This window comes from Lentzea sp. NPDC058450 (assembly GCF_042721395.1).
GTDB lineage: Bacteria > Actinomycetota > Actinomycetes > Mycobacteriales > Pseudonocardiaceae > Lentzea.
On the sequence record NZ_JBHXLO010000002.1, the window covers coordinates 112,230 to 169,900 of the forward strand.

Annotated in this window: 47 protein-coding genes (2 of these 47 cut by a window edge); 18 read left to right on the forward strand and 29 right to left on the reverse strand. The window is 70.0% G+C overall.

Features of this window, described 5'->3' with window-relative positions; translation table 11 throughout:
* The 9 genes in view from ACFWNN_RS04775 to ACFWNN_RS04815 are tightly spaced (at most 27 nt apart) and all read right to left on the reverse strand, a layout consistent with a single transcriptional unit that may run on beyond the window.
* A protein-coding gene (locus tag ACFWNN_RS04775; protein ID WP_382438507.1) for an FAD-binding oxidoreductase crosses the window boundary here: on the reverse strand, positions 1-96 show its 5' portion. 1,380 nt of this gene lie to the left of the window's left edge; 96 of the gene's 1,476 nt are visible here — the first part of the coding sequence; the start codon lies at positions 94-96; the stop codon falls past the left edge of the window.
* 21 nt (positions 97-117) lie between these two features.
* Positions 118-885 carry an SDR family oxidoreductase gene (locus tag ACFWNN_RS04780; protein ID WP_382438508.1) on the reverse strand — a complete coding sequence of 256 codons (768 nt, stop codon included), beginning with the start codon at positions 883-885 and terminating at the stop codon, positions 118-120.
* The gene (locus ACFWNN_RS04785) at positions 885-2,297 is read right to left on the reverse strand and encodes an NAD-dependent succinate-semialdehyde dehydrogenase (protein ID WP_382438509.1); all 1,413 of its coding nucleotides are present in this window, start codon (positions 2,295-2,297) and stop codon (positions 885-887) included. Before ACFWNN_RS04785 ends, ACFWNN_RS04780 begins: the two co-directional genes overlap by 1 nt.
* Positions 2,298-2,308: 11 nt before the next feature.
* Positions 2,309-3,199 carry an NAD(P)-dependent oxidoreductase gene (locus ACFWNN_RS04790; protein WP_382438510.1) on the reverse strand — a complete coding sequence of 297 codons (891 nt, stop codon included), beginning with the start codon at positions 3,197-3,199 and terminating at the stop codon, positions 2,309-2,311.
* Positions 3,196-3,702: a formaldehyde-activating enzyme gene (fae, locus tag ACFWNN_RS04795; RefSeq protein WP_382438511.1), complete on the reverse strand. Its 507-nt coding sequence runs from the start codon at positions 3,700-3,702 to the stop codon at positions 3,196-3,198. Before fae ends, ACFWNN_RS04790 begins: the two co-directional genes overlap by 4 nt.
* A 2-nt stretch (positions 3,703-3,704) precedes the next feature.
* Positions 3,705-4,625 carry a glycine betaine ABC transporter substrate-binding protein gene (locus ACFWNN_RS04800; RefSeq protein WP_382438512.1) on the reverse strand — a complete coding sequence of 307 codons (921 nt, stop codon included), beginning with the start codon at positions 4,623-4,625 and terminating at the stop codon, positions 3,705-3,707.
* Positions 4,626-4,652: 27 nt separating this feature from the next.
* Positions 4,653-5,399, reverse strand: coding sequence for an ABC transporter permease (locus ACFWNN_RS04805; protein WP_382438513.1), 747 nt, complete (start codon positions 5,397-5,399; stop codon positions 4,653-4,655).
* Positions 5,396-6,367 carry an ABC transporter ATP-binding protein gene (locus ACFWNN_RS04810; RefSeq protein WP_382438514.1) on the reverse strand — a complete coding sequence of 324 codons (972 nt, stop codon included), beginning with the start codon at positions 6,365-6,367 and terminating at the stop codon, positions 5,396-5,398. The genes ACFWNN_RS04805 and ACFWNN_RS04810 overlap by 4 nt, the downstream gene beginning before the upstream one ends.
* The gene (locus ACFWNN_RS04815) at positions 6,360-7,010 is read right to left on the reverse strand and encodes an ABC transporter permease (RefSeq protein WP_382438515.1); all 651 of its coding nucleotides are present in this window, start codon (positions 7,008-7,010) and stop codon (positions 6,360-6,362) included. Before ACFWNN_RS04815 ends, ACFWNN_RS04810 begins: the two co-directional genes overlap by 8 nt.
* 115 nt (positions 7,011-7,125) lie before the next feature.
* Between ACFWNN_RS04815 and ACFWNN_RS04820 the strand changes: the two genes are divergently transcribed.
* Positions 7,126-7,962: an IclR family transcriptional regulator gene (locus ACFWNN_RS04820; RefSeq protein ID WP_382438516.1), complete on the forward strand. Its 837-nt coding sequence runs from the start codon at positions 7,126-7,128 to the stop codon at positions 7,960-7,962.
* Between the two features lie 17 nt (positions 7,963-7,979).
* Here ACFWNN_RS04820 and ACFWNN_RS04825 read toward each other — a convergent pair whose 3' ends face one another.
* From ACFWNN_RS04825 to ACFWNN_RS04845, 5 genes are read right to left on the reverse strand one after another with little or no spacing between them, the layout of a single operon-like run.
* Positions 7,980-8,324: a hypothetical protein gene (locus ACFWNN_RS04825; protein ID WP_382438517.1), complete on the reverse strand. Its 345-nt coding sequence runs from the start codon at positions 8,322-8,324 to the stop codon at positions 7,980-7,982.
* A gap of 10 nt (positions 8,325-8,334) precedes the next feature.
* The gene (locus tag ACFWNN_RS04830) at positions 8,335-8,901 is read right to left on the reverse strand and encodes a hypothetical protein (protein WP_382438518.1); all 567 of its coding nucleotides are present in this window, start codon (positions 8,899-8,901) and stop codon (positions 8,335-8,337) included.
* Positions 8,888-10,486, reverse strand: coding sequence for a substrate-binding domain-containing protein (locus ACFWNN_RS04835; RefSeq protein WP_382438519.1), 1,599 nt, complete (start codon positions 10,484-10,486; stop codon positions 8,888-8,890). The genes ACFWNN_RS04830 and ACFWNN_RS04835 overlap by 14 nt, the downstream gene beginning before the upstream one ends.
* Positions 10,483-11,625, reverse strand: a complete 1,143-nt coding sequence (locus tag ACFWNN_RS04840) for a toxic anion resistance protein (RefSeq protein WP_382438520.1) — start codon at positions 11,623-11,625, stop codon at positions 10,483-10,485. The genes ACFWNN_RS04835 and ACFWNN_RS04840 overlap by 4 nt, the downstream gene beginning before the upstream one ends.
* A gap of 1 nt (position 11,626) precedes the next feature.
* Complete coding sequence (locus tag ACFWNN_RS04845; protein ID WP_382438521.1) at positions 11,627-12,700, reverse strand: hypothetical protein; 1,074 nt, start codon at positions 12,698-12,700, stop codon at positions 11,627-11,629.
* A 171-nt stretch (positions 12,701-12,871) separates the two neighbouring features.
* On the opposite strand from ACFWNN_RS04845, the gene ACFWNN_RS04850 reads away from it, so the two are divergent.
* Positions 12,872-13,195, forward strand: coding sequence for a YciI family protein (locus tag ACFWNN_RS04850; protein ID WP_382438522.1), 324 nt, complete (start codon positions 12,872-12,874; stop codon positions 13,193-13,195).
* Here ACFWNN_RS04850 and ACFWNN_RS04855 read toward each other — a convergent pair.
* Positions 13,192-14,205: an aldo/keto reductase gene (locus ACFWNN_RS04855; protein WP_382438523.1), complete on the reverse strand. Its 1,014-nt coding sequence runs from the start codon at positions 14,203-14,205 to the stop codon at positions 13,192-13,194. The genes ACFWNN_RS04850 and ACFWNN_RS04855 overlap by 4 nt on opposite strands.
* Before the next feature lie 86 nt (positions 14,206-14,291).
* Between ACFWNN_RS04855 and ACFWNN_RS04860 the strand changes: the two genes are divergently transcribed.
* Positions 14,292-15,137, forward strand: a complete 846-nt coding sequence (locus tag ACFWNN_RS04860) for a helix-turn-helix transcriptional regulator (protein ID WP_382438524.1) — start codon at positions 14,292-14,294, stop codon at positions 15,135-15,137.
* On the opposite strand, the gene ACFWNN_RS04865 is transcribed toward ACFWNN_RS04860, so the two are convergent.
* The 12 genes from ACFWNN_RS04865 to ACFWNN_RS04920 form a co-directional block, all read right to left on the reverse strand.
* Positions 15,105-16,058, reverse strand: coding sequence for an alpha/beta hydrolase-fold protein (locus ACFWNN_RS04865; protein ID WP_382438525.1), 954 nt, complete (start codon positions 16,056-16,058; stop codon positions 15,105-15,107). The two genes, ACFWNN_RS04860 and ACFWNN_RS04865, sit on opposite strands and share 33 nt — an antisense overlap.
* Positions 16,055-17,746, reverse strand: coding sequence for an ABC transporter ATP-binding protein (locus ACFWNN_RS04870; protein ID WP_382438526.1), 1,692 nt, complete (start codon positions 17,744-17,746; stop codon positions 16,055-16,057). Before ACFWNN_RS04870 ends, ACFWNN_RS04865 begins: the two co-directional genes overlap by 4 nt.
* On the reverse strand, positions 17,733-28,550 hold the full coding sequence (locus ACFWNN_RS04875; protein ID WP_382438527.1) for an amino acid adenylation domain-containing protein: 10,818 nt from the start codon (positions 28,548-28,550) through the stop codon (positions 17,733-17,735). The genes ACFWNN_RS04870 and ACFWNN_RS04875 overlap by 14 nt, the downstream gene beginning before the upstream one ends.
* A gap of 29 nt (positions 28,551-28,579) precedes the next feature.
* Positions 28,580-30,376 (reverse strand): ABC transporter ATP-binding protein, encoded by a 1,797-nt coding sequence (locus ACFWNN_RS04880; protein WP_382438528.1) that lies wholly within the window; start codon positions 30,374-30,376, stop codon positions 28,580-28,582.
* 41 nt (positions 30,377-30,417) lie between these two features.
* Positions 30,418-31,464 (reverse strand): iron-siderophore ABC transporter substrate-binding protein, encoded by a 1,047-nt coding sequence (locus ACFWNN_RS04885; RefSeq protein ID WP_382438529.1) that lies wholly within the window; start codon positions 31,462-31,464, stop codon positions 30,418-30,420.
* A gap of 79 nt (positions 31,465-31,543) precedes the next feature.
* Positions 31,544-32,377, reverse strand: coding sequence for an ABC transporter ATP-binding protein (locus ACFWNN_RS04890; protein WP_382438530.1), 834 nt, complete (start codon positions 32,375-32,377; stop codon positions 31,544-31,546).
* Between the two features lie 29 nt (positions 32,378-32,406).
* Positions 32,407-33,465, reverse strand: coding sequence for a FecCD family ABC transporter permease (locus tag ACFWNN_RS04895; RefSeq protein ID WP_382438531.1), 1,059 nt, complete (start codon positions 33,463-33,465; stop codon positions 32,407-32,409).
* The gene (locus ACFWNN_RS04900; RefSeq protein ID WP_382438792.1) at positions 33,462-34,520 is read right to left on the reverse strand and encodes a FecCD family ABC transporter permease; all 1,059 of its coding nucleotides are present in this window, start codon (positions 34,518-34,520) and stop codon (positions 33,462-33,464) included. Before ACFWNN_RS04900 ends, ACFWNN_RS04895 begins: the two co-directional genes overlap by 4 nt.
* A gap of 77 nt (positions 34,521-34,597) precedes the next feature.
* Positions 34,598-35,038, reverse strand: a complete 441-nt coding sequence (locus ACFWNN_RS04905) for an SRPBCC family protein (protein ID WP_382438532.1) — start codon at positions 35,036-35,038, stop codon at positions 34,598-34,600.
* A 69-nt stretch (positions 35,039-35,107) separates the two neighbouring features.
* Complete coding sequence (locus tag ACFWNN_RS04910; RefSeq protein ID WP_382438533.1) at positions 35,108-37,774, reverse strand: BTAD domain-containing putative transcriptional regulator; 2,667 nt, start codon at positions 37,772-37,774, stop codon at positions 35,108-35,110.
* A gap of 7 nt (positions 37,775-37,781) precedes the next feature.
* Positions 37,782-38,168 carry a hypothetical protein gene (locus tag ACFWNN_RS04915; RefSeq protein ID WP_382438534.1) on the reverse strand — a complete coding sequence of 129 codons (387 nt, stop codon included), beginning with the start codon at positions 38,166-38,168 and terminating at the stop codon, positions 37,782-37,784.
* 40 nt (positions 38,169-38,208) lie between these two features.
* Positions 38,209-39,087: an alpha/beta hydrolase fold domain-containing protein gene (locus ACFWNN_RS04920; RefSeq protein WP_382438535.1), complete on the reverse strand. Its 879-nt coding sequence runs from the start codon at positions 39,085-39,087 to the stop codon at positions 38,209-38,211.
* Positions 39,088-39,109: 22 nt separating this feature from the next.
* Here ACFWNN_RS04920 and ACFWNN_RS04925 point away from each other — a divergent pair, with 22 nt between their 5' ends.
* The 11 genes from ACFWNN_RS04925 (at position 39,110) to ACFWNN_RS04975 (ending at position 49,284) form a co-directional block, all read left to right on the forward strand.
* Positions 39,110-39,655 carry a PH domain-containing protein gene (locus tag ACFWNN_RS04925; protein WP_382438536.1) on the forward strand — a complete coding sequence of 182 codons (546 nt, stop codon included), beginning with the start codon at positions 39,110-39,112 and terminating at the stop codon, positions 39,653-39,655.
* Positions 39,656-39,697: 42 nt separating this feature from the next.
* Entirely contained in the window at positions 39,698-40,282 is a 585-nt protein-coding gene (locus ACFWNN_RS04930) for an NPCBM/NEW2 domain-containing protein (protein ID WP_382438537.1), read from the forward strand.
* Between the two features lie 72 nt (positions 40,283-40,354).
* The gene (locus ACFWNN_RS04935; RefSeq protein ID WP_382438538.1) at positions 40,355-41,311 is read left to right on the forward strand and encodes a cellulose binding domain-containing protein; all 957 of its coding nucleotides are present in this window, start codon (positions 40,355-40,357) and stop codon (positions 41,309-41,311) included.
* Positions 41,312-41,389: 78 nt separating this feature from the next.
* Entirely contained in the window at positions 41,390-41,635 is a 246-nt protein-coding gene (locus ACFWNN_RS04940; protein WP_382438539.1) for a PLD nuclease N-terminal domain-containing protein, read from the forward strand.
* A 149-nt stretch (positions 41,636-41,784) separates the two neighbouring features.
* On the forward strand, positions 41,785-42,708 hold the full coding sequence (locus ACFWNN_RS04945; protein ID WP_382438540.1) for a carbohydrate ABC transporter permease: 924 nt from the start codon (positions 41,785-41,787) through the stop codon (positions 42,706-42,708).
* On the forward strand, positions 42,698-43,522 hold the full coding sequence (locus ACFWNN_RS04950; RefSeq protein ID WP_382438541.1) for a carbohydrate ABC transporter permease: 825 nt from the start codon (positions 42,698-42,700) through the stop codon (positions 43,520-43,522). Before ACFWNN_RS04945 ends, ACFWNN_RS04950 begins: the two co-directional genes overlap by 11 nt.
* 15 nt (positions 43,523-43,537) lie before the next feature.
* Positions 43,538-44,845 carry an ABC transporter substrate-binding protein gene (locus tag ACFWNN_RS04955; protein ID WP_382438542.1) on the forward strand — a complete coding sequence of 436 codons (1,308 nt, stop codon included), beginning with the start codon at positions 43,538-43,540 and terminating at the stop codon, positions 44,843-44,845.
* Positions 44,842-45,918 carry a Gfo/Idh/MocA family protein gene (locus ACFWNN_RS04960; protein WP_382438543.1) on the forward strand — a complete coding sequence of 359 codons (1,077 nt, stop codon included), beginning with the start codon at positions 44,842-44,844 and terminating at the stop codon, positions 45,916-45,918. Before ACFWNN_RS04955 ends, ACFWNN_RS04960 begins: the two co-directional genes overlap by 4 nt.
* Positions 45,906-46,778, forward strand: a complete 873-nt coding sequence (locus ACFWNN_RS04965) for a PmoA family protein (RefSeq protein WP_382438544.1) — start codon at positions 45,906-45,908, stop codon at positions 46,776-46,778. The genes ACFWNN_RS04960 and ACFWNN_RS04965 overlap by 13 nt, the downstream gene beginning before the upstream one ends.
* A complete protein-coding gene (locus ACFWNN_RS04970) occupies positions 46,772-47,440 on the forward strand; it encodes a cupin domain-containing protein (protein WP_382438545.1) in 669 nt (222 codons plus the stop codon). Before ACFWNN_RS04965 ends, ACFWNN_RS04970 begins: the two co-directional genes overlap by 7 nt.
* Positions 47,441-47,505: 65 nt before the next feature.
* Positions 47,506-49,284, forward strand: a complete 1,779-nt coding sequence (locus tag ACFWNN_RS04975) for a rhamnogalacturonan lyase (RefSeq protein ID WP_382438546.1) — start codon at positions 47,506-47,508, stop codon at positions 49,282-49,284.
* Between the two features lie 41 nt (positions 49,285-49,325).
* Here the strand turns inward: ACFWNN_RS04975 and ACFWNN_RS04980 are convergent, their stop codons facing one another.
* Entirely contained in the window at positions 49,326-50,627 is a 1,302-nt protein-coding gene (locus tag ACFWNN_RS04980) for a jacalin-like lectin (protein ID WP_382438547.1), read from the reverse strand.
* A 308-nt stretch (positions 50,628-50,935) separates the two neighbouring features.
* On the opposite strand from ACFWNN_RS04980, the gene ACFWNN_RS04985 reads away from it, so the two are divergent.
* Positions 50,936-53,188, forward strand: a complete 2,253-nt coding sequence (locus ACFWNN_RS04985; protein WP_382438548.1) for a cellulase family glycosylhydrolase — start codon at positions 50,936-50,938, stop codon at positions 53,186-53,188.
* A 139-nt stretch (positions 53,189-53,327) separates the two neighbouring features.
* Positions 53,328-56,426, forward strand: coding sequence for a family 78 glycoside hydrolase catalytic domain (locus tag ACFWNN_RS04990; protein ID WP_382438549.1), 3,099 nt, complete (start codon positions 53,328-53,330; stop codon positions 56,424-56,426).
* Here the strand turns inward: ACFWNN_RS04990 and ACFWNN_RS04995 are convergent.
* Entirely contained in the window at positions 56,386-56,535 is a 150-nt protein-coding gene (locus ACFWNN_RS04995) for a hypothetical protein (protein ID WP_382438550.1), read from the reverse strand. The genes ACFWNN_RS04990 and ACFWNN_RS04995 overlap by 41 nt on opposite strands.
* Before the next feature lie 181 nt (positions 56,536-56,716).
* Here ACFWNN_RS04995 and ACFWNN_RS05000 point away from each other — a divergent pair, with 181 nt between their 5' ends.
* Both ACFWNN_RS05000 and ACFWNN_RS05005 read left to right on the forward strand, forming a co-directional pair.
* On the forward strand, positions 56,717-57,556 hold the full coding sequence (locus ACFWNN_RS05000) for a CPBP family intramembrane glutamic endopeptidase (RefSeq protein ID WP_382438551.1): 840 nt from the start codon (positions 56,717-56,719) through the stop codon (positions 57,554-57,556).
* A gap of 30 nt (positions 57,557-57,586) precedes the next feature.
* Positions 57,587-57,671, forward strand: the 5' end (the start) of a protein-coding gene (locus ACFWNN_RS05005) for a hypothetical protein (RefSeq protein ID WP_382438552.1). The gene runs 371 nt beyond the window's last position; 85 of the gene's 456 nt are visible here — the first part of the coding sequence; the start codon lies at positions 57,587-57,589; the stop codon falls past the right edge of the window.

Sequence of the window (57,671 nt, forward strand, 5' to 3'; positions counted from 1 at the left end):
CTTCGCGGTGCCGAGCAGGTCGATGAGTCCCGCGACGATCTGCTCACGGCTCAGGTCGGAGGCGGAGGGAACGGAGGGCGGCGGTGCAGGAAACATGGCTCTGCCTTCGAAAGGGAGTCAGCGAACGAGGTATCCGCCGTCGACCACGAGCGTGTGGCCGTTGACGTAGTCGGAGGCGCGGCAGGCGAGGAACACCAGCGCGCCCATCAGGTCGCTCGGGTCGCCCCAGCGACCGGCCGGGATGTGGTCGATCACGCGCTGGTTGGTCTCCGGGTCCGACCGGGTGGCCTCGGTGATCTTCGTGGCGAAGTAGCCCGGCGCCAGCGCGTTGACCTGGATGTTGTGCTGCGCCAGCTCGTCGCAGTACGCCTTGGTGAACCCGGCGATGCCGTGCTTGGTCGCGGCGTAGGCGGGGGACTGCTGACCGCCGAGGAACGTGAACAGCGACGCGATGTTGATGATCTTGCCGGACCGCTGCGGGATCATGTACCTGGTCGCCTCGTGGGACAGCTCGAACGCCGCCGTGAGGTTCACCGCGACCATCGCGTCCCACTTGTCGCGGCCGAAGTCCTCGACGTCGTCGAGCAGGCTGATGCCGGCCGAGTTGACCACGATGTCAACGGATCCGAACTGCCCGAAGCAAGCGTCCACAACGGACGCGCACGCGCCGGGTTTCGTGATGTCGGCGGTCATCGACGCGAACCGCTGGCCCTGTGCCTCGACGAGCTTCTGCGTCTCGCCGTCGTCGTCCACGAGGCTCGGCACGAACACGTCGGCCCCGGCGGCGGCCAGGCCGAGCGCGAACGCCTGGCCCAGCCCCGTGTTGCCGCCGGTGACGATCGCGTTCTTCCCCTTCAGGGAGAACAGGTCCAACCCGAAATCCATCACGCGCTCCCGAACGGGTCAGATACGGCCACATACGTGGTTTCGAGGTACTCCTCGATGCCCTCGGCGCCGCCTTCACGGCCGATGCCCGAGTGCTTCACGCCGCCGAACGGCGCGGCGGGGTTCGACACGATGCCGGTGTTGAGGCCGAGCATCCCGGTCTCCAGCGACTCCGCGAGCCGCAGACCCCGGTTGAGGTCACGGGTGTAGGCGAAGCACACGAGGCCGTACTCGGTGGAGTTCGCGATCCGGACCGCCTCTTCCTCGGTCTCGAACGTGACGACCGGCGCGACCGGGCCGAAGATCTCCTCCCGCAGCATCCGCGCGTCGGCCGGAACACCCGACAGCACGGTCGCCTCGAAGAAGAAACCCTTGCCCTCCAACGCCGCGCCGCCCAACGCCAGTTCGGCGCCGCGGTCCAGCGCGTCCTCGACCAGACCGGTGACCTTGGCCCGCGTCTTCGCGTCGATCAACGGTCCGAGCGGGTACTCCTTCATGCGGGCGGCCAGCTTCGCGGTGAACTCCGCCGCGACCGACGAGTGCACCAGGAACCGGTTGGCCGCCACGCACGCCTCGCCGCCGTTGCGCAGCTTGGCGAGCACCGCGCCGTCGGCCGCCGCGTCGACGTCGGCGTCCTCGAAGACCAGGAACGGCGCGTTGCCGCCCAGTTCCATGGACACCCGCAGCACCTGGTCGGCGGACTGCTCGATCAGCTTCCTGCCCACCGCGGTCGAGCCGGTGAAGGAGAGCTTGCGCAGCCGGGGGTCCCGCAGCAGCGGCCCGGTGACGGCGCCCGGATCGGTCGTCGTGATCACGTTCAGCACGCCCGCCGGCAGTCCGGCCTCGGCCAGCACGTCGGCGAACCGCAACGCGGTCAACGGGGTGAGCTCGGCGGGCTTGAGCACCATCGTGCAGCCCGCCGCGATCGCCGGGGCGATCTTGCGGGTGGCCATCGCCAGCGGGAAGTTCCACGGCGTCACGAACAGACACGGCCCGACCGGCCGCTTCACCGTCACCAGGCGGTTCTTCCCGTCCGGCGCGGTGGTGAACCGGCCGGAGATCCGCGGCGCCTCCTCGGAGAACCACCGCAGGAACTCGGCCCCGTAGGCGACCTCGGCCCGGGACTCGGCGAGCGGCTTGCCCATCTCGCTCGTGATCAGCCGCGCGAACTCCTCGGTCCGCGCGGTGACCAGCTCGAACGCCTTGCGCAGGATCTCGGCCCTCACCCGCGGAGCGGTCCTGCCCCACGCGGCCTGGGCGGCGACGGCGGCGTCCAGGGCCTTCGCGCCGTCCTGAGGCGTGGCTTCGGCGACCTGCGCCAGAACCTCCTCTGTGGACGGATCGAGCACCTCGAACGTGCGGCCGTCACTCGAGTCGAGCCACTTGCCGTCGATGTACAACTTGGTGAACATGGCGTGTCCCCTCACAGCCTCAGGTCGACCCCGATGAGGTCCTCGTAGAGCTTCACCGGGGTCATCTCGCCGGCCTGGTCGCCGTAGCTGGCACGGGCGCGGCGGAAGATCTGCTCGACCAGCGCGGACAGCTCGGCCGGTACGCCGACGGACGCGGCGAGGTCGGTCGACAGGCCGAGGTCCTTGCAGGCCAGGGCGATCGCGAAACCCTCGTCGTAGTCGCCGTGGTCCAAGACGGACAGCACGTCGTTCTCGACGAAGTTGCTGCGGGCGGGGCTGTTGACGAGCGCGTTGCGCAGCACACCCAGCTCGACTCCCGCCTTCACGCCGATGGCCAGCACCTCGGCCGTGGCGACCAGGTGCGAGAACCACAGTTGGTTCAGCATCAGCTTCACGGTGTAGCCCGCACCGTGCCCGCCGACGTGCAGGATGCGTTCCCGGTCGCCCATGGCCTCAAACACCGGACGCAGGCGGTTCACGTCATCGTGGTCACCGCCGACGAAGATCTGCAAAGTGCCGTTCGCGGCGCCGACGGACATGCCGCTCACCGGCGCGTCCAGCACGTGCAGGCCGGGGTTGCGCTTGCGGACCTCGTCGGCCACCTCGGGCACGGATGTGGACATGTCGATCCACGTGCCGCTCGGGACGATGCCGGCGAGCACACCGGCCTGGCCGTTCAGCACCTCGTGCACGTGCTTGGGCGTGGGCAGCATGGTGATCACGAGGTCGCTGTCGGCGGCGACCTCGGCGGGCGTGTCGGCCCAGCGGGCGCCGCCGTCGATCAGCTCGTCGGCCGACTCGCGGCGGATGTCGTTGACCACCAGGGAGAAGCCGGCCTTCTGGAGGTTCCGGGTCATGCCGGAACCCATGCTGCCGAGGCCGATGAAACCGACGGTCGTCACGCTCTCTCCTCAGATGGCGTGTAGAAGGGGTTGCTGGGGGTGTTCTTCGCCGCCAGCACGTCCGTAATGGACGGCAGGTCCTTGGCGCCGTTGGCCAGCGCGGTCCGCGTGGCCTCGCGGTTGTTGCGGTACACGGTGTCCGCGTTGTCGGCGCCGGGGTTGACCCAGACCGCCGCGATCAGCACGTGCGTCGAGGTGTCCGGCTCGGGGATGCTGCCGTCGGCCACCGCGTCGGCGACCCCGGCGGCCACCCCGGCCTGGGCGGGACCCCAGATCAGCAGGCCGTGGTCGTCGCTCGCCGGTGCGGCCTTGGTGACGAACAACGTCATCGGCTTGACCGGCAGCGACGGCCGCAGCACCGCGACGAACGGGACGTGACCGGCGGACGGGGTGGCGAGGGCGGTGGCCCACGCCGTGCCGGCCGGGCCGTCGCGGTGGCCGAGCACGGTGTTGATGTGGGCGGCGTTGACGCCGTCGCCGACGAAGCTCTCTCCGATCTGCATGATCAGATCAGCCCCTGCGCGGTCAGCCACTCCTGGGCGACCTCGTCCGGCTCGTCGCCGTCGACGTCGACCTTGGCGTTGAGCTTCTGCATCTCCTCGGTGGTCAGCTTGTCCGCCATCGGCTTGAGCACGTCCGCGATCTTCGGGTGGCTCTTCAGCACGTCGGCCTGCAGCGTGAACCCGCCCTGGTAGATCGGGAAGAACGCCTTGTCGTCCTGCAGCACGGTCAGCCCGAGCGCGGCGATGCGGCCGTCGGTCGCGAACACCTCGCCGAAGTTGCAGTCCTTGCCGTCCTTGGTGGCGGTGTAGATGACACCGGTGTCGAGCAGCTTCACGTTGTCCTTGGCCGCGTCGAACGCGTACTCCTTCGAGACGCCGGGCCAGCCGTCGTCCCTGGTGGAGAACTCGCTCTCGATGCAGAACGTCCGCTCGTTCGCGGGCAGCTTGGCGATGTCGCTCATCTTGGAGACGTTGAGCTCCTTCGCCTTCTCGTTGCGGATCGCGAAGGTGTAGGTGTTGTTGAACGGCGCGGGCGCGACCCACGCGATGTTCTTGGCCTCGTCGGCCTTCTTCACCGCGTCGAACTGCTCGCTCTCGGTCTTGATCGGCTGTGTCTGCTTGTTGTAGGTGATCCAGGACGTGCCGGTGTACTCCCAGTAGCCCACGAACTGCTTGTTCTCCAACGCCTGCCGCACGTTCGCCGAGCCGACCAGCTTGGTGTTGGCCTCCAGCGTCGCACCGTGGGCGTTGAGCAGCTTGGTGGTCAGGTGCGCGAGGATGTACTGCTCGGCGAAGTCCTTGGACCCGATCTGACCGGACAGCCCGGCGAGATCACTGGTCTTCGCGGCGGTGTCGGCGGACGGGGAGCTCGAACAGGCGGCCAGCCCGAGGGCCAGCACGCCGATGAGGGCGCGCTTGTACATGAGAGGTTCCTTTGTGGCGGAAGGGACTTACAGACCGCGGGGGCGGACGAGGTCCTCGACGAGGCCGGCGGCCCAGTCGATGAGGACGGCGATCGCGGCGACGAGCACGGCGCCGACGACGATCACGGGGTAGCGCTGGAGCTTCAGGCCGTTGACGATCATGTCGCCGAGGCCGCCTGCGTTGATGAACGTCGCGATGGTCGCGACACCGACGGAGAACACGAGAGCGGTCCGCAGCCCGGCCAGGATCACCGGAGAGGCCAGCGGGAGCTCGATGCGCCACAGCACCTGGCGCGGTGTCATGCCCATGCCCCTGGCCGCCTCGCGGGTGGCGTGGTCGACCTGTTCGAGGCCGGTCAAGGTGTTGCGCAGCACGGGCAGGAAGCAGTAGGCGACCAGCGAGATCAGGGCGGTGTAGAAGCCCGTCTGCCACACGATCGCCAGCAGGATCACCACACCGACCGCGGGTGTCGCCTGGCCGATGTTGCCGAGGCCGATGACGAACGCGCGCACGGCCCTGGACTTCACCCGGTAGGCGGCGATGCCCGCCGGGATGGCCAGCAGGGCGACCAGGGCGGAGCTGACCACGGTGAGGACGAGGTGTTCCCACGTGCGGTCGATGAGGTAGCCGGAGTTGAGGGTGCGCTGCTCGATGGAGTCGAGGGTGAGAGTGCTGAGCCAGAGGAACAGCACCGCCAGCACGACCACAACGGCGAAGGGGGTGCCGAAGCGCTTGAGCGACAGACGCGGGCTTTGCACGGCTGCGGCGGTCATGACGCCTCCACCGGTTGCCGGGCCTTGTTCAGCGCGGCCGAGATCCTGGCGTGCGTCAACGACCCGCCGCCCCCGGACACGTTCACCCGGTCCGCCCCCGTGACCATCAGCAGGTCCAGGGCGTCCCGCAACGACGCGTCCGCGTCCACCGCCGGCGCACTGCTGTCCGGTGCGTCCAGGTCCACGTCACTGATCGGGATCAACGCCAGCCGCATCAAGCCGGCGCCGTGCCCGATGAAGCTCGACACGTAGTCGTTCGCGGGGTTGGCGAGGATGTTCGCGGGCGTGTCGAACTGCTCGATCTGGCTGCGTTCGCTCAGCACCGCGATCCGGTCGCCGAGCCGGATGGCCTCGTCGAAGTCGTGCGTGACGAAGATGATCGTCTTGCCGATGTCGGCCTGCAGCTTGAGGAACTCGGCCTGGAGCTTCTGCCGGGTGATCGGGTCGGTGGCGCCGAACGGTTCGTCCATCAGCATCACCGGCGGGTCGGCGGCCAACGCCCGTGCGACGCCGACGCGTTGCTGCTGGCCGCCGGAGAGCTGCTTGGGGTAGCGGTGGGCGAACACCGCCGGGTCGAGCTGGACGGTGCGCAGCAGCTCGTCGACGCGCTCGCTCGTCCTGTCCTTCGACCAGCCCAGCAGCTTCGGGACCGTGGCGATGTTCTCCGCGATCGTCATGTGCGGGAACAGGCCGATCTGCTGGATGACGTAGCCGATGTGGCGGCGCAGTTCGTTGGGGTCCAGCGAGAGCACGTCCTGGCCGTCGATCGTGATGGACCCGCTGGACGGCTCGATGATGCGGTTGATCATCTTCATCGTCGTGGTCTTGCCGCAGCCGGACGGGCCGACGAACATGACGAGCTCGCCGGGGTGGACGCTCAGCGAGAAGTCCTCGACCGCTGCTTGCTGCTGGCCCGCGTACCGCTTGGTGACGTGGCTCAGCTCGATGCCGACTCCAGGCTCAGACACGGAGACCCCTCGAGGTGCTGTAGCGGGCGATGAGGACGAAGGCGCCGTCGATCAGCAGGGCCAGCAGCACGACGCAGATCGTGCCGGTGAGCGCGAAGTTGAGCGCGTTGACCGAACCGAGCGAGGACAGGCCCTTGAAGATGTAGAAGCCGAGACCGGGACCCGCGACGTACGCCGCGATCGCCGCGATGCCGACGGTGAGCTGCGCCGCGACCCGGATGCCGGTCACGATGACCGGCCACGCGAGCGGCAGCTGGATGCTCAGCAGGGTCTTCACCGGCGTCATGCCCATGCCGCGCGCCGACTCCACCAGGTGGGCGGGCACCTCCCGCAGGCCGACCACGGTGTTCCGCACGATCGGCAGCAGCGAGTAGAAGACCAGCGACACCACCGTCGGCGCCCACCCGAGCCCGAGCACGGGGCTCAGCAGCGCGAGCAGCGCCAGTGACGGAATGGTGATCGCGATGCCGGCGGCGGTGAGCGCCACCGAGCGCGGAACGCTCTTGTCCCACACCAGCAAACCGATCAGAACGCCGAGCACGGTGGCGATGGCGAGGCTCAGGGCCACCACGGCGAGGTGTTGCAGCGTCAGCGTCACGAGATCTTCCCAGCGGCGGGCCAGGAAGTCGTCGAGCGAACCCATCTCAGCGGGCCTCCTTTCGGCGTCGGTGCCGATGGCCGGGAACGGTAGATTTGGCGTGGTCTTATGCACAACAGGTGTTGGCAATATGGCAACGCCCCTCGTAAAGTGCCCCGCCATGCAGGGATCACGACGCAACTCGGCAGGCCTGGCACGCGACATCGAGGTGCTGGAGGTGCTCGGCCGGCCTGAAGCGGTCCAGTCCGGCGGCCTCGGCGTCGTCCGCATCGCGGCCCTCGTCGGCCGTGACAAAACGGTGGTGTCGCGGACGCTCGCGACCCTCGCCGAGAGCGGCCTGGTGGACCGGGACCCGGACTCGCAGGCGTACCGGCTGGGGTCGCGGCTCTTCGCGCTGGCCGCCCGCACGGCCGAGGGCGCGCTGGCGTGGAACGCGCGGGGCCACCTCAAGCACCTGGCCCACGTGACCCGCGAGACCGCGCACCTCTGCGTGCTGCGCGGCGGCAACGTGCTGACGTTGCTGAGCGAACTGAGCCCGAACCGCTTCCACACCACCGGCTGGGAGGGCGTGACCACGGCAGCGTGGCGCACCCCGTCCGGCCGCGCGCTGCTGAGCGACTGGGACGCGGGCTCGCTGGAGGTCTGGTATGCCGAGCACGGCCACGACGAGGGCGTGCTGGAGGCGGGGGAGCGCGCCGACTCGACGTTCGCCGTCCTCGCCCAGCCCTCCCCGCGACCGAACTCGATCACCGACCTGGACTCGCTGGTCAGCGAGCTGCGGCGGGTGCGTGAACGCGGCTACGCCACGTCGGACGAGGAGCTGGAGCGGGGCGTGGTCGCGGCGTCGGCGCCGGTGTACGACTTCACGTCACGGGTGGTGGCGGCGCTGAACGTGTCGGCACCGAAGGAGCGGATCGGGGCGCAGCTCGACAAGCTGGGGCGGATCGTCGCGGGGGCGGCACGCGATCTGTCGGCCGCGCTGGGACATCAGGCCTGACGCGGGAACATCGCGTACTACAGGTCGTCGGTGAGCGGCGTGGAGAGGTGGCCCGCGCCGGTCGTGTCCTCAAAGGACAGCAGTGCGCCCGGCCCGAACTCGCGCCGTTCACCGCTGGAGACGGTGACCACGGCCCGGCCGGTCAGCACGATCAGCCACTGTTCCCTTGGCGCCACGTGCAGTTCCCAGTCGGGCGTGCCGCCGTCGGGCTGCTCGACGACCAGCATGCGGGACGCCTCGAACGGACCGGAGACCAGCAGGGGTGGCACACCTTCGACCGTGACCGCCGGCGTGCCCCGCACCTCGACGTCCTCGAAGGCCGAATCGCCGTTCTCGTCCGCGAAGATCCGCACGTACCTCATGATCGCGAGGCTACTCGCGGTCCTCCAGGTAGCGCCCGTGGTCGGCCTGCCGTTGCGCGTCGGCCGCGTGGAACCGTTCCGCGGTCCGGACGGCGTCCGCGTGCAGCAGGTCCAGCTGCCGCACCAGTTCCGCACCCGATCCCTTCGCCGCCGCGTACCACCACGGCAGGTTGAGGTAGCTCTGCACGGACAACGGCAGGTCGGTGCCGACGAGCCGGGTCACGGCGTGCAGCGCGTCCGGGTCGGCCCGCAGTTCGCGCGGCCGGTCCAGCATGCCGCGCAGCACCTCGGCGATCTCGCCGATCCTCGGCTTCGCCTCGTCCGGCACGCGCAGGCCGTGCACGCGCAGGACCAGCGCGTCCAGTTCCGACCGCAGCGCCCCTGCCTCCTCGACCGGGTCGGTCACCAGCGTGACGCGCTCGGGCGGGGCGACGAGCGCGCCGACGAGGTAGAGGCCGATCACGACGACGACCCAGTAGGAGCCCGCCAAGCCGGCGAAGTGCAGGAGCAGGCCGGCCAGGCCGAGCACGCAGCCGGCCAGGTTCTTCCAGGAGGCCAGATATCTACTGATAGCCACGGATCTCCTTGAAGGCCGAGGAGAGCGAGCGGCTGCGGGCGTCGAAGACCTTGCCGCCGCTGATCTTCGCCACCTGGTCCATCTCCGTCGTGGCGCTCTCGCCGAACAGCACCGGGAAGATCGGGATGCCCTTGAGGTTCTGCGGCAGGCCGTCGTGGAACCGGCTGAACTCGTTCACGTCCTCGCTGCCGGTGTTCTCGCCGTCGGTCATCAGCACGATCGACGTGAAGCGGTCGGGATCGGCGTCGATCTGCTGCCGCAGCACGTCGTAGCCGCCGCGCAGGCTGCTGTAGATCGCCGTGCCACCCGCGGCTTCGAGCGAAGTGGCGGTGGTGCGGATCTGGTCGAGGACCTGCTGGGGGTTGTCCTGCGGCACCTCGTACCGCAACGCAGGCTTGGCACTGCTGCTGAACGGCAGCAGCGTCACCTGCTCGCGGCCGTGGAACCGGCTGAACTTGCCCGCCAGCGACGCGTCGGCGCCGGTGAGGCCGACGAGGGCCTGGCGCAGGCCGTCGATGCGGTCGCCCTGCATGGAGCCGGACGTGTCGAGCACGTAGAGCGTGCGGGACGGGCGGCGCAGCTGGTCGAAGTACGTGGTGATCAGACCGTCCACAGCGGACTGACTGCCCGGGAACGGGAGTTCCACCAGGTCCTTGACCGTGAACTTGCCGTCCAGCGGCACCTGCGGCACACCAGGGCGGCGGTGCGTGGTCTCCATGATCTTGCGCTGAACGTCGGGGCTCTTCAGGTGGTCGGAGAGCCTCTGGTGCGCCTCACGGGCCTCCGACGACGCCGACGTCAGCAGCGTCAGCGGGTAGTCGGCGGTCACCACGCCGTCGTTCGGGTAGATCAACGTCAACGGCTGCGGCATCGACAGCAGCACCGACTCGTAGTTGATCAGACCGTCCACTTTGGTCCCGGGGTCCTGGCCGGCGGCGCGCCGGACGTAGGCCTCGGAGAGCCACCCGGACGACCCGGCCGACAGCGTCTGGGCCGAGAAGAACTGCTTGAGCTGCGGCGCGACCGCGGCGATCTTGGCCGCGTCCAGCGCCGACCCCGATCCGGACAACGCGGCCGCCACGCCCACCAGCGCGGAGAAGCCGGAGTTGGACGCGGACGGGTCCGTCATGCCGTAGGTGAACTTCTGCGCCCCGGCGGCGGCCGCGATGTCGGCCCAGCCGACCCGCTTGCCGTCCCAGCCGAGTTCGGTGACCTTCGCGGCCGGCAGACCGAGCACGACGGGGGAGGACATCACCTTGGTCGGCGTGCCGAGGCGCTTCTGGGCGTCCGGCACGAGCTCGAGGTAGCGGTTGGAGGAGAACCAGACGGCGTCGAAGCCCTTCTCGGCCTCCCCGCTCGCGACCTTCTCGGCACCCTCGATGGTGCCGCTGAAGCTGAACTTCACGCTGATGCCGGTCGCCTTGGCCGCCTCTTCGAGGATCGGCTGGAGGTCGGCCAGCTCACTGCCGGCGAGCACGCGCAGGGTGCCGGGAGTGGCCTCGCCGACGGGCTGGGCCGGGTCGGCCTCGGAACACCCCGCCAGCAGTGCCACCACGGCCACGGCGGGGAGGAAGCGGCGGATCATGCTGACTCCTCAGCGCCGCGCACGCGGCTCAGGTGGTCGTGGGCGCGGCGGATCTCGGCGTCCAGGGTGGACACCGTCGTGGACATCGAGTCGGCCGCGCGGGCCTTGAACGTGTCGATCGCGTCGATCGCCGCGTAGATCTGGTCGAACGACGTCCGCACGGCCTCGATGCCGACGGCCGGAGTGGCGGCGATGCGCTGGATGTCCTGTCCCTGCAACGACATCAATGCCGCGTTCGACTGCAGCAGTGAGTCGGTGAGCCCGCGCACGGCGTCCACCTGGTCGATCACCTCGCGCTGCCCGGCCAGCGCCGCCGCGACCGCGACCCCGATCCGCAACGCCGTGACGGTCGTGCTGACCGCCCGTTCGATGCCCTTGATCAGCTCGTCGTTGTTGCGGCGCACCACGTCCAGCGCCAGGTACCCCTGCGCGCACACGGCGAGCTGGGTGAGCAGGTCCTGGTGCCGTTGCCGCAGTCCGAAGAGGACGTCCGCGCGCAACGCCTGAGCCCGTGCCGGTTCGGCCAGGTCGAGGATCGCGACCTGCCGTTCGACGGCCTCGTCCATCTCGGCGGCCAGCGCGGCGTCCGCGGACAGCTTGGTCATCAGGTCCCACAACCGCTGCCGCTCGCCCTTGATGGCCGCGTTGTCCCGCTTCAGGGCGTCCTGACCGGACCGCAGCTTCAGCACGATCCGGTTGATCGGCTCGTCGGCGGCCCGCAACCGAGCCAGCAGGCCCCGCGCTGAGTTGCCGCCGGGAATGAACCCGAGGATCTTGCGGCCGGTCAGCCTGGTGAGGTCCTGCGGGTCGAGCTCCCGCACCGACCGGCGCAGGTCGGTGAGGCTGGTCGACACCTGCGCGCCGTGCGGGGACGACACGGAGGCGAGCGTGCGGTCGAGCATCCGGCCCGCGATCTGGGCCGCCAGTCGCATCTCGGCCTCGCCGAGCACCAGCGCCTCGTCCACGATCCGGCTGAAGTCGGGCGACTGCGGATCGACGGCCCCCAGCGCCGCGATGAACGCCTCGGCCTGCGACGACAGCTCGACGCGGGCCTCGTCGGCGACGGGGATGAGGCCCGCAGCGGCCGACGCCGGCACGGGCTCGACGGGATCGGGCGGGGTGAGCACGAAGTCCGTCATGTCAGTACTGCTTCGCGATCGCTTCGAGCATCCGCTCCAGCGTCTCGTGCGCGGGCGGCTCGACCACGTCCACGATGGTCTGCGGCACGGTCAGGTTCTTCTCCTTGACGACGTCGTTGAAGTACTGGGGATCCGCGGTCCGGAAGCCGAACGTCGCGGCGAGCTTCCCGAGCTCGGGATCGGTCTGGAGCAACTGCCCGACGCGGTCACCGGCCTCGCGCAACGGCACCAGCGTGTGCTTCGAGAGCACCGTCGGCGCCGGGTAGAGCAGCTTCATGTCCGGCCGCACGGAGGAGTCGCCGCGCACCACCCGGTCCACGAACTGCGCCTCGTACGCGAGCACCAGCGGTGTCTTGCCCATCCCCGCGGACAGGTAGTCCTCGAACGGGCCCTCGGTGCTGCTCTGCGTGTACCCCTGCTCCAGGAACAGCTTCGTCACCGCCGGCAGCACGCGCGCCTCGGCGTCGGGCGAGCTGACCACCCCGCCGTTCGCGACGAACGACGTGATCGCGAGGTACATCGCGGCCGAGTTCGAGTCACGCGGGTCGGTCGTCGTGACGAGCAGGTTCTTGCGCGCCGGGTAGGAGGTGTTGCCCGGCAACTGGTCCCAGCGCGTGCCCTTCGCCGCGAGGTCCAGGTAGGCCTGCACGTCGAACGTCGGGTAGCCCGGCCCGGACTTCACCACGCCCGCCTGCGTCAGCAGGTCGATGATCGGGTCGAACGAGGCGATGACCATCGGCGACGAGAACGGCGCGTAGGTCCGCGCCGCCTTGCGGTCGCGCTGGATCTTCTCGGCCGCGGGCGCGCTGGACGGGAACGCGAAGTCGTACGCGTCCAGGTCGGTGACCGTCGCGATCTGCCGCGACCCGGCCGGGTCCACCTCGACCTTGAGACCGTTGCGCGCGAACTCGTCCTTGACCCGCTGGTCGGCGAAGAAGGCGAGCTTCTCCGACCCGATCACCCCGCGCACGGTCTGGAGCGCGACCGCGTCGCCGCCGCCCTGGCCGAGCACGATGGCCGTGATGACCCCAGCGAGCAGCACTACCGCAAGACCGATGCCGAGCGTTCTCTTCACTGTCCACCTCTGCGAAAAAGCCCTGTCAGGGAACAGATCTTTCGTCACTTCGACGCCGTAGCAGGGGGCGTGGTCGCAAGCGTGAGGTGAACAGTCGATGAACGGGCCGATGAGTTTCGGGTACCCGCGAAGTCGGTAGTGCTGAAGAGTCCGGAATGAGGAGGTTCAGCGATGAGGTTCGTGACGATCGGCTACGGAGAGCGTTCGGGCTATGACAGGACGGATCCGGTCGTCCGCGACGAGGCGCACGCCCACGACGAACGACTGCGGGCCGCAGGAGCGGAGATGGGCATCGCCGGCGCGCCCGTGCAGGTGCGCAACCCCGGTGCCACCGGGACGACGGTCGACAAGGGCGCGTTCATGACGTCGGCGCTGCCGATCGCCGGGTTCGCGCTCATCGAGGCGGACTCGCTGGAGGAGGCCGTGGACATGGTCGCCAAAACGCCGTGCGCGGTCGCGCACGGCGTTGTAGAGGTGTGGCCCTTGCAGGACTAACGGCGGCGCAGCGTCTTGTCCTGGATGACCGGCGTCAGGATGAACGCGTCGACCTGCCGCACGTTGGTGCCGGCCGGCACGATCTCGTCGATCCGGTCCAGCATCTCGCCGGTCAGCCGGAAGTCGGCGTGGTCGAGCAGGCTGGTCAGGTGCTGCGGCTTGCTCGCGCCGATGATCACCGACGTCACCGCCGGGTGGTTGCGCACGAACGCCGTGGCGAGCACCGGCAGCGGCACGCCCGCCTCGGCGGCGAGCTTCGAGAACTGCTCGACGGCGGCGAGCTTGGCCTGGTTGCCGGGGTCGTCCCGGTCGAACATGCCGCCCCACTGAGCACGGGTGGCGCTGCCCGCGGCCGGGTCGGCGCGGCCGGAGAGCCAGCCACCCGCGAGCGGGCTCCACGTCAGCACGCCCATGCCGTGCCGCTGCACGGCCGGCAGCACGTCGGCCTCGATCGCGCGGTCCAGCAGCGAGTACTGCGGCTGCTCGGTGCGGAAGCGGTGGTGACCGTTCTTCTCGGCGACCCACTGCGCCTCGACGATCTCGCTGGCGGGGAACGCCGACGAGCCGATGGTGCGGACCTTGCCGGCCCGGATCAGGTCGGAGAGCGCTCCCAGGGTGTCGTCGACGTCGGTGTGCCGGTCGGGGCGGTGCATCTGGTAGAGGTCGATGTGGTCGACGTCGAGGCGGCGCAGGCTGTCCTCGACCGCCCGCTTGACCCAGCGGGCCGAGCCGCCCCGCGTGTTCGGGTCGTCGCCGAAGGGGAGGCCGAACTTGGTCGCGAGGACGACGTCGTCGCGCCGTCCCTTGATCGCCTTGCCGACGATCACCTCGGACTCGCCCTGCGAGTAGATGTCCGCCGTGTCGATGAAGTTGATGCCCGCGTCGAGCGCGGTGTGGATCATGCGAATCGACTCGTCGTGGTCGGCGATGGCGAAGCTGCCGAACGTCATCGCGCCGAGCGCGAACTCGCTGACCGTGATGCCCGTGGTGCCGAGAACCCTCTGTTCCATGCCTTCGACGAAACTCCGGTTCGGCGGCGTGTGACAGGGCCTGCCAGTACCCCGCACGGCCGGGCGAACCGTCCTACGCTGGAGAGGTGAACACCGAACTCCGCGAGTTCCTCCGCTCCCGCCGGGCCAGGGTCACGCCCGAGGAGGCGGGGCTGCCCGCGTTGCCGGGCACGCGCCGGGTTCCCGGTCTGCGCAGGGAAGAGGTCGCGCAGCTCGCGGGCGTGAGCGTGGACTACTACGTGCGGCTGGAGCGCGGCCGGGATGTGAACGTCTCCGAGTCCGTTTTGGACGCGTTGGCACGGGCGTTGCGGTTGAACGAGGTTGAGCGCGCTCATCTGTACACAGTGGCCAAACCGACCCGCAAGGCCCGTGCACTGCCACCGCAACGGGTCCGGTCCGGCCTGATCAGGGCGTTGGACTCGATGGCCGACATCCCCGCCATGCTGCTCGGCCGCCGTTCGGACGTGCTCGCGACCAACGCCCTGGCGAAGGCGCTGTACCTGGACTTCGGGGGCGAGCCGAACGACCGCAACGCGGTCCGGTTCATGTTCCTGAACCCGGCGGCCCGCGACCTCTACGCCGACTGGGAGGCCAACGCCCGGCTCGCCGTCGCGCACCTGCACATGTACGCGGGACGCCACCCGCACGACCCGAAGCTGGCCACGCTTGTCGGCGAGCTGTCGGTGCGGGACCAGGACTTCCGCCGCTGGTGGGCCGACAACGACGTGCACCTGCACGCGCACGGCACGAAGACCCTGCACCACCCGGTGGTCGGCGAGATCACCGTCGCCTACGAGTCGCTGACGGTGGACGGCGACCCGGAGATGTCCATCGCGCTGCACACGGTGGAGCCGGGATCGCCGTCCGAGCAGAACCTGCGCCTGCTGGCCAGCTGGAACCTAACCGAGCAGCGCAGCGACGTCGCGCACTAGCGCGTGCCGCCAGCCCACCCGGTCGTGTCCGGCGGGGGAGCGGTGCGCGCTCACGGCCGCACCCGCCCGTACGGCCAGCTCTTCGACGGCCTCGCAGTGCCGGTGCATCCGCGGCTCGTGCTCGCCGACGTCGAACGCGACCCTCAGCCCGGACAGGTCCGGCAGGGTGCTGAGCCGCTGGGCGATGTCCCCGCCGGCCGGTCCGTCCAGCGACAGGCCGTGCTGGGGCAGGTTCCGCGCCCACCAGAACGACCCCGACTGGCACGCCACCCTCGTGACGAGGTCGGGGAAGTCCAGGGCGGCCCGGAACGCGCTGAGCCCGCCCAGGCTCTGTCCCGCGACCACGAACTTCTCCAGGTCGACGGTCACGCCGTTCTCCGCGAGCAACGGCAGCAGCTCGTCGCGGATCGCCTGCCACAACTCGGGGGAGTTGTACTCGGCGTCGCGATCCCGGGGCGTGGGCAGGAAGACGAGCGTCGCGGCGGGCATCTCGCCGTTCTTCACGGCCGACTCGAACGCGGCGACGGCCGGGTGCACGTACATCCAGTCGTCGCCGTCGAGCAGCAGCACGACCGGCTCACCGCCCTGGTGCACGCGCACCGTCTTGCGCCCCAACGAGCCGTTCCACCGGATGCGCAGCGACGGCACGTCCAGCACCTCGTCCGGCCCGACGATCGGCCAGTGCGGCTGCGGTGCCAGGTCCGGGGTCGTGAAGATCGACCGGTTGGGCCCGGCGGCCTCGGGGTTGCCCGGGTCGGCGTGCTCCTCGCCGTCGGCGTCCACGAAGTAGTAGGTGACGCGCAGCCGTTCGGGCAGCTCGACCTCGGCCGCCCAGACGTCCCCTGAACGCGTCAGCTCGACCGGCTCCAGCACGTCCTCGAAGCGGAGCGTGGCCGGCGCGTGCCACTCGAACCGGGTCATCGGGCCACCGCCAGCTGGTAGGAGGAGTCGCGGCCGAGCAGTTCGCGGTGCGTGCCGACGGACGTCACCGCGCCGTCGTCCAGCACGATCACCCGGTCGGCCACGTCGAGCAGCGCCGGGCTGCTGGTGATCACGATCGTCGTCCGGCCGTTCCGCAGCTCGACGAGGTTGCGGGCGATGAGCTGCTCGGTCACCGCGTCCACGGCCGTAGTCGGGTCGTGCAGCACCAGGATCTCGGGGTTCGCCGCCAGCGCGCGGGCGAGCGAGAGCCGTTGCCGTTGCCCGCCGGACAGGTTCGCGCCCCGGTCGCGCACGGCGTAGTCGAGGCCGTCGGAGTGCAGGGCCACCACGTCGGTCAGCATCGCGGCGGCCACGGCCTCCTCGACCAACGTGCTGGTGCCGGACGGATCGACGTTCTGCCGCAACGTGCCCGCGAACACCTCGTGGTGCGACGGGTTGACCAGCAGGTGGGTGCGCACGCCCTCGATGCTCAGCGCCGCGACCTCCTGCTTGCCCACCCGCACCACGCCGTCGTACGAGGCCGGTGGCACGTCGACGGACAACACCGACGCCAGCTCGGCGGCGGCCTGCGGCTGGTAGGCGGCGATCGCCACGAACTCACCCGGCCGCACCGCGAAAGTCAGGTCCCGCAACGTTCCGTGCGTGACGCCGTCGACCTCGAGGCCGCTGTCCGGGGCGGGTTCCTCCGTGCCGGGCGTCATCCGCGGGGGTGCGGCGAGGATCAACGCCATCCGGTCGGCCGACGCCCGCGCGATCATCACGTACTTGGGCATCTCGGAGAACAGCTTCAGCGGTTCGATCAGGAACTGCGCCAGGCCGACGACCATGACGAGCTGGCCGATGGTGATCTCGCCCTGGAACGTCAGCACGCCCGCCCAGAGCGTGACCGCGGCCGCCAGCAACGAGTTGAGCGCCAGCCCGAGGCCCGCGTAGACGCCGTTGACCCGCGCCACCACGATCGACTGCTTCTTCGCCTCGGTGCTCACCCGCCGGTACGCCTGGAACGCCGCGTAGCTGCCGCCGAACCCGTGCAGCGGCCGCAGCCCAGCGATCAGGTCGGACACCTTCGCGCCGGCGCGGGCGACCTTCGCCTGCTGCACCTGGGTGCTCGCGCCGATCCGCCGGGACATCACGCTCAGCACGGTGAGGATCGCGGCCGTGCCGGCGAACACCAGCACGCCCAGCGGCACGCTGATCACCGCGAGCACCACACCGGTGATCACCACCGACACCAGCGAGCTGACCAGCAGCGGCACCACCTCGATGATGTCCGCGGTCTGGTCGGCGTCCTCGGTGGCGATGGTGAGGACCTCGCCGGACTTGAGGTCGACCTCACGCGCCACCGGCTGCAGGCCGCGGTCCGCGACGGCGACGCGCCACCGGTGCGCCTCGGTCGTGTTCGCCTTCTGCAGGATGCGCATGCCGAACCGCCACGAGTACGACACCGTCGCCATGACGAGCCCGAGCGCGAGCAGCGCCAGCCCGAGCGAGCTGAGCTGCCCGCCGCGCAGCGCGTACTCGACGATCACGCCGAGCAGGATCGGGACGGCGGTCTCGGCGGCCTGGTAGGACCCCATCAGCAGGGTCCCGCCGGCCATGGCCGCGCGGTTGCGGCGCAGGGCGATCCTGAGGATCTCCTTGCCGGTGCGGACTTCAGTGTTCGTCAACGTGGCGCGCAATCGCTTCGGGGGTGGAGAGGGACATCAGGTCGCGGATCGAGACGACCGGGCCGTACTCGCGGCGGAGCAGTCCGATGAGCCGCACCGCGAGCATCGAGTGCCCGCCCAGTTCGGTGAAGCCGCTCGTCATGCCCACCTCGTCGTCGTCGAGATCGAGCGCCTCCGCGAACAGTTCGCGGACGACGGTCTCGGTCTCGGTCAGCTCGCGGTCCTCGACCTTGGTCATCAGCGTGCCGAGCGGACGCGCCTCGGGCAAGGCCGAGGTGTCCGCCTTGCCGTTGACCGTGAGCGGGATCGCGTCGACTGCCGCGTAGTGCGTGGGGCGCAGGTAGTCCGGCATGCCGGCGCCGACCTCGGCCGCGATCGCCGGGATGTCGGCCTCGGGTTCGAGCACCAGGTACGCGGCGAGCCGGTACGCGCCGTCGACCTGCGGGTCCGGCTGGGCGACGGCGGCGACGAACCTGACCTGGTCGTGGGCGGCGAACCGCGCCTCGACCTCGCCGAGCTCGACGCGGTGGCCGCGGATCTTGACCTGCTTGTCGGTGCGGCCGAGGTAGAGCAGGTTGCCGTCTTCCCGTCGGATGACCAGGTCACCCGTGCGGTACATCCGTTCGCCCGCGACCCACGGACAGGCGACGAACCGTTCCGCGGACTGCCCGGGCTGCCCGAGGTAGCCGCGCGCGATGCCGACCCCCGACACGTACAGCTCGCCGGGGACGCCGTCCGGCACGTGCCGCAGCCACGCGTCGAGCACGTAGACGTCGGTGTTGTCGATCGCGACGCCGACCACCGGGTCGACGCAGTCGAACGTGCCGACGCCCAGCGTGTTGATCGTGTACTCGGTCGGGCCGTAGAGGTTGTACCCGATCGTGCCGGGGGTGTCGGCGAGCTGCTGCCACAGCGTCGGCGTGACCGCCTCACCGCCGAGCAGCACCAGCGCGGGCCTGTGGTGCTCGGCTCCGAGCAGGCCCTCCGCGACGAGCTGCTGCGCGTAGGTCGGCGTCACGTTGATGACGTCGATCTCGTGTTCGAGGCAGTACCCGACGAGGCCGGTCGCGTCCCGGCGGAGTTCCTCGTCGCAGATGTGCACCTCGTGGCCGTCGGCGAGCCAGAGCAGCTCCTCCCACGACATGTCGAAGGCGAACGACACGGTGTGCGCGATGCGGAACGTCCGGTGCCCGTGCTCGGCCAGCACCGGCTCGAAGATCCGCCGCTGGTGGTTGACGAGCATGTTGGTCAGGCCGGCGTACTCGGTGACGACGCCCTTGGGCTTGCCGGTGCTGCCGGAGGTGTAGATCGTGTAGGCGGCGTGCTTGAGCCTGTCGGGGTTGTTGGCTTCGAAGGTGATGTGTGGTTCGGCGTCGGGCCACGGCTCGTCGAGCTTGAGCGTGTCGCCGCTGATGCGCCCGGCGACGGCGGTGGTCGTGATGATCAGCTTCGGTTGCGCGTCGTCGATGATCGCGGCGATGCGCTCGTCCGGGTGGTCCAGCTCCAGCGGCACGTAGGCGGCGCCGCAGCGCAGGATGCCGAACAGCGCCACGACCCAGTCCAGCGACCTCGGCACCGCGATGGCGACCGAGGTCTCCGTGCCGATGCCGTTGTTCTTGAGGACTCCGGCGAGGTGACGGCTGCGGTCCCTCAGTTCCGCGAACGTCATCGTCTTGCCGTGGGCGACGAGCGCGGTCCTGTCGGGGCTGCGGTCCGCCGCCTGGTCGAACAGGTCGACGACGGTGAGGTTGCCGAAGTCGTTGGCGGGGTTGAGCTCCGGCTCCGGCCCGGTGCCCTTGATCGCGCCGAGTTCGTCGTTCCCGGTGAGGTCGTTGAGGATCCGGACGTACTCGTCGAACAGTTTCTGCGCGCGTGCGGGTGCGGTGACCTCAGGCCGGTACTCGAGCTTGACCGTGAGCTGCCTGCCCGGCGTGACGACCCAGGTGAACGGGTAGTGCGTCGAGTCCTCCGACTCGTGCTCGACGATGCCGTTCCTGGCGTTCAGCTCGTCGAACGTGCTGTCGTCCAGGAAGTTCTGCAGCACGAACAGGTTGTCGAACAGTTGGTCGTGCCCGCTGGCCCGCTGGATCTCGCCGAGCCCGACGTGCTCGTGCTCCATGGCGTCGACGCGCGCCTTCTGCACGGTGTTCAGGAACGTGCCGGTGTCGTCCTGCGGCCTGGCCGAGATCCGCATCGGCACGGTGTTGAGCAGCACGCCGACGATGCCCTCGGTGCCTTCTTCCTCCCTGCCGGAGACGGTGACGCCGAAGACCGCGTCCCCGCGTCCCGTCTCGCTGCCGAGCACCAGCCCGAGCGCGCCGGTGACCACGGAGTTGAGCGTGACCCCGTGCTCGCCGGCCGTCTTGCGGATATGGTTCGAGTCCTCCTCGGACAGCGTGTGGACGATCTTCGTCGGCAACGTGTCCGAAGTGGACCCGTCGCTCAGCAGCGTCGGCCCCGGCAGATCGCTGAGGTACCCGGCCCAGAACTGTTCCGCGGCCTGCTGGTCCTTGCCCGCCAGCTGCCGGCAGTAGTTCTCGAAGCTCGGTGCGGTGGTGTTCGTGATGGGCTCGCCGTTGAGGAGCGCCTGGTAGGCCTCGAACAGGTCGCGCAGCACGATCTCGCGCGACCAGCCGTCCCACAGCAGCAGGTGGTAGCTGAACAGCAGCGCGTCCTTGCCGTCCGGGAGTTTGAGGACGGTGAGGCGGACGAGCGGTGGCCGTTCGAGGTCGAAGCCCGTCGCGCGGTCCTCGGTCCGGAGGGCGTCGACGGCGTCCTGGTTGAGCACGTCGACCGTGCGCACCACTACCTCGCCGCGCTGGTTCAGGACCTGGACCGGCGTGCCGTCCTCGTCCGCGAAGCCCGCCCCGACCACCGGATGCCGGGCGATGACGTGCTCCATCGCCTTGCCGAGCTTCTCCGCGTCCAGCCTGCGGTCGAACGCGAAGTAGCTCTGCGCCACGTAATGCCCGGCGGCACTGAGCGCCTGGAAGTACAGCCCGCGCTGCAACGGCGACAACGGCGCCGTCCTGATCGCCGTCGTCGAGGCGTCCGCGATGCGTTCGAGGGCCAGCAACCACCGCGCCGCCACCTCGTCCGACACGTCCTCGCTGAGCGCGAACGTGGCCTTGAGACCGGTGGTGTCGACCCAGCAGTTGACCTCGACCGCGTACGGACTCGGCTGCGCCCCCATGTCGAGGTGCACCGCCTTCGTCTCCGTGCCGCGCCCGAGGTAGTTGAACAACACCTGCGGCCGCGGCAGCGCGGCGAGGACGGGCGCCGTCTGCGGGTTGAGGTACCGGAGCTGCCCGTACTGCACGTGACGTTCTTCGTCCGGCTGGTTGTTGGTGAGCTCGCGCGCGGCTGCGATGGGGTCCGTGTGCGGGGCGAGCTTCACCGGCGCGATGGACGTGAACCAACCAACGGTGCGCGTGTAGTCGTGGCGGTTGTGGACCGGCACACGGCCGTGGCGCTCCATCTCGATCACCAAGTCCGTAGGCGCCGCCTGGATCTCGGTGAGGGCGGTGCGGAGCGCGCCCGCCAGCAGCTCGGTGAGGCCGAGGTTGAGCGCCTGGGGCGCGGCGTGCACGACCCGGTCGGTGATCTCGGCCGACAGCGTGACGGTGACCTCGCGCTGGTCGCCGACCTGCGGGGTGAGCGACGGGGTGTCGAGCACCTCGATCCAGTCGCGCAGGCCGGTGGTGGTCTGGGCCTGGAGGGTGAGGGCGCTGGTGTAGGTGCCGAACGAGGTGGTGGCCGGGGCGAGGTCTTCGCTTCGGAGGGCGGCTTCGACGTCGTCGAGGAGGATCAGCCAGGAGACGGCGTCGACGGCCAGGTGGTGGACGACGATGACCAGGGTCTGGGTGGGTTCGACCCAGGTGAAGGCGGCCATGACGCCGGCCTCGGGGTCGAGACGGCGAACGGCCTCGTCGGCGACCGCCTCAAGATCGTCAGAACTGTCAGACCTGCTTGAGACGATTGGAGTGGGGACCCGATCCCCCCAGGGGGCCTGCGAGTCCGTATCGATTCCGAAGGACCACACCCCGTCTGTGACGGTGAGCCGCATGCGGAGGGCCGCGTGCGCCTTCACCACGGCCGAAGCTGCCCGCTGGGCATCCGCCAAGCTGGCGCAAGCCACCTGCCGGGCCTGCGCGAACAGCCGCAGTTCCCCACCCAGCTCCCGCTGCCGCAGCACGATCGGCGTCGGCACCACCGGCAGATCGGCAACGTCCGCGACCACCGGCGCGACAGGCGAAGCGACCGCGAACTGGGCGGCCAGCGCCCGAGGTGTCTTGTGCAGGAACAGGTCGCGCGGCGCGATCCGCACCCCGGCCGCACGGGCCCGGTTCACCACGCCGATCGCGATGATGCTGTCGCCACCGGCGACGAAGAAGTCCGTGTCGGCGTCCACGGAGACACCCGGCAGCACGTCGGCGAAGATCGCGACCAGTGAGGAGACCGCGGAAGCGTCCGCGACGGCCGGCGCCTCGTCGGCGACGAGGGCCTGCTCTTCCAGAGCGCGACGGTCCAGCTTGCCGTTGACCGTCAGAGGCAACGAGGCCAGCGAAAGCACGCGGGCCGGCACCATGTGCGCGGGCAGCGAAACCCCCAGCGCCGCGGCCAGGTCGACCGACGGTGTGCCGACGACGTGTGCCACCAGGTGGTCCGACGTCGAGGCGACCGTCACGGCCACGTCCACGACGCCGGGGAGCGCGCGGACCGCCGACTCCACCTCGCCCAGCTCGATCCGGAACCCCTTGAGCTGCACCTGGTCGTCGGCGCGCCCCACGAACTCCAGCGAGCCGTCCAAAGTGCGCCGTGCCAGGTCGCCCGAGTTGTACATCAGCGAGCCATCAGCGGCGAAAGGGTCCGCCACGAAGCGTGACGCCGTCAGACCCGGCCGGTTGTGGTAGCCGAGGGAGAGTTGAGCGCCGGCGACGTAGATGGCGCCCACCTGGCCGGGAGCGACCGGCTTCAACCCGGAGTCCAGCAGGTACGTGCGCAGGCCCGGGATCGGGCCGCCGATCGGGGAGACGTCGCGGCCCGACGCGAAGTCCGCGTCGTCGAGCACGCGGTGCGTCACATGGACCGTGGTCTCGGTGATGCCGTACATGTTCACGAGCTCGGGCCGCGCAGCCCCGTACCGTGAGACCCACGACTGCATGCGCGAGAGTTCCAGGGCCTCGCCGCCGAAGATCACGCGGCGCAGCGCGGGCAACGGCTCACCCACACGATCTGCCTCGATGAACTGGTAGAAGGCAGAAGGAGTCTGGTTCAGCACGGTGACGCCGCGCGAGCGCACCAGGGCGTGGAAGTCGACCGGTGACCGGGTCAGGCCGTGGTCAGGAACCAGCAGCTCGCCGCCGAAGACGAGCGCTCCCCACAGCTCCCAGACGGCGAAGTCGAACGAGTAGGAGTGGAACTGCGTCCACACGTCGGACGGGCCGAAGTCCATGTCCGGCTGGGTGTTCGCCAACAGGGACACGACGCTGGAGTGCGGGACGACGACGCCCTTGGGCTTGCCGGTGGAGCCGGACGTGTAGATCACGTACGCCGGGTTGCGCCAGTCGAAGGAAGGCAGCCGGGCCTCGCCGGACACCTCCTCGCCGTACACGAGAACCCGCGCGGAGACACCCGCGTCCTCCAGCAGACGTTCGAACCGGGTCCGGTGTTCGCGTTCGACGAGGACGACCTGCGGTGCGGAGTCGGCGAGCACGTACCGCAGGCGCTCGTCCGGGTACGCGAGGTCCAGCGGCACGTAGGCCGCACCGGCCGACACGGCGCCGACCAAGGCGACGACCTGCTGAAGGGAACGGCCGATCGCGACCGCCACCCGGTCACGAGGCGAGACACCGGCGTTGACGAGGGTGCGGGCCAGGCGGTTCTTGGCGTCGGCCAGCATGCCGTAGGACAGGCCCTCGGCGCTGCCGTCGAGGTGGCACATCGTCACGGCGCGGGCGGACGGGTCGCGCGACGCGGCGGCGTCGAACAGCTCCGCCAAGGTCTGCGGCGCGACCTCGACGGCAGGACGCGAGACATCCAGCGACACCGCCGGAACGTTCTCCAGGCGCAGCAACGAGTTCAGCGTGTCGGAGAACGCGCCGACGATCGCCCGGGCGACCTCGGACCGCACCACGGTCGTGTCGTGGATCAGGTTGAAGCGCAACGCGCCGTCCAGCGCGCGCTCGACCACCAGCGTCAACGGGTAGTGCGACGCGCCCTCGTTCACCACGGAGGTGATCTGGAACGGGCCCTCCAGCGCCGTCAGATCGGTGGCCACGTCGAACACCACCAGAGTGTCGAACGCCGCCCCGTGCTGGGCCTGGCGCCCGATGCGGGTCAGCGACACGTGCTGGTGCGGCAGCACCGCGGTCTGATGTGAACGCACCGCATCGAGCAACGACCGCGCGGAGGACTCAGCGGACCAGCCCACCCGCACCGGGATCGTGTTGATGAACAGGCCGACCATCTCGTCGATGCCCGGCACGTCCGCATCACGGCCGGAGACGGTCGAGCCGAACACCACGTCCTGGCTGCCCAGCAACGACCCCAGCGTCACGCCCCACGCGCTGTGCACGGCCACGCTCAACGACACCCTGGCCGACCGCAGGGCCGCGTCCAGGTCCGGAGACGCGTCGATGATCATGTCCGCGAACAGCTCGGACGGCTCGTGCCCCTCCGCCACGAACGACGGACCGGGCAGTCCGGCCAGCTCAGCCGCCCACACGCGGTCGCTCTCCGCCGCGTTAGCGTTAACAAGCCAGCGGACGTACGAGGAGTAGCTCCCGCGCGGGTGCACGGAGCCGGGCGTGGCGTACTCGGCCATCAACGCGCGCAGCATCGGCGGCACCGACCAGCCGTCCGCGATGATGTGGTGCACGGTCTGCACCAGAACGAACCGCTGCGGTGCGACGCGGATCAGCGTGTAGCGCATCAGCGGGCCGCGAGCGAGGTCGAACCCGGCGACGCGGTCGCGCTCGGCGTACTCCTGGATCTCCTCGTCGGTCATGCCCTGACCGTCCACAGTGGAGAACGCGGGGCGCACCCCGGACTCCAGCACCGAGACGACCCGGCCGTCGTCCAGCCCGACGAACCGGGCCGCGAGGTTCGGGAACAGCTCAAGCACCCGTGTGGCGGCCGCCTCCAACGCCCGCGCGTCCACCGGCCCGGTCAGCGTCAGCAGCTGCTGCTCGACGTACCGGTGCGCCGACGAGTCGTCGAACACCGAGTGGAAGTACAGCCCCTCCTGCAACGGCGTCAGCGGCAGGATCTCCCGCAACGCCAACGAATCCAGCGAGTCCACATCGGACTGTGAAAGCGGCACGAGGTCGAAGTCGCTGGGGGAGTGGCCGCCGGACGTCAGCGCGGCCAGCCCTTCCAACGCCTCCACGAAGTACGACCCGACAACGGACACATCGGCGTCGGAGAACACCCCGGACGGCCACGAGATCACCGTGACCAGCTCGACCCCGCCGTCGGCACCGGGCTCGGCCGAGGCGTTGAACTCCAGCGCCCGGGGCAGCCGCATCGCCGGGTCGCGCTTCTCGCCGAGCTGACCGGCGTTCTCCGCGAGCTGCCAGTCGCCGGAGGCGCCGCCGGCGAACCGCCCGAGGTAGTTGAACAGCACCTGCGGCCGCGACGCGTCGAACCGCGCGTCCCCCAGGTACCTCAACGCGCCGTACGACACACCGTTGCTGGGCACCTGGGCGAGGTCTTCCTTCACCCGCTTCAGCGCGGAGCTGAGATCGTCCGGAGAACCGGGATCGACCACCACCGGGAACAACGTCGTGAACCAGCCGACCGTGCGCGACAGGTCGGGGTCGAGCGGCACGAACCGGCCCTCCCGGCCGTGTCCCTCCAGCTCGATGTGCGCGAACGTCTGGTCCTGGCCGAGGTCGCGCCGCCACCGGGCCAGCGCGACCGCGAGCCCGGTCAGCAGCACGTCGTTGACCTTCGCGTGGAACAACGCGGGCACGTCGCCCAGCAACGCGGCGGTGGCCGCCGACCCCACTGTGAACGTGCGCATCTGTTCGCCCGCAACGACATCGGCATCAGAGAGCGCACGACGACCCAGCGGCTGATCGACCCCGGGCAGGGCACGCGAGTAGTAGTCCCGGTCGCCGGAGAAGGAGGCCTGCTCCAGCAGCTGGGTCCACCGCCGGAACGACGTGCCCACGGGACGCAGCTCCACGGCGGCACCGGACGACACCTGTTGCCAGGCCAGCGCCAGGTCGTCGAACAGGATGCGCCACGACACGCCGTCGATCACCACGTGGTGGATCACGAGCACCAGCTGCCGGGCGGCCGGGCGCCACACCGCGCGCAGCATGATCCCGGCGTCCGGGTTCAGCCCCTCGGTCGCGGCGGCGACGCACGACTCCAGGTCGGCGTCGCTCTCCTCCCACAACGCGGGCCCGTCCACCGGGATGTCGAACGACCAGGCCGAACCCCGCACGAGCCGCGCGCGCAACATGTCGTGCCGCGCGACGACCGCGTCCAGGATCTGCGACAGAGCATCAGCGGTAAGGGAAGCAGGCGTGTTGAGCACCACCGACTGCACGAACCCGTCCACGGCGTCCGTGGTCTCCCCGAGCCACTGCACGATCGGCAGCCCGGCCACCGGCCCGGTCGGCACGTCGTCGTGGTCGACCGCGGCACCCTCACGGGAAGCGACCGCGGCCAGCGCCCGCGGGGTGCGGTTCACGAAGATCTGGGTGGCGGTGACGAACACGCCCTCCGCCCGCAACGCCGACAGCAGCGAGATCGCCAGGATGCTGTCGCCGCCGAGCTCGAAGAAGTCCTGGTCCGCGCCGACCTGCTCGACCCGCAGCACCGACGCCACGGCCGCGCAGATCACCGCCTCGTCGTCGGTCTCCGCCGCCGTCACCGGCCCGGTCTCCACGACGGGCTCCGGCAGCGCGCGCCGGTCGAGCTTTCCGTTGGCGGTCAACGGGAACTCGCTCATCACGACGATGTGCGCGGGAACCATGTACTCGACGAGGTTCGCGACAGCCCACTGCTTCACGAGATCCGACGTCAGCGACGCGTCCGACGGGACCACGTACCCGACGAGGTAGTTGCCGCCCGCCGAGTTCTTCCGCACCACGACACAGGTGTGCCGCACCTGCGGGTGCTCGGCGAGCGCGACCTCGACGTCCTCCAGTTCGAGGCGCATGCCGCGGATCTTGACCTGGTTGTCGACCCGGCCGAGGAAGTCGAGGGAGCCGTCCGGCGCGAACCGCGCCAGGTCACCGGTCCGGTACAGGCGTGAGCCGTCAGCGGCGAACGGGTTCGCGACGAACCGCGACGCCGTCAGCCCGGGAGCGTTCACATAGCCGCGCCCCAGCAGGAACCCGCCGATGTACAGCTCACCGCCGACCCCGACCGGGCACGGTCGCAGCTCGTCGTCCAGCACGTACAGGTCGGTGTTCGGGTTGGCCTTGCCGATCGACGTCGACAGCCGCTCCGCCTCACCGCGGTAGATCACGTGCGAGACGCCGATCGTGGCCTCGGCCGGCCCGTACCCGTGGTACATCGGGATGTCGAGCTGCGTGCGGAACCGCTCGTACAGCTCGGGGGTGAGCACCTCGCCGCCGCACCACACGTGCCGCAGGCTCGCCAGCTCGCCGTCGCCCGCGATGTTCAGCAGGACGTCCAGCATCGACGACACCAGGTACACGAACGTCACGCGGTGCCGGGCGATCGTCTGCAGAAGGTGGTGCGGGTCGCGCTCGCCACCGGACCGCACGACGACGGTCCGCCCGCCGCACACCAGCGGCAGGAAGATCTCGTTGATCGAGATGTCGAACGACAGCGGCGCCTTGAACAGCGACGCGTCGGAGTGTCCGAAGTGGAGGATCTGGTGCACCTGCCACAGCAGGCGCTCGCTGATCGCCTCGTGCCGGATCATCGCGCCCTTGGGGCGGCCGGTCGAACCGGACGTGAACATCACGTACGCGAGCTGCGCGCCCTGCACCGCGACATCAGTGGGCTCGCCCGAGTACGACGAGAAACCCCAGTCTCCCAAATCGACCGCGACGGCCGTGGGCTCATCGGCCGCACCCGCGCCGAGAAGTAAGACGACCTGCGCGTCGGTGATCACCGACTCACGACGGGAAGCCGGCCACTGCGGGTCCAGCGGCACGAACGCGCCACCGGCCTGCAACACGGCCAGCAGACCGACCACCATCTCGGCGGACCGGTCCAGGGAGATGCCGACGACCTGCTCGGTCTCGAGCCCCAGCGACAGCAGGTGCCGCGCGAGCTGGTTGGAGCGGGCCAGCACCTCGCCGTAGGTGAACGCGCGGTCCCCGTCGTTGATCGCGACGGCGTCCGGGCGTTCGAAGGCCTGGGTGCGGAACAGGGAGACGATGCTCGGCCGTTCGCGCGGGAACTCGTTGTCGTTCCAGCGCACGAGATCCGCGAGCCGTTCGTCCAGCGTCTGAGACGTCAACGAACCGAGCGCGCGGTTCGGGAACTCGGCGAGGTCGTCCAGCACCCGCTGGGCCTCGGCCAGGTCGACCCCGTTCGGCACGGGCACGGCCCAGCCGCCGGGACGTTCGAGCACGTCCCACGCCTGACCCTTGTCGGCCCACACGAGCAGGTCGCTGAACAACGACGCGGGCGTGAGTTCGAAGCCTTCGACCACCAGTCCGGGGTTCGCCCAGAACGACAGCGCTACGCCACTCGCCACGGCGATGGTCCGCTGCGGGTACTCACCGGCACGGCGCCGGATGGAGGCGATCCGGGCGGTCGAAAGAAGTACGTCACGGTCGGCCATCTGTTCCATCGACGACTCAGCCATCCCTTCACGATCGGTGAAGGTAGCCTAACCTAAGTATTTGCGGTTCCGAATCGCCAAGCGGCCCAAAGTGCCGCGTAACGCCCGTCACGCGCCACAAGTTCTTCGTGAGTTCCCTGTTCCAGCACACGACCTGCGTCGAGAACGGCGATCCGGTCGGCGGCGATCGCCTGGGTCAACCGGTGCGCGACCAGGAGTGTGGTGCGGCCCCGGCAGGCCGCGAGCGCGGCTCGTTCCAGCGCCGCCGCACCCTGGCTGCCCGCCTCCGCCGTCGACTCGTCCAGCACGACGACGGGGGAGCGGCCGAGCACCAGGCGTGCCAACGCGATCTGCGCGATCTTGGTCACGTCGAGGCGTTCGCCACCCTCGCCGACGTCGGTCTGCAACCCGGACGGCAACGCGGAGACCCACGAGTCCGCGCCCACGGTCCGCAACGCGTCCATCAGCTCGTCGTCGGTCGCGTCCGGGGCCGCCAGCCGCAGGTCCTCGGCCAGCGGACCGGCGAAGACGTGCGCCTCCTGCGTCAGGATGCTCACCAGCGCGCGGGCGCCCGCCTCGTCCAAAGAAGAAAGATCAGACGGCCCGATGTGCACGGATCCGGTCAGCGGAGTGCCCGTCCCGGCGACGAGAGCGGCCAGCGTCGTCTTGCCCGCACCGGTCGCGCCGACCAGCGCGAGCGACGTCCCGGCGGGGATCTCCAGGTCGATGTCCCGCAGCACGTCGTGCTCGGAATCGGGGTAGCGGAAGGAAAGCCCGCGCACCGACACCGGCAACGGCTGGGCGTCCGCGTCGACCGCCACCGCGCTGCGCACGAGGTCGTCGCCGTCGGACTCGGTGAGCACGCCGACCAACCGCGTCAGGCCCGCACCGGACTTCTGCGCCTCGTCGAAGAACGCCATGATCAGGCCGAGCGGCACGAACAGCTTGTGGAACAGCAACGCGGCCACGGAGACCTGACCCAGCGACGACTGCCCGTTCGTCACCAGGAAGTAGCCGACCACGATGATCAGGCCGAGCCCGATGAACTCGGCGCGGTTCTCCCGCCCGATGAACCGGCCGAAGAACCGGAACACCTCGATGCCGATGTTGCGCACCCGCCACGACTCCGCCGTCACCTGGTCGCGGAAGGCGTTCTCCAGGCGGTACGCGCGGACGGTGTCGATGCCGTCGAGGCCGCTGATCAACGCCTGCGCGCGGTCGGCCTGCGCTTCGGAGCGGGCGCGGTAGAGCGGTTGCGAGCGCGGCAAGTACCAGCGCAACGCCAGCCAGTACGCGGGCAGCGCGCACGCGCCGGCGAGGCCGAGCCGCCAGTCGAGGCCGAACATGCCGGCGGTCGCGATCACGACCAGCACGACCGCCGAGAAGATCGTCGGGATGGCCGTGCGGAAACCCTTGGAGATGACGGCGACGTCGTCACCGACGCGCGAGAGCACGTCACCGCGGCCGACCTCCTCGATGCGCGCGCTCGGCATCCCGAGCACCGCGCGGACCGCGCCTTCCCGCAGGCGCGCCAGCATCTCCGCGCCCACTCGGCCGACGAGGTAGGTCGACACGGCGGTCATCGCCGCGCCCGCGAGGGCCGAGACGACGGTCGCGATGCCGATGGTCCAGAGGATCGAGACGTCGCGGCCCTGCTGGATCCCGTCCACGACGGTGCCCAGCAGGAACACCGGGACGATCTGCAGCACCGCCCCCACCACCGTCGCCAGCACGGTGGCGATCGGCAGGGCGGGGGCGGTGCGGCAGTGGTCGTACACCCAGCGGGAGGCCTCCCGCCCGGACGCCGTGCGCAGGATCTTCGCCGGGGCGCCGGACAGACTCGTGGTCACGAGGGGAGGCCTCTCACTGGAACTGTTGTGTCAGAACGAAATCAGCCGACAGACTTGGCGGCCTTGACGAGCTCGTCCACCGCGTACGGCATGGACGCGAGGGTCGCCTGCGAGATCGCGGCACCGACGGCCGCGCCCTCGCTGTCGAGGATGTAGTGGACCTTGCCGGCCTTCACCGCGGGCAGGTTGTTGAAGAGCTCGAAGTTCTTGAGCGCCTTCGTGTCCGCCTCGTCGTTGATGATGAAGATGCGGTCCACGTTCATCACGTCGACGCGCTCGGGGGACAGCGCCACGGAGAACTTGCCCGCCGCGAGCTCGTCGACCTTGGTGTTGCCCTTGAAACCGATGCCCGAGAGGACCTGGCCGCGCACGTCGGTCGTGGCGAACGGGTTGATGGCGTCCTTGTACCAGGACGCGACGACCGCGGTCTCGTTCGCCCAGGCCGGGTTGGCCTTCTTGGCCTCGGCGAGCTTGTCGTCGATCGCCTTGATCGCCTTGGCGCCCTCGTCACCCTTGCCGATCGCCTTCGCGACCTGCAGCGCGTTGTCCTGCCACTTGGCGGAGAAGGGCTCCGTCTCCGCCTTGGTGCGGCCGACCGTCGGGGCGATCTTGGAGAGCTTGTCGTACCACTCCTGGGTCGCCTCGGAGTACACGGCGACGATCAGGTCGGGACGCAGCTGCGCGATCTTCTCGAAGTTCGGCTCGGTGTCGCCGTTCTTCATGACGACCTCGGGCTTGGCCGAGCCCCACTTGTCCTTCACGTACGGCCACTGCGTGTTGATGTCGGGCGAGGTGCCCTCGGGGTTCGGGTACTGGTCGACCATGCCGACCGGGACGACGCCCAGTGCCAGCATCGTCTGCTCGTCGGTGTAACCGAGGGAGACGACGCGCTTGGGCGCTTCCTTGATCTCCGTCGTGCCGAAGAAGTGCTCGACCTTGGTCGGGAACGTGCCACCGGCGGCGTTGTTCGCCTCGGGAGTCGTCGCAGGCGTGGAAGAACCGCACCCGGCGAGGAGGCTGGCACCGACCACCGCGGCTGCCGCCACGGAAGTCAGTCGCTTCCAGGTCATGGTCGTTCTCTGGCCCATTTTCGGCACCTCGTTCTTCGCTGCCCACGCGGCGGGGGAAATTTAGGACAGCCGAACCTTATCACCCAGTTAGGGCAGGCTAACCAACGTCTTGGTCACTCTTCGATACCACGTGGGTCCGGCCGATAGGGACGATCAATGGCCGTTCGCTGACGGGATCGTCGATGACCTTCGCCTGCAGACCGAACGTGTCCAGCAACAACTCGCTCGTGATCACTTCGCTCGGATGTCCTTGCGCGACAATCGATCCCGACTTCATCACGATCAGGTTGTCGCTGTAACGCACCGCGAGGTTCAGGTCGTGCAACACCATCACGATCGTGCAGCCGCCCTCGTGCAGGTCGTCGACGAGGTCGATCACGTCGATCGCGTGCGCGAGATCCAGATAGGTCGTGGGCTCGTCCAGCAACAAAAGATCAGTGCCCTGGGCGAGCGTCATGGAAATCCACACGCGCTGCCGTTGTCCGCCGGACAGGGAATCGACCGGGCGATGTGCGAGATCCGCCACACCGGTCATCTCCAACGCCTTCGCGACGACCGCCGCGTCGTCGCTCGACCACTGGCGCACCCAGCTCTGGTGCGGGTGCCGGCCGCGCGCCACGAGGTCGGCGACGGTCAGGCCCTCCGGCGCGATCGGCGTCTGCGGCAGCAGGCCCATCCGCTTCGCGACGTCCTTGGTCTTCAGCCGCGCGATGTCGTGCCCGTCGAGCAGCACCGTTCCCTGGCGCGGTTTGAGCAACCTCGACAGCGTCCGCAGCAGCGTCGACTTGCCGCAGCCGTTCGGGCCGATCACCGTGGTGATCACCCCGGTCGGGATCGCGACGTCCAGGTTGTCGAGCACGACCCGGTCGGCGTACCCGACCGTGACGCCCTCGGCGCCCAGGCGGGCGGCATCGTTGCGCAACGCGGTCATAGGGCAACCTTACTTTGTGCAGCCTTGCCTCAGGCAGCGCGCTTCGTGTTCGCACGCACGAGGAGGTAGACGAGGAACGGGCCACCGATGATCGCCGTGACGATGCCGACCGGCAGGTCGTAGGGCAGCACGACCCGGGCGATCAGATCCGAGCCGAGCAGCAGCAACGCGCCGAACAGCCCGGACGCGATCAACGGCGGCACGGGCGTGCGCAGCAACCGCATGGTGATCTGCGGCGCGACCAGCGCCACGAACGGCACCGGGCCCGCCGCGCTCACCGCGACACCGGCCAGCAGCACCGCGCACAGCAGCAAAATCGCCCGCACGGCCGAGTACCGGACACCGAGCCCGGCCGCGACGTCGTCTCCGAAGTGCATGGGCCGCATCTGGAACGACGTGACGAGGACCACGGCGACCAGTGCCAGCGTGATCCACAGCGAGCTCCACACCTGGGGCCAGGTCCGCGAGTCGAGCGACCCGACCAGCCACACCTGGGCACGCGCGACGTCGCGGATGTCCGCCAGCACCAGCAGCCACGTCGTCAGCGCCTGCATGACCGCGTTGACGGAGACGCCGATGAGGATCAGCCGGAACCCGTCGATGCCCTTCTTCCACGCCAGGAAGTAGACGAGGAACCCGGTCAGCAGACCGCCCGTGAGCGCCGCCGCCGGCAGCCCGATCGCGCCGCCCACCGCCGCGCCGCCGCCGGCCGTCACGACGAACACCGCCGTCGCGCTCGCGCCGCCGGTGATGCCGAGGACGTCCGGGCTGGCCAGCGCGTTGCGGGCGATCGACTGCGTGAGCGCGCCGGAGATGCCGAGCGCCGCGCCGACGATCAGGCCGATCAACGACCTCGGCAGCCGCAGGTCCATGATCACGAACTCGTCGACCCGCTCGCCCTGCCCGATCAGCGTCCGGAACACCGCGGGCAGTTCGATCGTGAAGTCGCCGACCGCGATCGACACGCAGAAGATCAGGAACGTGAGCGCGGCCAGCACGATCGTGACCAGCACGATCCACGGCCGCCAGACCCAGGACCAGCCGCCGACGCGGACGCCGCGGTGCAGGGCGGGAGTTTCGGTGATCATGCCTGCCTGAACTTCCCGAGCCAGACCAGCACCGCGAAGAACGGGGCGCCGATGAGGGCGATGACGATGCCTGCCTGGAGCTCGCCCGGTCGCACGACCAGCCGTCCCGCGATGTCGCCGAGCAGCAGCAGGGCCGCGCCGAGCAACCCCGCGTACGGGACGAGCCAGCGGTAGTCGGGGCCGGTGAACCATCTCGCGAGGTGCGCGACCATCAGCCCGAGGAACGCGATCGGGCCGCACGCCGCCGTGGCCGCACCCGCGAGCAACGTGACGGCGACGACGCCGACGGTCCGTCCGGCCACGATGTTCACGCCGAGGCCGCGCGCGACGTCGTCACCGAGGTTGAGCAGGTTGATCACGGGCAGGTTCACCATCGCCAGCACCAGGCCGACGCCGATGAACGCCGCCGCGACCCAGATGACGTCGAACCCGACGCCCTGCACCGATCCGGCGTTCCAGAACCGCAGCACGAACAGCGCCTGCGTGTCGGCCAGCGCGACCGCCGTCGTCATGGCCGCGAGGAAGATCGTGACGCCCTGGCCCGCGAGCGCGAGGGTCAGCGGGTTGCCGGCGCCGCGGCCGAGGCTCGCGAGGCCGAACACCAGCACACCCGCGACGGCGGCGCCGATGATCGCGAACCACAGGTACTGCAACGGGTTCTGCAGTCCGAACAGGTAGATCGCGAACACCACGGCGAACGACGCCCCGCTGTTGACGCCGAGCAGGCCGGTGTCGGCGATGGGGTTGCGGGTGTGGCCCTGGATCAACGCGCCCGCGACGCCGAGCGCGAGGCCCGCGAGGATCGCCAGCACCGTCCGGGGCACCCGCAACGTGTGCACGATCAACGTGATCTCGGTGAGCTGCTGGTCGCCGCCGGGGTCGCCGAACAGGCCCTGCCACACCTCGGCCGGGGTGAGCGACCGCGTGCCGACCACCAGGGACAGCACCGCCGCCACGGCCAGCAGGACCAGCAGCCCCACCAGTCCGAGACGGCGGCGCCGGTGCGGGTTCTCCGGCGCCGGTGCGGGGTCGAGCCCGCGTTGTTCCACGACCATGCTCACGACGGGCTACGTTAGCTCCCGCCCCACGTCTGGACCTAGGGCACCCTTACCTAAGTGCTGGGTCCGCGGCGCTAGGCCCGTGCCTCGACGGCCCGCACGGTCTTCTCCAGCGCGCCGCCCAGCACCTTCCGGCCGAGCAGGCCCAGCGAGAGGCCGAGCAGCTTTCCCTTGAGGTTCTTGCCTTCCCGGACGACCTCGGCGTGCACGACCGTCGTCCCGTCGGCGTTCTTCGTGAACGTGTAGGTGTGGCCCGACCGTCCGCCCCAGACGTTGGAGTCGACGGTGGTGAGCACGATCCTGGCCGGATCGGACCAGTCGTAGCGCAGGCGTTCCCAGATGCCGCCGGACCCCTCGGTGACGTCGGCGAACGTGTCGCCGCGGTCGTGCACCCGCAGGTCGGCGTCGGCGCTGTTGGGGAAGAGGTCCGCACGGCCGGGGCCGAAGTCGGTGAGCGCGGCGACGAACTGCTCCGGCGTCGCGGTGGTCTGCTGGGTCAGGGTGATGCTCGGCATGTCCGCTCCTCGTGATGCTGTGTGCAGGAGTCAGACTTCCGTCGCCAGGGGGTCGTTCGCGCCCGTGAGTCACCCTGGTCCGGCGGACCCCAGTCGATCACGCACGCGGGCGGCCTCGTCCTCACGGCCTTGGCGTTCCAGCATCGCCAGCGCCCGGCGCCACACGTCCGCGGCCTGGTCGCGGTGGCCGAGCGCGAGGTGCGGCTCACCGAGGTTGATCAGCGTGTTCGCGGTGCTGTAGTCGTCGCCCTCTTCTTGGAACAGCTCCAAGGCGTGTTCGTAGTGGGCGATCGCCGTCTCGTGGTCGCCGCACTGGTGCTCGATGCGGGCCAGGGTGTCGACGGCGGTCGCCTCGCCGTGGCGGTCCTTGAGGTCACGGAGCAGGTCGAGCGCTTTGGTCGACGAGAGCCTGCCCTGCTCGGTGTCGCCGACCTCCGCCGCGCAGTGCGCGATGTTGTTGTGCGCCATGGCGATCAGCATCTGGTTGCCGGACTTCTCGTAGTGCGGCAGCGCGGCCTTGGCGTGCTCGAACGCCCGTGCGTGCTCGTCCCGGCTCGCCCAGAGCCACGCGAGCGTGCCGTGCGCGTCGGCGATCGGCAGCGCCTCGCCGACCCGCTCGGCGACCGCGGCCGACTCGCTCAGGTGGTGCAGTGCCTCGTCGAATCGGCCCACCTGGCCGAGGGTGCTGCCCACGATCCGGTGCGCGATGATCAGGTCGGCGGGGTCGCGGGCCGCTTCGAGGGCGGCCTGCCACATCACGAGTTCATCGTCGAGGTGGCCGCGCAGTTGGTGGTAGGCGTGCGAGACCCGCGCGAGCAGGATGACCTCGTCGTTCCAGCCGTGCAGGGCCGCGGCGCGTTGCACGGCACGGCGGGTGTCGCGTTCGGCGTCGAACCACGCCAGCGCGCCGGCCTTGTCCACGGCGGTGACGACCTCCGCGGCCGGCGTGCTCAGCGCGATCATCGGGCGGTACGGGTCGATCAGGCGGTCGTGCGCGTGGGCGGTGCGCACGTGGTGGTCCACCAGGCGCCGCAACGCTTCCTCGCGACCGTCGACCGCCTGTTCCGCGGCGTAGGTGCGGACGAGGTCGTGCATGCGGACGCGGAACCCGCCGCCGATCGACACCAGGGACGCCTGTGCCAGCGACGTCAGCGCCTCCTGGGCGTCCGCTGTGGACAGACCGGTGAGGCCGGCGGCCGCGTGCAGGTCGACGTCCTCGCCCGGCGCGCTGCCGAGCAGGGCGAACACGGCCTTCTGCCGCTCCGGCAACGCCCGGTAGGACCCGGAGAGCACGACCGGCACGCTCACCCGCGGGTCGGCGTCGAGCGCGGCCAGCCTGAGCTCGTCGAGCTGGCGGGCGAGGTCGGCGAGCGCGAGTCCCGGCTCGGTCAGCACGCGGGCGCCCGCGATGCTGAGCGCCAGCGGCAACCCGCCGCACAGGTCGATCAGCCTGGTCGCGGCCAGGGGTTCGGCGCTCAGCCTCGTCGTGCCGATCAGCCCGGCCAGCAGCGCGCCCGCCTCGTGGTCCGTGAGCACGTCGAGGCCGATGGCCGACGGCGACGGCAGCCGGTGGCGGCTCGTCACGAGGACCCGGCAGGTCGTGCCGCCGGGGAGCAGCGGCGCGACCTGGGCGGCGTCGGCGGCGTTGTCGATCACGAGCAGCATCCGTCGTCGTGTTGCGACGTCGCGGAACAGCGCCGCCCTCGCGTCCCTTCCTGACGGGACGCGGTTCGCGTCGACGCCGAGCGCGGGCAGGAAGCCGCGGATGGCGACGTCCGGGTCCATCGGCGTCTCGTCGGGGCTGAAGCCGCGCAGGTCCACGAACAGCTGGCCGTCGGGGAAGCGGTGCAGGTTGCGGTGCGCCCAGTGCAGGGCGAGCCACGTCTTGCCCATGCCGCCGGCGCCCGCGATCGTCGCCACGGCCGTGTCCCGCAGCGCGTCGTCGAGCTCGGTGAGGTCGTGGTCGCGGCCGACGAACTTCGCCGGCGCCGACGGGAGCTGGCGCGGGACGGCCTGGAGAGGTTCGCCGATCAGCAGTTTCTCGTGCTGGTCGCGGAGAAGCGCGCCGGGCTCGGTGCCCAGTTCGGCCTTGAGCCGGGCGCGGACGGCGCGGAACTCCTCCAGCGCCTCGGGGACCCGTCCGGCCTGGGCGAGGGCGCGGAGGTGCTGGGCGGCGACCCGTTCGTCCAGCGGGAACCGGGCGGCGCGGGCAGCGATCGCCGCGAGCAGCTCGGGGCCCCGGCCGAGACCGAGCCGGGCGTCGACCAGGGCCAGCTCGGCCTCGGTGCGTTCGCGGACGAGCAGGTCGCGGGTGAGGTCGGCCCAGTCGCCCGCGACGCCGGTGAGCGGTTCGCCGTGCCACAGGCCGAGCGCCTCGGTGAGGACGCGGGCCTTGGCGTCGTCGTCGAGCGCTTCGGCCTCCCCGCGGAGCTTCCGGAACCTCATCAGGTCCACAGAGGACTCCTCGGCCTCCAGCGCGTACCCGGCCGGGGTGGCCGTGAGCGTGACGCCCAGGGCGTGCCGGAGCCGGGACAGGTAGCTGTGCAACGTGGCCCGTGACCGCGCGGGCGGGTCGGCGCCCCAGACCCGTTCGGTGAGCCGGTCGACCGCGACGACCCGGCCGACGTCGATCGCGAGCGCCGCGAGGACGGTGCGCTGCCGGGCGGGCCCCAGGTCGGCGGGCCGCCCGCCGACCCGCGCGCCCACCTCGCCGAGCAGGGCGATCTCGAGGGTCACGGTCCGATCAGCTGTCCTTCTTCGCCGTGAGCAGCGAGACGACGGCCAGTCCCGTGTTGACGGCGGAGATGATCGTGGTCAGCTTCGCCGCCTTGGCCGGCAGCTCACCGCGCCTGCCGGCGTAGACGGCGGCGGCGGTGTCCGTGGCGTGGATCAGCACGGCCTGCTGGAGCACGCGACGGGCGTTCGCGTCGGAGCTCTTCAGGGTCAGCAGGTCGACGCCGAGCACGAGCGTGCGGATGCCGAACATGCGTGCGGGGTAGACGAACCGCCTGTCGTCACCCAGTTCGTCGCCGAGGCTCTTCGCCATGCGGTCGGCGGCGAACAGCCCCAGCGCGCCGTTGAAGATCCGGACGCAGGCCAGTGTGGTCCGCGTGACATCGCCCAGCTTCATCTTCCGCCACCTCGTTGTTGATCTCCGGTCCTCGGGGAGTCTAGGAGAGCCGGTCGGCGAGCCACCGCTCCACGTCTTGTCGCGCGGCCCGCGCCATGGCCGTGTCGCGGCGGGTGAAGCCGTGCCGGGACTCCGGGTAGACCTTGAGGTCGACCTGCCCGCCCGCGGCGATCGCGCGGGCGGCCAGCGCGAGGTTGTCGTCGAGCAGCACGTCCTGGTCACCGACGACGATCAGCAGCGGAGGCAGGCCCCGCAGGTCGGCGTAGACGGGGGAGAGGTCGGGATGGGTGCGGTCGGGCGCGCTGCCCGCGTAGGCCTCGATGAAGTACTCGTCGGCGATCTTGCGCCCGGCCGGGGTCTGGCCGCTCAGGTCGTAGGTGCCGAACTGCAGGGCCGCCCCGGCGAACGCCGCTCCGCTGCCCTTGTCGCGCAGCCGCAGCAACGTCGTGACGGCGAGGGTCGCTCCGGCCGAGAAGCCGCCGATCACCAGCAGGTCGGTGCCGAACTCCCGCCCTGCGTCGGCGATGAGCCAGTCCGCCGCGGTCTCGGCGTCGTCGGGTGCGGCGGGCCACGGGTGCTCGGGCGCCAGGCGGTAGTGAACGCTCACAACCACCGCTTGGAGAGCCGTGGCGAGCTGCTGGTTGCGGGCGTCGTCGTCCGCCGCGGAGCCCAGGTAGAAGCCGCCGCCGTGGAAGTCGAGGTAGACGCCTCGTGCGTGACCTTCGGGCCGGTGAACGCGCACAGGAACCTGCCTGCCCCCGGCCTCGACGACGATGTTGTCGTCCGGTTCCGGGGTCCTGAGCTCCCGCACCTCGGCCAGGCTGCTCGGCCCTCTGCGCACGCCGCGGTCGGCGTTCGACCTGCGCGCCTCCTCGACGTGCGCGGCGAGCCGGGGGTCGGCGAAGGTCTGGAGGTCCATGCGCAAGTCTTATCGTGTGGGCATGAGCCGGGGCAGGGCGGCTGCGGTGCTGCGCAGGAAGTTCGACAGCGCGTTCGGCTGGACGGTGTCGCTCGCGGCGCTGGTCACGTCCGCGTACGTGCTGCTCAACCCGTTCCCGGGCAACGGCTTCGGCCAGCAGTTGGAGTTCGTGGCGATCATGGCGCCGCTGACCTGGTTCATGTGGATGGTCGGCGCGCACGCGGTCGTCGAGGTCCACGACTCCGGCGTGCTGGTGGTGAACTGGTTCCGCCGCTACTGGGTGCCGTGGGCCTCGCTCGCGTCGGTCGAGGCGACCCGCGAGGTCACGCTCGTGACCACCTCCGGCGAGCGGATCAACGTCACCGTGGGCGCGTTCTCGGCCGCGAGCACCCTGCGGGGCAACCGGATCCAGGCGGAGATCCGCGAGACGATCGAACGACACCGCCCCAGCCCGCCACCAGAGGACTCCTCCGGGGTGCGCAAACAGATCGACCTGGCGCCGTGGCACTTCGCCGGCGTGGTGGCCGTCCTGGTCGTTAGTGCCCAATTGGGACTGTGGATCGCGTGATTCCTTGTAACGAAGTGGCTCCTGTCCGAGACAATGCCGGGCATGACGACTGGCGGTAGTGGTCACTGGAAGTGGATCTCCGCGGCACTCGGGGTCGCCTTGGCGGGCGGCACGGCCGTACTCCTCAGCGAACTGAGGGACCCCGGCGAACCGACAGCGGGCGACGCCCCACCCGCCACCTTTCCCACCAGCACCACGCCCGCCGAGGAGTGGTACGACCTCACCGCGCACGAGCCGGTCGAGTCCGGCACGGGCCAGGAGGTCGTCGGGTCGATCGTCATCGGCAAGGAGACCTACCCGCGCGGCCTGCGCGGCGCCGGCGTCGCCCCGGCCAACTACCGGAGCTGGCTCATCAAGAACAGGTGCTCGCGCCTGTCCGTGTGGGTCGGCAAGGACGGAGCCTCGGCCGGCGAGGGCTCCGGCCAGTTCGTGATCAAGACCGACGGCGTCGAGATCGCCACCCGGCAGGCCGGCGCCGGAGACGCCCCGCAGCACGTCGAGATCGCCCTCGCGGACGTCGACCTGCTGACGTTGCAGGACGTGCGCGCCGCCAGGGACGCCGACAACGCGTGGGGCACCCCGAGGGTGTACTGCGCCGCGGCCCCCGGTACTCCCGTAACGCGCTGATCACTTTCGCCGACAGACGGAACAGCGGTCCTCCGCCGTCGTCCACACCGGACGACGGCGGGAAGTCGTTTCGTGCCAAGCAACTGCAGAGCGCGGCGGGCCGCGGGACGTGTCGGGTGGACGGTCGGGGGCGGAATAGTGGCGCGCGGGCACCTGCTGGCGATGTTGTTGCTGCTCACGGCGTGCACCGCCGAACCGGCCGCGGAGGAGCCCGCACCGGCGGCGCCGACGCCGACGTTCACCGCTCCGACGCTGGTCGGCAAGGTCGTGCCGCCGCAGGACGTGCTCACCGTGGTCCGCGACGTGATCGACGGCCGCACCGTCGAGTTCGTCGACGGCACGCGGGTGCGCATCGCCCTGCTGGCCGAGCCCAAGGAGTGCTTCGCGAAGAGCGCGCTCGACTTCGCCAAGTCGACGCTGCTGGCGACCTCCGTCCGGTACACCGTGCTGACGCTCGGCGAGGTGAACCTCGAACTGGAGGACGGCACCGACTACGCGGTGCTCGCGGTGCAGCGGGGCGCCCTGCGGCCGGAAGGGGTGGACGGCGGGCCGCTGATCGCCGCGCAGGAGGAGGCGAAGGTCGGCAAGCGAGGGCTGTGGGGGCCGCCGTGCGAGGGGTCGGACACGCCCAAACCGACCACGACAACAACGACTCCGCCACCACCGCCGCCGACCACCACGACCCCGCCGCCGCCACCTCGACCAGCGAAGGCGTGCTCCGTCTCGTACCGGATCACCGGGCAGTGGCAGGGCGGGTTCCAGGCCAGTGTGATCGTGCGCAACACCGGTACCGAGAAGGTCACCAACTGGTCGCTGCTGTGGTCGTTCTCGAACGGGGAGAGCGTCCAGAGCGCGTGGGACGCCTCCGTGCGCCAGTACAGCTCGCTGGTCAGCGCGACGAACACGAGCTACAACCAGCAGATCGCGTCCGGCGGATCGGTCCAGTTCGGGTTCAACGGCAACGCCCGCAGCGGTGCGCGGCCGCCGACGGCGTTCGTGCTCAACAACGTGAAGTGCGCGATCGAGTAGAGATCAGCTCACGGTCGTACGTCGTGATCGTCCTTCAGGACGACTCGCGATGACTCCGAACGGCCGTAGGTTCGGCGCATGCTCACTTCGCTCGCCCTGTCCGACCAGAACGCGGGATGGCTCGAGGGAGGCCTCCTCGTCCTCGTGGCGCTGGGCGCCGTGGCCCTCCTGGTGTTCTGGATCGCCGCGTTGTTCAGCGTGCTGGGCGCGCCGATCGGCTGCGGCGCGAAGATCCTCTGGCTGCTCGTCGTGTTCGCGCTGCCGTTCCTCGGCAGCCTGCTGTGGTTCGTCGTCGGGCGCCGGATGACGCCGGTCAACTACTAGTCCACAAAGGACCAACTGTCGAACGTCACAAGGGCGTTCGACAGTTCTGTTCGACGGCATTCGACTGCGTTCGACGGTCGTGCTTGACGCTCGTGGTGCACCGATGCAGACTCCGGAAAGCGTTTTCCAGACGACGGGGTCAGGAGCACATGAGCGCTCTCGACGAACTGCGGCACCTCCGCCGTGACGGCGTTCAGGTGCGCAAACGCGACAACAAGGCGGCGTTCTGGTTCCTGGCGCCGTGGTTCGCCGGGCTGCTGTTCATCACGATCGGGCCGGTGCTCGCGTCGTTCGGGCTGGGCTTCACGCGCTACAACCTGATCCAGCCGCCGAGGTTCATCGGGTTCGACAACTTCGCCCGCGTCCTCACCGATCCGCGCCTGCACAACGCGTTGCGGGTCACGTTCACCTACGTGCTCGTGTCGGTGCCGCTGCAACTGGCGTGCGCGCTCGGGGTCGCGTTGCTGCTCAACCGCGGGCTGCGCGGGCTCGCGTTCTACCGCTCGGCGTTCTACCTGCCGTCCCTGCTCGGGTCGAGCGTGGCGATCGCGGTGCTGTGGACCCAGGTCTTCGGCACGGACGGGCTGGTCAACCGCGTGCTGGGGTTCTTCGGCGTGCAGGGCAAGGGGTGGATCTCCGACCCGGACACGGCGTTGTCGACGCTGATCGTGCTGAACGTGTGGACGTTCGGCTCGCCGATGATCATCTTCCTGGCCGGGCTGCGGCAGATCCCGCAGGTCTACCACGAGGCCGCCGCGATCGACGGCGCCGGCCGGTGGCAGCGGTTCTGGCGGATCACCCTGCCGCTGCTGTCGCCGATCCTGTTCTTCAACCTGGTGCTGCAGATCATCCACGCGTTCCAGTCGTTCACGCAGGCGTTCGTCGTCTCCGGCGGCACCGGCGGGCCGTCCGACTCGACCATGTTCTACACGCTCTACCTGTACCAGCAGGGTTTCAGCCGGTTCGACATGGGTTACGCGTCGGCGCTGGCCTGGTTCCTGCTGCTGATCATCGCGGCGTTCACGGCGATCAACTTCTGGGCGGCGAAGTACTGGGTCTTCTATGACGACTAGGACGCTGTTCAAGCACGCGGGCCTGGTCGTGATCGGGTTCGTGATGCTCTACCCGGTGCTGTGGATGGTCGCGAGCTCGCTGCGACCCGACGACGAGATCTTCCGCAGCCCCGGCCTGGTCCTGGACGGCCTGCGGACCGAGAACTACACCGAGGGCTGGAACGCGCTCACGCCGTCGTTCGGCACCTACCTGGTCAACTCGAGCGTGCTGGTGCTGGGCTGCATCGCCGGCAACCTCGTGTCGTGCTCGATGGCGGCGTACGCGTTCGCGCGCCTGGACTTCCGCGGCAAGCGGTGGTGGTTCGGGATCATGCTCGGCACGATCATGCTGCCGATCCACGTGATCATCGTGCCGCAGTACGTGCTGTTCTCGAACATCGGCTGGGTCAACACGTTCCTGCCGATCATCGTGCCGAAGATCCTCGCCACCGACGCGTTCTTCGTGTTCCTGATGGTGCAGTTCATCCGCGGGCTGCCGCGCGAGCTCGACGAGGCCGCCCGCATCGACGGCTGCGGGCACCCGCGGATCTTCCTGCGGATCGTGCTGCCGCTGATGAAGCCCGCGCTCGCGACCACGACGATCTTCACGTTCATCTGGACCTGGAACGACTTCTTCAGCCAGTTGATCTACCTGACGGACCCGGACCTCTACACGGTGCCCGTCGCCCTGCGCTCGTTCGTCGACTCGACGGTCGCCACGTCGTGGGGCTCGCAGTTCGCGATGAGCGTGGTCTCGCTCCTCCCGATCTTCCTCGCCTTCCTCGTCGGCCAGCGGTACCTCGTGCAGGGCATCGCGACCACCGGGGGCAAGTAGCCGAAAGGACAGCTCATGTTCAGAGGTGTTCGCCGCGGTGTCACGTGGGCGGTGCTGCTGTCGCTGACCGCGTCCCTGGCGGCGTGCGGGTCCGGTTCCGGCGCGGGCGGTGACCTGACCACGGAGAAGGTCACGCTGCGCTTCACCTGGTGGGGCGCGGACGACCGGCACAAGCGGACGCAGCAGGTCATCGAGATGTTCCAGCGCAAGCACCCGAACATCACCGTCAAGGGCGAGTTCAAGGAGTGGAACGGCTACTGGGACAGCCTCGCCACGACCATGGCGGCCAACGACGCGCCGGACGTCATGCAGATGGACGAGCTGTACATCGCCTCCTACGCCGAGCGCGGCGCGTTGCTGGACCTGAAGGAGGCGGGCAAACACCTCGACACCGCGAACTTCGACCAGAAGGCGCTCGCCACCGGGGCGATCGGGGGCAGGCAGTACGGGCTGCCGGTCGGGCTCGGCATGTACTCGATCATGGCGAACCTCGACCTGCTGGCGAAGTACCAGATTCCGGTGCCGGACGACACCAAGTGGTCGTGGGACGACCTGAAGCGGATCGGCGACCAGGTGTCCAAAGCGGCCGGCGGGGCGGCGTTCGGCGTGCAGTCGCCGGGCATCAACGACGCGGCCGGGCTGAGCATCCGGGCACGTCAGCAGGGCAAGGCGATGTTCGACGCGGACGCCAAGGTCGTGCTGCCCAAGGAGATCGCCCGCGACTACTGGCAGTACATCCTCGACCTGTCCAAGACCGGCGTGGCGGCGCCGCCGTCGGTGACGATCGAGAAGGCCTCGGCCGGGCTCAACCAGTCGGCCACGGCGACCGGCACCGCCGCGTTCGGCCTGTGGTGGAACACGCAGCTCACGGCGTTGACGGCGGCCAGCGGTGCCAAGCTGAAGCTGATGCGGCTGCCCGGCGAGACGCAGGGGACGGCTCCAGGCGCGTACTACAAGCCGTCGATGTTCTGGTCGGTGTCGGCGCGGTCGGAGCACCCGGCCGAGGCGGCGGCGTTCGTGAGCTTCCTCGCCAACGACGAGGAGGCCGCGAAGATCCTGCTGACCGAACGCGGGGTGCCCGCCAACCAGAAGATCCGCGAGGCGATCGCCGGTCAGCTCAAGGACACCGACAAGGCGGCCAAGGAGTACCTCGACACCGTGCCGGTGAGCGACCCGCCCAGGATCACCCCGAACGGGGCCAGCACCCTCGACACGATCCTCAAGCGGCACACCGAGGACGTGCTGTTCGGCCGGACCACACCGGACGCGGCCGCCGAGTCGTTCGTGCGGGAAGTCCAGTCCGAAGTGGACGCCGCCAGGTGAGGCGCGCGGCCGTCGTCGGCACGGGCGGGATCGCGGCGGCGCACGCCGAGGCGTTGCGGGAGATGGGAGACCGGATCGAGCTGGTGGCCGTCGCGGACGTGGACGAGGCCCGTGTGGGGGCGTTCGCGCGGGAGTGGGACGTGCCCCGGACGTATCCCGGTCTCGCGGAGATGCTCGACGCGGAGACCCTGGACCTGGTGCACGTGTGCACACCACCGCGTGATCACGTGCCGCTCGCGCTGGACTGCCTCGCGGCGGACGTGGACGTGCTGGTGGAGAAGCCGCCCGCGATGTCGCTCGGCGAGCTCGACACGTTGATCGCGGCCGAACGCGCGTCGGCGGGCCACGTGGCGACGGTGTTCCAGCACCGCTTCGGCCCGGCCGCGTTGCGGTTGCGGCGGCTGATGGCGGAGGGGGTGTTCGGACGGTCGCTCGTGGCTCGGTGCGACACCCTCTGGTACCGCGGTGACGCCTACTTCGAGGTGCCGTGGCGAGGCACGTGGGCGAGTGAAGGTGGCGGGCCGACGATGGGGCACGGCATCCACCAGTTCGACCTGCTGCTGTCGATTCTCGGGCCGTGGCGGGAGATCCGGGCGGTCGCGGCGCGGCAGGCCCGGGCGGTGCAGACCGAGGACGTCTCGATGGCGCTGGTGACGTTCGCCGACGGCACCCTCGCGTCGGTGGTGAACTCGCTGCTCTCGCCGCGCGAGACCTCGCACCTGCGGCTCGACTTCGACCGCGCGACGGTCGAGGTCGAGCACCTGTACGGCTACACCGATGCGCACTGGACGGTCACGCCGGCGCCGGGCCATGAGGACGTCGCGCTGCGGTGGCAGGAAGGGCGTTCGGCCGTCGTGAGCGGGCATCGGTGCCAGTTGGAGGCGTTCCTCGACGCGGTGGAGCGGGGTGCGCCGCCGCCGGTGACCCTGGCCGAGACCCGCCGCACCATGGAGTTCGTGGCCGCGCTGTACGCGTCCGCGTTCACCGGGAACGTCGTGAAGGCGGGGGAGATCGGCGCGGACAGCCCGTTCTACGCGACGATGGAAGGCAACGGTGCCCCGTGGAGCCGGTGATCGAGTACGACGACGAGGTGTTGACCGCTTGTGCGGGTGGTGTCGAACTCTTCCGGTACGTGCACCGCCCGTCGACGCCGGCCTTCGAGGGCCCGAAGCCGTACCTGCACCCGGTGCGCACGCTCGCCGGTGACGTGGTGACGGCGTTCCGGCCGCACGACCACCGCTGGCACAAGGGCGTGCAGATGACCGCGACCGACGTGTCCGGCGAGAACTTCTGGGGCGGCGTGACGTACGTGCGCGACCAGGGGTACGTGGCGCTGCCGAACGTCGGGACCATGCGGCACGAGGAGTTCGCGGTCGACGGGGCCAGGGTCGGCGAGGTGCTGTCGTGGTTCACCGAGGCGGGCGAGCGGTGGATCACCGAACGGCGTGCCTTCGCCGTGCGGGACGTCCGCGCCGATTCGTGGACGCTGGAGTTCGCGACCTCCCTGACGAACCTGCGCGCGGAGCCGTTGGTGTTCGGCAGCCCGACGACGAACGGGCGTGAGCTCGCCGGCTACACCGGGTTCTTCTGGCGCGGGCCCCGGTCGTTCACCGGGGGCGAGGTGCTCGCGGCCGGCGGGGGAGCGGGGCAGGAGCTGATGGGCTCCTGTGCCGCCTGGCTCGCGTTCGTCGGTCAGCACGACGAGGTGGATCGTTCGTCGACGTTGGTGTTCCTGGACCATCCGGAGAACCCCGGCACGCACTGGTTCGTGCGCAGCACGCCGTTCGCGGCGGTCAACCCGTCGTTCGCGTTCCACGACACCGTCGGGCTGGAGCCGGGCGGGACGCTGAACCTGCGTTACCGGCTCGTGGTCGGCGACGGCGCGTGGTCGCGGGAGCAGATCGAGTCCTGTGTGGAGGAACATCCGTGGTGACGCCGTTTCCCGGCGGGGTCGGGATCTCCGGCCTGCGTGTGTACGACTGGCCCGCGGTGGACGGGGTGTGCGGCGGGTCACCGCACGTCCACCTCGCCTGTTCGGAGGCCTACTACGTGATCGCGGGCACCGGCAGCGTGCAGACGCTGACCCGGTCGGCGTTCGTCGAGACGCCGTTGAGCGAAGGAGTCGTCGCCTGGTTCACGCCCGGCACGATCCACCGGCTGGTGAACGACGGCGACCTGCGGATCATCGTGATCATGCAGAACAGCGGCCTGCCGGAGGCGGGTGACGCGGTGTTCACGTTTCCGTCCGAGGTGCTGGCGGATTCCGTGCGCTATGCGGAATGCGCGCGGGCCGATGACGAGGAGTCGGCGCGGAAACGCCGGGATCTCGCCCTCGAAGGGTTTCTGGAGTTGCGGCGGGGGAAGCCAGCGGCGCTGGAGTCGTTCTACCGGGCCGCCGTGCGGCTGAAGCAGGACGGCTTGGACGCGTGGGAGAAGCGCTGGCGGGAGGGTGCGCTGGCGTCGGCCGAACGCACCGGTGAGCACCTGGAGCGGTTGCGCGACGGGGACATCGGACATCTGGTGGAGGCGGACGTCCAGGTGACGCACGGGAAGGGGCCGCGGCTCGGCATGTGCGGGCGGCTCGACGTCTTCTGATCGAATTCGAGTCGAACTCCTCCGCGGCCGGTGCGTTCGATTCGTTCGACGCTAGCGTCTGATGCATGAAACGTTTCAATTCTCTAGTGCTGGCAACGGTTCTGGCACTGGGTGGCGTTCCGGCGGTCGCGGACGAGCCACCCGAACGCGGGCTCATCAGCATCAGGTCCGTGCACGGCAACGGGAACTTCGTGTCGTGGCGGCTGCTCGGGTCGGACGCGGCCGACGTGGCGTTCCACGTCTACCGCGACGGCGTGCGGGTCAACCCGGCGCCGATCACGACCGCGACGAGCTTCCTCGACGAGGGTGCTCCCGCGACCGCGTCCTACTCGGTGCGAGCGGTGGGCGGAGGCGTGGAACCGGCGGCGGCCACGCGGTCCGTCGGCACCCTCGCGACGAGCAGGGACGTTCCACTGCAGATCCCGGCCGGCGGGACGACGCCGTCGGGCGAGTCCTACACCTACGTGGCCAACGACGTGTCGGTCGGCGACCTGGACGGTGACGGCGAGCAGGACCTGGTGCTGAAGTGGGATCCCACCAACGCCAAGGACAACTCGCAGTCCGGCTACACCGGCAACGTCTACCTGGACGCGTACCGGTTGAACGGCACCAGGTTGTGGCGGATCGACCTCGGCCGCAACATCCGGGCGGGCGCGCACTACACGCAGTTCCAGGTGTTCGACTACGACGGGGACGGCCGGGCCGAGGTGGCGGTGAAGACCGCGGACGGCACCCGGTCGGGCACCGGTCAGGTGATCGGCAACTCCGGCGCCGACCACCGCAACAGCAGCGGGTACGTGCTGGCCGGGCCCGAGTACCTGTCGGTGTTCCGCGGTACGGACGGCGCGGTGCTCGACACCGAGAACTACGTGCCGCCGCGCGGGACCGTGTCGTCGTGGGGTGACAACTACGGCAACCGGGTGGACCGCTTCCTCGCCGGAACGGCCTATGTGGACGGTTCGCGGCCGAGCATCGTCATGGCCCGCGGCTACTACACCCGCAGTGTGATCTCGGTGTGGGACTTCCGGAACGGCCAGCTGACGCAGCGGTGGACGTTCGACTCCGCCACCCAGTCGAACCGCTCGGCCTGGGAGGGCAAGGGCAACCACCAGCTGTCGGTGGCCGATGTGGACGGTGACGGCCGCGACGAGATCGTCTACGGCTCGATGGCGATCGACGACAACGGCCGCGGCCTCTGGCAGAACGGCACCCGGCACGGCGACGCGCTGCACGTCGGCGACTTCATCCCGTCCCGGCCCGGCCTGGAGGTCTTCAAGCCGTCCGAGTCCACGACGGACCTCGCCCACTGGATGGGCGACGCGCGCACCGGTCAGGTCATCTGGAGCGCGCCGTCGTGCGGGTGCGACAACGGTAGGGGAGTGGCGGCCGACATCTGGGCGGGCAACGCCGGTGCCGAGGCGTGGTCGGCCTCGGTCGGCGGGCTGCGCAGCGCCACCACGGGCGCCCAGGTCGCGGCCCGCAAGCCGGGGTCGATCAACTTCGTCATCTGGTGGGACGGCGACGCGCAGCGCGAGCTGCTGAACGGCACCACGATCGACAAGTACGGCCCCGACGGGGACACGAGGCTGCTCACGGGCTCCGGCGTGGCCTCCAACAACGGGACCAAGTCCACGCCCGCGCTATCCGCCGACATCCTCGGCGACTGGCGCGAGGAGGTCGTCTGGCGGACGAGCGACAACCGGGCGTTGCGCATCTACTCGACCACCGAGCCGACCTCGATCCGGCGTGTGTCGCTGTTGCAGGACCGGCAGTACCGGCTGGCCGTGGCGTTCCAGAACACCGCCTACAACCAGCCACCGCACCCGAGCTTCGCGTCACCGTGAGGACGGCGGGCCCCGCGCCCGGCGAGCGCGGGGCCACCCGGTCAGGCCGGCACGAAGATCACGCCGAGCCGGTCGACCTCGTCACCCGAGCGGCCGGTGAACCCGGCGACCCGCCACCCGGCGGGGGCGGTGAAGGTGGCCGTATCCCCGGTCGGCTGCCCGGCCGAGAGGACGCGGCCCCGGCTCGTGGTCAGGGCGGCCGAGAACACCCGAGTCCGGCCGTTGTGCCTGCCCTGGCTCAGCTGCACCGACACGAAGTGCTCGCCCGGGTCCAGCGTGAGGCTCGTCGCGGTACCACCTCCGCCGCCGTGCGTCAGCGTCGTGCCGTCGTAGGAGGCGGAGATCTGGTCCAGACGGCTGCCACCGCGCAGGCTCAGCGTCCTCAGTGGACCCAGGTCGGCCGCCGCGAGGTCGGTGAACGGAGTGCCGTGCGGCCCGCCCAGTTCGGCGCTGAGCCGGATGTCCCCGTCGGCCGTCCAGTCGAACCGGGCGGCGATCGGGTAGTGGTCGGACAGGGGCCTGCCCGCGGCGTCGAGGAACACCGCGTTGTCGTTGCGGTAGTCCCTCGCGGTCAGGGTGATCTGGCGGTTGCCGCGGTAGAGGATCTTGTCGACCACCTCGCAGGAGTCGGTGACCGCCGCCGGGTCGCACACGAGCGCGGGGCTGCCCGCCGCAGGCGCCTGGCCGCCTCGTTCGAGCTGGACCCACGCGTCGGTGAGACCGTTGGTCGTGACCAGCTCGCGGATGTTGTCGTCCGCGCGGGTGTAGCGGGTGTTCGTGTCGCCCAGGACGATCACGGCCTGGCCGGCCGAGTTCGCGGCGACGTACCGCGACAGCTGCGTGATGTTCGCCCGGCGCGCGGCGAGGTCCGCGGGCTCGGTGCCCGCGTTGGGGTGCAGGTTGTACAGGTCGACGCTCACGCCCTCGGCCAGCGCGATCCGCTGGAAGGTGAACCCCTTCGGGGTGAGGCAGTCGGTTCCGTTGCAGGACGACCACTTCGTGCGTTCGAGGTCCTGGTAGGGGCGGTGCGACAACGTGTTGAGGCCGCTGCCGAACGGGACGCCTCCGCTCGTGGGAGTGCGGTGGGCGTGATTGTCACCCGCGTACAGGGCCGCGTGGTAGTTGAAGTCCTCCTGGACGGCGACGACGTCGTAGGGGGCGAGCCGGGGGCTGATCAACGGGGTGTTGACGGCGGGATCGCCGGACGACAGGGGTTCCGGCAGCCCGGCCACGTTGTAGGTCAGGACCTGGAAGCTGCCGCCGGTGCCGGGCTGTGCGTGGGCGACGGCGGGGACGGTGCTCAGCGCGACCGCCAGGACGAGCATGCGGGTGAACGTCGACATTGCCGCTCTTGGCTCACTTTCCACGGTGCAGGGGGATGTGGGGGAGCAGTGCTCGGCGGAGGAGCGCTGCGATCTTCCAGCCGGGAACGGGGCCGGTCAACGGTTCGACCGCACCAGGCGGGGAATTCGACACCGCGTTCGACAGGTTCGACGTCGCCGGAAATGTTGTCCTGCAAGACAAGCCGACGTCAGCAGGTCAGCGCACCCCGGTGGGCCACTCGGCGGTACGTCCGCGATCCGCCCGCTGCCTACGGTTTCGAAATCCGGGAGCGCTCCCAGAATCCCTTCGCAAACCCCAGGAGACCGTCATGACCTTGAGACTCCTCCGAGCGGTGGTGGCCGGACTGCTGCTCGCGGCCTGCGTGGCCATCGCTCCCGGCGCCGCGAGCGCCGCCGCCCCCACCCGGATCATGGCGCTCGGTGACTCGATCACCGGTTCACCCGGCTGCTGGCGGGCGTTGCTCTGGAAACACCTGCAGGACACCGGGCACACGAACGTCGACTTCGTCGGCTCGCTGCCGGGCGACGGCTGCGGCTTCGCCTACGACGGCGAGCACGAGGGCCACGGCGGCTTCCTCGCGACGAACATCGTGCGGGACAACCAGTTGCCGGGCTGGCTCTCGTCCGCCCGGCCGGACGTCGTCCTGATGCACCTCGGCACCAACGACGTGTGGAGCAACGTCCCGGCGAGCACGATCCTGGGCGCCTACACGACGATGCTCGGCCAGATGCGGGCGAGCAACCCCGCGATCAAGCTGGTGGTCGCGCAGATCCTGCCGATGACCCCGGCGAACTGCTCGGCGTGCGCGCAGCGGGTGGTCGACTTGAACAGCGCGATCCCGGGCTGGGCGCGGGCGAACAGCACGTCAGCGTCGCCGATCACCGTGGTGGACCAGTGGACCGGGTTCAACACGGCGTCCGACACGGGTGACGGCGTGCATCCGAACAGCACGACGGGCATCCAGAAGATCGAGAGCCGCTGGTACCCCGCCGTCGTCGCGGCGCTGGGCTCGTCGGCGGCCGTCGGCCTGCACGTCGAGGGCACGCGGGTGGTCGAGGCGAACGGGTCCGCGTTCGTGATGCGCGGGGTGAACCACGCGCACGTCTGGTACCAGAACCAGACCAGGGCGTTCGCGGACATCAAGTCCTTCGGCGCCAACACGGTTCGCGTCGTGCTCGGCAGCGGCCAGCGGTGGGGACCGACGCCTGCGTCCGAGGTGTCGAGCGTCATCTCGCTGTGCAAGCAGTCCCGGCTGATCTGCGTGCTGGAGGTGCACGACACCACCGGGTACGGCGAGCAGAGCGGCGCCGCGTCGCTGGACCAGGCGGCAACCTACTGGATCGGCGTCGCCTCGGCGTTGCAGGGCCAGGAGAACCACGTCGTGATCAACCTGGGCAACGAGCCGTTCGGCAACAACGCGCAGGTCAGCGCCACGTGGGCGAGTGCGACCAGCAGTGCGATCAGCCGGTTGCGCGGGGCGGGGCTCCAGCACCTGCTGATGGCCGACGCGCCGATGTGGGGTCAGGACTGGGGCAACATCATGCGGGACAACGCGGCGTCCGTGCTGGCCGCCGATCCGTTGCGCAACACCGTGTTCTCCATCCACATGTACGGCGTCTACAACACGGCGGACAAGGTCAACGCGTATTTCGACGCGTTCCGGACCGCCGGGCTGCCGCTGGTGGTCGGCGAGTTCGGGCACAACCACAGCGACGGCGACCCGGACGAGGACACGATCATGGCTCAGGCGCAGGCCCGCGGCCTGGGGTACCTCGGCTGGTCGTGGAGCGGCAACAGCTCCGACGTCGGCTACCTGGACATGGTCAACTCGTTCAACCCGGCGAGCCTGACCTCGTGGGGTGAGCGGTTGCTGAACGGCGCCAACGGTGTTCGCCAGACCTCGCGGGAGGCGACGATCTACGGCGGCTCGGCGGACACGCAGGCGCCGTCCACGCCGGGCACCCCGGTGGCTTCGGGGGTGACGTCCTCCGGACTCTCGCTGACCTGGGCCGCGTCGACGGACAACGTCGGCGTGACCGGGTACGACGTGCTGCGGGCCGTGGGCAGTGGTTCGTTCGCCCAGGTCGGTTCTTCCGCGACGGCGTCGTTCAGCGACTCCGGCCTGAGCCCGTCGACGACCTACCGGTACCAGGTGCGCGCTCGTGACGCGGCCGGCAACACGTCCACCGCCTCGGGCATCGTGTCGGCGACCACGAGCGCGGGCGGTGGTGGCGGCGGGTGCAAGGTCGGGTACTCCGCCCAGAACTGGGGCGGTGGCAACGGGTTCACGGCCAGCGTCACGATCACCAACACGGGTGTTAGCGCTATCAACGGCTGGACGCTGACGTTCAGCTACGCGAGCGGCCAGAAGGTGACGCTGCCGGGCTGGGGTGCGACGTTCGCGCAGTCCGGCGCGGCCGTGAGCGCGACGAACCTGACGTGGAACGGCACGCTCGCGCCGAGCGCGTCCACGAACATCGGGTTCAACGGCACCTACAGCGGCTCCAACCCTGCGCCGACCTCGTTCAGCCTCAACGGTTCCGCCTGCACCACAGGTTGACATTTAAACGATACAACCAGCCTGTCCGATTCCGGACAGGCTGGTTCGGCCTGCCTTGACACGGTCGTCGCCTGCCCAACACCCTGGCTGTCGCCTCAGGAATTGAAACGTTTCATCCAGCGACGAAGGTGGAGATGACGTGCGGCGACGGGCGTTCCTGAAGACATCGGCGGCCGGGCTCTCGGTGACCGCGCTCCCCACGGGGGTGGCGGCGGCCGAGCCGGACCACAAGGCTCGCGGGATGAGGGTCGAGCGCACGACCGTCGAGTACGCCGAGACACCGCTGGGCACCGACGTGGCCAAGCCGCGACTCGGGTGGGTGCTGGCGGCGGACGGCACCGGGGCGCGGCAGACCGCGTACCAGGTCGAGGTCGGGACGGCGCCCGGACGTGCGGACGTCTGGCAGTCCGGCCGCGTCGCTTCCGAGCAGACCACCGGAATCGCGTTCGGCGGCAAGGACCTGAAGCCGCGCACTCGCTACCACTGGCGCGTGCGGGTGTGGGACGGCGCGGGCAGGCAGTCGGCGTGGAGCACGACCTCATGGTGGGAGACCGCGCTGCTGGGCACCCCGTGGCAGGCGCGCTGGATCGGCGCGACGGACACGGCGATCGACTTCACCGGCGCCCGCTGGATCTGGTCGGCGACGACCCCGGCGGAGAGCAGGTGGTTCCGCGCGTCTCTCGACCTCCCGGCGGACGCGGTGCGGGCACGGTTGGTCGCGACCGCCGACGACGACTTCACGTTGTACGTCAACGGGACCGAGGTTGTGAACGTTCCCCAACAGGTGGACGTCTGGAAGGTCGGTCAACGCGCCGACGTGACCCGTCTGGCCGGCCGTCGGATCATCCTGGCCGCGCGGGCGACCAACCGCTCGGCGGGCCCGGCCGGGTTGCTGCTGCGACTGGTGGTCGAGCTCGCCGACGGTCAGCGCGAGATCGTCACCGGACCGGGCTGGAAGGTCGCCGACACCGAGCAACCCGGCTGGCAGGCACCGGACTTCGACGACTCGTCCTGGACCCCGGCGACCGTGCTCGACCCGTACGGCCAAGGCCCGTGGGGCGCGAACGTCACAGTGAAGGAGCAGCCCGCGCCGTTGCTGCGCCGGGAGTTCACGCTCACAAAGCCTGTGTGGCGGGCCAGGCTCTACGTCAGCGGTCTGGCCTACCACGAGACCGAGATCAACGGCCGCCGCGTCGGTGACCGCGTGCTCGATCCCGGTTTCACCGACTACGACAACACCGTGCTGTACGCGACCCACGACGTGACGAACCTGGTTCGTCGCGGCGCCAACGCGATCGGCGTGACGCTGGGCCGTGGCTTCTACGGCATGAAGACGCCGAACGTCTGGCGGTGGGAGCGCCCGCCGTGGCACGACGAGCCGAAACTCCTGGCACAGCTGGAGATCGACCACCCCGACGGCACCCGCACGGTGGTGAGCTCCGACGAGCAGTGGCGCCTGACCGACGGCCCCACGACCTCGAACTCGCTCTACACCGGCGAGACCTACGACGCCCGCCTCGCCCCACGCGACTGGACTCGTCCCGGTTTCGACGACAGCTCGTGGCAGCGCACGACGCTCCGCCCGGCGCCTCGTGGAGTGGTGAAAGCCCAGGAGCACGAGCCGATCCGCGTGATCGAGTCGGTCACGCCGACCGTGACCCAGCTCAGGCCGGGCGTGTTCGTCGCCGACATGGGCCGCACGATGTCCGGCTGGACCCAGCTCACCGTCACCGCCGCGGCCGGGACCGTGGTCCGGCTCAAGCACGGCGAGACCCTGAACTCCGATGGCAGCGTTCACATGGAGAACGGCCACGTCAGCGGCGGCCGCATCCAGCTGGACGAGTACGTGTGCGCGGACGGCACCGGCACCTGGGAGCCGAAGTTCTCGTACAAGGGCTTCCGGTACGTCGAGGTGACGGGGCTCTCGGCGGCGCCTCGCCTGGTCGGCCGCCTGGTGCACTCGGACGTGCCGCGCGCGAGCGCGTTCCGCTGCTCCGAGCCGCTCTTCGAGCAGTACGACGCCGCGATGCGCCGCACCGTCGCCAACAACCTGCACGGCATCCCCACCGACACCCCGACCTACGAGAAGAACGGCTGGACCGGTGACGCCCAGGTCGGCGCCCCGTCGATGCTGGCCGAGTTCGGCATGGCCCGCTTCTTCACCAAGTGGCTGGGCGACCTCGCGGACAGCCAGGACACCGCGGGCCAGATTCCGGTGATCGTCCCGTCCGGCGGCTGGGGCTACCGCGAACTCGCGCCCGCTCCCGAGTGGACGACCGTCTACCCGTTCGTGCTGCGGGAGATGTACCGGATCTACGGCGACTCCCGCCTGCCGGCGCAACACTGGCCGGTGCTGACCCGCTATCTGGACTGGGAGATCGCCAGGCTGCGCGACGGTCTCGCCGTCACCGCGCTCGGCGACTTCCTCCCGCCGGGTTCCGGGGGCATCCCGCCCGAGGACACCCGCCTGACCGCTACCGCGTACCTCTACCGGGCGTTGCTGCACACCGCCGAACTCGGTGACGTGATCGGGAAGCCGGTCCCGCGTTATCGGGAGGTGGCCGCGTCGTTGCTGGCGGAGTTCAACAGGACGTTCCTCGACGGCTACTACCGCACCTCCCGCGACCCCGACTACCGCCAGACCTCGAACGCGATCCCGCTGGCGTTCGGCATGGTGCCAGCGGGCTCGATCCAGACCGTCGCCGACAAGCTGGCCGCCGAGATCCGCTCGAACGGCAACCACGTGAACGTCGGCTGCCTGGGCGCCAGCGTCCTGCTCCAGGCGTTGAGCGACAACGGCCACGCCGACGTGGCGCACGCCATGGCCGTCGAACGCTCGTACCCGAGCTGGGGCCACTGGTTCAGCAACGGCGCCGACACCATGTGGGAGATGTGGGACACCGGCACCCGCTCCCGCAACCACTACTTCAAGGGCACCATCGCCCAGTGGCTCTACGAGCACGTCGCCGGCCTGCGACCGGGCGACGAGGGCTTCCGGACGTTCGTGGTGCGACCGACCGCGACCGAGCTGTCGTGGGCACGCCTGGAGTTCGACAGCGTGCGCGGCCGGATCGTCGTGGCGTGGACGAAGGTCGACGGCAAGCTGCGCCTGACCGTCGAGGTGCCGGTGGGGTCGACCGCGGAGGTGCACGTCCCCGGAGCCGGCGTGCGGACCGTCCCTCATGGACGGTGGGAGTTCAGCGGAGCCGTCGCGCCGGCCGGCCCGCGCCCTCGGTGAGCAGCGCGGCGTCCACCGGCTGACGCGACAACCGCGCGTAGGAGGTTCGTCCGGGCGAACCGGGATCGCGGCGCAGGACGTGGATCGCGCCGGCGACCGTGGAACGCACCTACCGCCTGCACGCAGACCGCGCCCGGCTGGGCGTCGCCGACCAGGCCGCTGGCGACCTAGGAGTGACGCTGTCCCCCGTGAGAGCTACGCCGAGGTGTCCTCTCCGGCGGGATTCCCCGAACCGCCCGGCTCCCTAGCGTTTGCGGTGTCCCCACAGGCCACCTCAGGAAGTCGGAGTCATGGAGCTCAGTGCCTTTCGGTTGCGCAGGTTCAGGTTCCCGATCCTCTTCGTCGTGCTGTTCGCCGTGATGCTGGCGGTGGTCGGCATCGACACCCTCGTCGCGCCGGTGCCGTTGCTGGCGTTGCCGGTCGGCATCGGGCTCGCCGCGCTCGGGATCCTCTGCTACCGCACGCTCTCGCGGTTCGTGGAAGGGCGGAGCGAGCTGCCGGAGCTGGCGGGGGACCGGTGGCGCGGGCTCGGCAAGGGGGCGGCGCTCGGGTTCGGGTTGTTCTGCGCGTTGATGGTGTTGATCGCGGTGTTCGGCGGGCTGGGCGGGATGGAGTGGCACTCGTTCCTGGGTTTCCTCGGGCTCGGCGGGATGATGTTCAGCGTCGCGACCATGGAGGAGTTGCTGTTCCGCGGGGTGCTGTTCCGCGTTTTGGAGGAGCGCGCCGGGACGGTGGTGTCGTTGGTGGTCTCGTCGTTGTTGTTCGGGATGACGCACCTGGTCAACGTCAACGCCACGTTCTGGGGTGCGCTGTCGATCGGGCTCACCGGTGGCGCGATGCTGGCCGCCGCGTACGTGCTGACGCGGTCGTTGTGGTTCCCGATCGGCCTGCACTTCGCCTGGAACTTCACCCACGCCGGGGTGTTCGGCATCGCGGTGTCCGGGTCCGAGGACGTGCCGGACGGGCTGCTGCGCACGACGCTGGACGGGCCGACGGTGCTCACCGGTGGGTCGTTCGGGCCGGAGGCGAGCTTGTTCGCACTGCTTGTGTGCTCGGTGGCCACGGTGGTGATGCTGCGCCGGGCGACGAAGCAGGGGCAGGTATTGCGCCGAGGTGCAAAGGCTCGTTAGTGGGCGGGCCGGCGTTGTTGACTGCCGCCCATGGGTTCAAGACGCTTCAGCAAGTTGGTCAGCCGGGTCGCGGTCGCTGCGGTGGCCGCGCTCTCGGTCGTCACCGTGAACACGC

What these genes read in the sequence shown, in the direction of transcription:
- ACFWNN_RS04875 (WP_382438527.1), bottom strand. Translation starts at nt 28,550, where the DNA reads ATGGCTGAGTCGTCGATGGAACAGATGGCCGACCGTGACGTACTTCTT.
- ACFWNN_RS05000 (WP_382438551.1), top strand. Translation starts at nt 56,717, where the DNA reads ATGGAGCTCAGTGCCTTTCGGTTGCGCAGGTTCAGGTTCCCGATCCTC.
- ACFWNN_RS04925 (WP_382438536.1), top strand. Translation starts at nt 39,110, where the DNA reads ATGAGCCGGGGCAGGGCGGCTGCGGTGCTGCGCAGGAAGTTCGACAGC.
- ACFWNN_RS04815 (WP_382438515.1), bottom strand. Translation starts at nt 7,010, where the DNA reads ATGGGTTCGCTCGACGACTTCCTGGCCCGCCGCTGGGAAGATCTCGTG.
- ACFWNN_RS04890 (WP_382438530.1), bottom strand. Translation starts at nt 32,377, where the DNA reads ATGACCGCGTTGCGCAACGATGCCGCCCGCCTGGGCGCCGAGGGCGTC.
- ACFWNN_RS04905 (WP_382438532.1), bottom strand. Translation starts at nt 35,038, where the DNA reads ATGCCGAGCATCACCCTGACCCAGCAGACCACCGCGACGCCGGAGCAG.
- ACFWNN_RS04980 (WP_382438547.1), bottom strand. Translation starts at nt 50,627, where the DNA reads ATGTCGACGTTCACCCGCATGCTCGTCCTGGCGGTCGCGCTGAGCACC.
- ACFWNN_RS04940 (WP_382438539.1), top strand. Translation starts at nt 41,390, where the DNA reads ATGCTCACTTCGCTCGCCCTGTCCGACCAGAACGCGGGATGGCTCGAG.
- ACFWNN_RS04950 (WP_382438541.1), top strand. Translation starts at nt 42,698, where the DNA reads ATGACGACTAGGACGCTGTTCAAGCACGCGGGCCTGGTCGTGATCGGG.
- ACFWNN_RS04895 (WP_382438531.1), bottom strand. Translation starts at nt 33,465, where the DNA reads ATGATCACCGAAACTCCCGCCCTGCACCGCGGCGTCCGCGTCGGCGGC.
- ACFWNN_RS04915 (WP_382438534.1), bottom strand. Translation starts at nt 38,168, where the DNA reads ATGAAGCTGGGCGATGTCACGCGGACCACACTGGCCTGCGTCCGGATC.
- ACFWNN_RS04985 (WP_382438548.1), top strand. Translation starts at nt 50,936, where the DNA reads ATGACCTTGAGACTCCTCCGAGCGGTGGTGGCCGGACTGCTGCTCGCG.
- ACFWNN_RS04820 (WP_382438516.1), top strand. Translation starts at nt 7,126, where the DNA reads ATGCAGGGATCACGACGCAACTCGGCAGGCCTGGCACGCGACATCGAG.
- ACFWNN_RS04835 (WP_382438519.1), bottom strand. Translation starts at nt 10,486, where the DNA reads ATGATCCGCCGCTTCCTCCCCGCCGTGGCCGTGGTGGCACTGCTGGCG.
- ACFWNN_RS04855 (WP_382438523.1), bottom strand. Translation starts at nt 14,205, where the DNA reads ATGGAACAGAGGGTTCTCGGCACCACGGGCATCACGGTCAGCGAGTTC.
- ACFWNN_RS04805 (WP_382438513.1), bottom strand. Translation starts at nt 5,399, where the DNA reads ATGACCGCCGCAGCCGTGCAAAGCCCGCGTCTGTCGCTCAAGCGCTTC.
- ACFWNN_RS04865 (WP_382438525.1), bottom strand. Translation starts at nt 16,058, where the DNA reads ATGACCCGGTTCGAGTGGCACGCGCCGGCCACGCTCCGCTTCGAGGAC.
- ACFWNN_RS04920 (WP_382438535.1), bottom strand. Translation starts at nt 39,087, where the DNA reads ATGGACCTCCAGACCTTCGCCGACCCCCGGCTCGCCGCGCACGTCGAG.
- ACFWNN_RS04945 (WP_382438540.1), top strand. Translation starts at nt 41,785, where the DNA reads ATGAGCGCTCTCGACGAACTGCGGCACCTCCGCCGTGACGGCGTTCAG.
- fae (WP_382438511.1), bottom strand. Translation starts at nt 3,702, where the DNA reads ATGCAGATCGGAGAGAGCTTCGTCGGCGACGGCGTCAACGCCGCCCAC.
- ACFWNN_RS04975 (WP_382438546.1), top strand. Translation starts at nt 47,506, where the DNA reads ATGAAACGTTTCAATTCTCTAGTGCTGGCAACGGTTCTGGCACTGGGT.
- ACFWNN_RS04955 (WP_382438542.1), top strand. Translation starts at nt 43,538, where the DNA reads ATGTTCAGAGGTGTTCGCCGCGGTGTCACGTGGGCGGTGCTGCTGTCG.
- ACFWNN_RS04780 (WP_382438508.1), bottom strand. Translation starts at nt 885, where the DNA reads ATGGATTTCGGGTTGGACCTGTTCTCCCTGAAGGGGAAGAACGCGATC.
- ACFWNN_RS04800 (WP_382438512.1), bottom strand. Translation starts at nt 4,625, where the DNA reads ATGTACAAGCGCGCCCTCATCGGCGTGCTGGCCCTCGGGCTGGCCGCC.
- ACFWNN_RS04825 (WP_382438517.1), bottom strand. Translation starts at nt 8,324, where the DNA reads ATGAGGTACGTGCGGATCTTCGCGGACGAGAACGGCGATTCGGCCTTC.
- ACFWNN_RS04885 (WP_382438529.1), bottom strand. Translation starts at nt 31,464, where the DNA reads ATGGGCCAGAGAACGACCATGACCTGGAAGCGACTGACTTCCGTGGCG.
- ACFWNN_RS04900 (WP_382438792.1), bottom strand. Translation starts at nt 34,520, where the DNA reads ATGGTCGTGGAACAACGCGGGCTCGACCCCGCACCGGCGCCGGAGAAC.
- ACFWNN_RS04785 (WP_382438509.1), bottom strand. Translation starts at nt 2,297, where the DNA reads ATGTTCACCAAGTTGTACATCGACGGCAAGTGGCTCGACTCGAGTGAC.
- ACFWNN_RS04840 (WP_382438520.1), bottom strand. Translation starts at nt 11,625, where the DNA reads ATGACGGACTTCGTGCTCACCCCGCCCGATCCCGTCGAGCCCGTGCCG.
- ACFWNN_RS04850 (WP_382438522.1), top strand. Translation starts at nt 12,872, where the DNA reads ATGAGGTTCGTGACGATCGGCTACGGAGAGCGTTCGGGCTATGACAGG.
- ACFWNN_RS04930 (WP_382438537.1), top strand. Translation starts at nt 39,698, where the DNA reads ATGACGACTGGCGGTAGTGGTCACTGGAAGTGGATCTCCGCGGCACTC.